The sequence below is a fragment of the Jiulongibacter sediminis genome (genome assembly GCF_001306455.1).
Classification (GTDB): Bacteria; Bacteroidota; Bacteroidia; order Cytophagales; family Spirosomataceae; genus Jiulongibacter; species Jiulongibacter sediminis.
This window is the reverse complement of the sequence record NZ_LGTQ01000006.1, coordinates 921,987-979,657: the sequence shown is the minus strand read 5'-3', so window position 1 is coordinate 979,657 and position 57,671 is coordinate 921,987. Positions and strand designations below refer to the sequence as shown.

At 41.1% G+C, this 57,671-nt stretch carries 50 protein-coding genes (2 of these 50 cut by a window edge); 25 read left to right on the top strand and 25 right to left on the bottom strand.

Going from position 1 to position 57,671, the window contains the following annotated elements; genetic code table 11:
* Positions 1–1,009, top strand: the 3' portion of a protein-coding gene (locus AFM12_RS10110) for a sensor histidine kinase (protein WP_055147488.1). Its footprint begins 206 nt before the window's first position; 1,009 of the gene's 1,215 nt are visible here — the last part of the coding sequence; the start codon falls outside the window, past its left edge; its stop codon occupies positions 1,007–1,009.
* Here AFM12_RS10110 and AFM12_RS10105 read toward each other — a convergent pair.
* On the bottom strand, positions 1,006–1,392 hold the full coding sequence (locus AFM12_RS10105; RefSeq protein ID WP_055147485.1) for a hypothetical protein: 387 nt from the start codon (positions 1,390–1,392) through the stop codon (positions 1,006–1,008). The genes AFM12_RS10110 and AFM12_RS10105 overlap by 4 nt on opposite strands.
* Positions 1,393–1,423: 31 nt before the next feature.
* Between AFM12_RS10105 and AFM12_RS10100 the strand changes: the two genes are divergently transcribed.
* Both AFM12_RS10100 and AFM12_RS10095 read left to right on the top strand, forming a co-directional pair.
* Entirely contained in the window at positions 1,424–2,656 is a 1,233-nt protein-coding gene (locus AFM12_RS10100; protein WP_229308486.1) for a LuxE/PaaK family acyltransferase, read from the top strand.
* A 36-nt stretch (positions 2,657–2,692) separates the two neighbouring features.
* Positions 2,693–6,562 (top strand): AAA domain-containing protein, encoded by a 3,870-nt coding sequence (locus AFM12_RS10095; protein ID WP_055147482.1) that lies wholly within the window; start codon positions 2,693–2,695, stop codon positions 6,560–6,562.
* Here the strand turns inward: AFM12_RS10095 and AFM12_RS10090 are convergent.
* On the bottom strand, positions 6,510–7,577 hold the full coding sequence (locus AFM12_RS10090; RefSeq protein WP_055147479.1) for a TerC/Alx family metal homeostasis membrane protein: 1,068 nt from the start codon (positions 7,575–7,577) through the stop codon (positions 6,510–6,512). The two genes, AFM12_RS10095 and AFM12_RS10090, sit on opposite strands and share 53 nt — an antisense overlap.
* A gap of 118 nt (positions 7,578–7,695) precedes the next feature.
* Between AFM12_RS10090 and AFM12_RS10085 the strand changes: the two genes are divergently transcribed.
* Positions 7,696–8,436, top strand: a complete 741-nt coding sequence (locus tag AFM12_RS10085; RefSeq protein WP_055147476.1) for a glycosyltransferase family 2 protein — start codon at positions 7,696–7,698, stop codon at positions 8,434–8,436.
* Here AFM12_RS10085 and pnuC read toward each other — a convergent pair.
* A complete protein-coding gene (gene pnuC, locus AFM12_RS10080) occupies positions 8,429–9,091 on the bottom strand; it encodes a nicotinamide riboside transporter PnuC (RefSeq protein ID WP_055147941.1) in 663 nt (220 codons plus the stop codon). The two genes, AFM12_RS10085 and pnuC, sit on opposite strands and share 8 nt — an antisense overlap.
* A gap of 113 nt (positions 9,092–9,204) precedes the next feature.
* On the opposite strand from pnuC, the gene AFM12_RS10075 reads away from it, so the two are divergent.
* The 4 genes from AFM12_RS10075 to AFM12_RS10060 all read left to right on the top strand — a co-directional run bounded on the left by AFM12_RS10075 (position 9,205) and on the right by AFM12_RS10060 (position 12,138).
* Positions 9,205–10,200 (top strand): c-type cytochrome, encoded by a 996-nt coding sequence (locus AFM12_RS10075; protein WP_055147473.1) that lies wholly within the window; start codon positions 9,205–9,207, stop codon positions 10,198–10,200.
* A gap of 63 nt (positions 10,201–10,263) precedes the next feature.
* Positions 10,264–10,992, top strand: coding sequence for a DUF6503 family protein (locus AFM12_RS10070; RefSeq protein WP_055147470.1), 729 nt, complete (start codon positions 10,264–10,266; stop codon positions 10,990–10,992).
* A gap of 53 nt (positions 10,993–11,045) precedes the next feature.
* Positions 11,046–11,603, top strand: coding sequence for a TetR/AcrR family transcriptional regulator (locus AFM12_RS10065; protein ID WP_055147467.1), 558 nt, complete (start codon positions 11,046–11,048; stop codon positions 11,601–11,603).
* Positions 11,604–11,607: 4 nt separating this feature from the next.
* On the top strand, positions 11,608–12,138 hold the full coding sequence (locus AFM12_RS10060) for a DinB family protein (RefSeq protein WP_055147464.1): 531 nt from the start codon (positions 11,608–11,610) through the stop codon (positions 12,136–12,138).
* Here the strand turns inward: AFM12_RS10060 and AFM12_RS10055 are convergent.
* From AFM12_RS10055 to AFM12_RS10030, 6 genes are all read right to left on the bottom strand, one after another.
* Positions 12,135–13,310 carry an MFS transporter gene (locus AFM12_RS10055; protein ID WP_055147461.1) on the bottom strand — a complete coding sequence of 392 codons (1,176 nt, stop codon included), beginning with the start codon at positions 13,308–13,310 and terminating at the stop codon, positions 12,135–12,137. The two genes, AFM12_RS10060 and AFM12_RS10055, sit on opposite strands and share 4 nt — an antisense overlap.
* A gap of 49 nt (positions 13,311–13,359) precedes the next feature.
* Positions 13,360–14,826, bottom strand: coding sequence for an IMP dehydrogenase (gene guaB / locus AFM12_RS10050; protein ID WP_055147459.1), 1,467 nt, complete (start codon positions 14,824–14,826; stop codon positions 13,360–13,362).
* A gap of 84 nt (positions 14,827–14,910) precedes the next feature.
* Entirely contained in the window at positions 14,911–15,333 is a 423-nt protein-coding gene (locus AFM12_RS10045) for a hypothetical protein (RefSeq protein WP_131458296.1), read from the bottom strand.
* Positions 15,334–15,337: 4 nt separating this feature from the next.
* Positions 15,338–16,537 carry a serpin family protein gene (locus AFM12_RS10040; RefSeq protein WP_055147453.1) on the bottom strand — a complete coding sequence of 400 codons (1,200 nt, stop codon included), beginning with the start codon at positions 16,535–16,537 and terminating at the stop codon, positions 15,338–15,340.
* A 55-nt stretch (positions 16,538–16,592) separates the two neighbouring features.
* A complete protein-coding gene (locus AFM12_RS10035) occupies positions 16,593–17,075 on the bottom strand; it encodes an META domain-containing protein (RefSeq protein WP_131458294.1) in 483 nt (160 codons plus the stop codon).
* A 138-nt stretch (positions 17,076–17,213) separates the two neighbouring features.
* On the bottom strand, positions 17,214–18,431 hold the full coding sequence (locus AFM12_RS10030) for a NupC/NupG family nucleoside CNT transporter (protein ID WP_055147447.1): 1,218 nt from the start codon (positions 18,429–18,431) through the stop codon (positions 17,214–17,216).
* Between the two features lie 107 nt (positions 18,432–18,538).
* Between AFM12_RS10030 and AFM12_RS10025 the strand changes: the two genes are divergently transcribed.
* Positions 18,539–19,126: a hypothetical protein gene (locus AFM12_RS10025; protein ID WP_131458292.1), complete on the top strand. Its 588-nt coding sequence runs from the start codon at positions 18,539–18,541 to the stop codon at positions 19,124–19,126.
* On the opposite strand, the gene ppk1 is transcribed toward AFM12_RS10025, so the two are convergent.
* Positions 19,109–21,376: a polyphosphate kinase 1 gene (gene ppk1, locus AFM12_RS10020; protein WP_082391270.1), complete on the bottom strand. Its 2,268-nt coding sequence runs from the start codon at positions 21,374–21,376 to the stop codon at positions 19,109–19,111. The genes AFM12_RS10025 and ppk1 overlap by 18 nt on opposite strands.
* A gap of 48 nt (positions 21,377–21,424) precedes the next feature.
* Positions 21,425–22,564 carry a cysteine desulfurase family protein gene (locus tag AFM12_RS10015; protein ID WP_055147441.1) on the bottom strand — a complete coding sequence of 380 codons (1,140 nt, stop codon included), beginning with the start codon at positions 22,562–22,564 and terminating at the stop codon, positions 21,425–21,427.
* A 182-nt stretch (positions 22,565–22,746) separates the two neighbouring features.
* Between AFM12_RS10015 and rocD the strand changes: the two genes are divergently transcribed.
* The 4 genes from rocD to AFM12_RS09995 all read left to right on the top strand — a co-directional run bounded on the left by rocD (position 22,747) and on the right by AFM12_RS09995 (position 27,499).
* Positions 22,747–23,991 (top strand): ornithine--oxo-acid transaminase, encoded by a 1,245-nt coding sequence (gene rocD, locus AFM12_RS10010; RefSeq protein WP_055147438.1) that lies wholly within the window; start codon positions 22,747–22,749, stop codon positions 23,989–23,991.
* A gap of 85 nt (positions 23,992–24,076) precedes the next feature.
* The gene (locus AFM12_RS10005; protein ID WP_055147435.1) at positions 24,077–24,604 is read left to right on the top strand and encodes a hypothetical protein; all 528 of its coding nucleotides are present in this window, start codon (positions 24,077–24,079) and stop codon (positions 24,602–24,604) included.
* Between the two features lie 208 nt (positions 24,605–24,812).
* Entirely contained in the window at positions 24,813–25,169 is a 357-nt protein-coding gene (locus tag AFM12_RS10000) for a hypothetical protein (protein ID WP_055147432.1), read from the top strand.
* A 134-nt stretch (positions 25,170–25,303) separates the two neighbouring features.
* A complete protein-coding gene (locus tag AFM12_RS09995) occupies positions 25,304–27,499 on the top strand; it encodes a carbohydrate binding family 9 domain-containing protein (RefSeq protein WP_055147429.1) in 2,196 nt (731 codons plus the stop codon).
* Here AFM12_RS09995 and AFM12_RS09990 read toward each other — a convergent pair.
* Entirely contained in the window at positions 27,496–32,079 is a 4,584-nt protein-coding gene (locus tag AFM12_RS09990) for a translocation/assembly module TamB domain-containing protein (RefSeq protein ID WP_131458290.1), read from the bottom strand. The genes AFM12_RS09995 and AFM12_RS09990 overlap by 4 nt on opposite strands.
* Positions 32,080–32,119: 40 nt before the next feature.
* On the opposite strand from AFM12_RS09990, the gene tsaD reads away from it, so the two are divergent.
* From tsaD to AFM12_RS09970, 4 genes are all read left to right on the top strand, one after another.
* Positions 32,120–33,133 (top strand): tRNA (adenosine(37)-N6)-threonylcarbamoyltransferase complex transferase subunit TsaD, encoded by a 1,014-nt coding sequence (gene tsaD / locus AFM12_RS09985; RefSeq protein WP_055147935.1) that lies wholly within the window; start codon positions 32,120–32,122, stop codon positions 33,131–33,133.
* An 89-nt stretch (positions 33,134–33,222) separates the two neighbouring features.
* Entirely contained in the window at positions 33,223–35,598 is a 2,376-nt protein-coding gene (locus AFM12_RS09980) for a transglycosylase domain-containing protein (protein WP_082391269.1), read from the top strand.
* Between the two features lie 148 nt (positions 35,599–35,746).
* Positions 35,747–36,253 carry a GbsR/MarR family transcriptional regulator gene (locus AFM12_RS09975; RefSeq protein ID WP_055147423.1) on the top strand — a complete coding sequence of 169 codons (507 nt, stop codon included), beginning with the start codon at positions 35,747–35,749 and terminating at the stop codon, positions 36,251–36,253.
* Between the two features lie 54 nt (positions 36,254–36,307).
* On the top strand, positions 36,308–37,141 hold the full coding sequence (locus AFM12_RS09970) for an endonuclease/exonuclease/phosphatase family protein (RefSeq protein ID WP_131458288.1): 834 nt from the start codon (positions 36,308–36,310) through the stop codon (positions 37,139–37,141).
* 1 nt (position 37,142) lies between these two features.
* Here the strand turns inward: AFM12_RS09970 and AFM12_RS19830 are convergent, their stop codons facing one another.
* The 3 genes from AFM12_RS19830 to AFM12_RS09960 are packed head-to-tail and all read right to left on the bottom strand — an operon-like array spanning position 37,143 to position 38,273.
* Positions 37,143–37,280: a hypothetical protein gene (locus AFM12_RS19830; protein ID WP_165492341.1), complete on the bottom strand. Its 138-nt coding sequence runs from the start codon at positions 37,278–37,280 to the stop codon at positions 37,143–37,145.
* A 4-nt stretch (positions 37,281–37,284) separates the two neighbouring features.
* The gene (locus AFM12_RS09965; RefSeq protein WP_055147417.1) at positions 37,285–37,791 is read right to left on the bottom strand and encodes a SixA phosphatase family protein; all 507 of its coding nucleotides are present in this window, start codon (positions 37,789–37,791) and stop codon (positions 37,285–37,287) included.
* A 32-nt stretch (positions 37,792–37,823) separates the two neighbouring features.
* Positions 37,824–38,273: a CBS domain-containing protein gene (locus tag AFM12_RS09960; RefSeq protein ID WP_055147929.1), complete on the bottom strand. Its 450-nt coding sequence runs from the start codon at positions 38,271–38,273 to the stop codon at positions 37,824–37,826.
* Positions 38,274–38,371: 98 nt separating this feature from the next.
* Here AFM12_RS09960 and AFM12_RS09955 point away from each other — a divergent pair, with 98 nt between their 5' ends.
* Positions 38,372–38,560, top strand: coding sequence for a hypothetical protein (locus AFM12_RS09955; protein WP_055147414.1), 189 nt, complete (start codon positions 38,372–38,374; stop codon positions 38,558–38,560).
* A gap of 3 nt (positions 38,561–38,563) precedes the next feature.
* Here the strand turns inward: AFM12_RS09955 and AFM12_RS09950 are convergent, their stop codons facing one another.
* The 7 genes from AFM12_RS09950 to AFM12_RS09920 are packed head-to-tail and all read right to left on the bottom strand — an operon-like array spanning position 38,564 to position 45,363.
* Positions 38,564–39,583 (bottom strand): FAD:protein FMN transferase, encoded by a 1,020-nt coding sequence (locus AFM12_RS09950; RefSeq protein WP_157687356.1) that lies wholly within the window; start codon positions 39,581–39,583, stop codon positions 38,564–38,566.
* Positions 39,555–40,859: an NADH:ubiquinone reductase (Na(+)-transporting) subunit F gene (nqrF, locus tag AFM12_RS09945; RefSeq protein ID WP_055147408.1), complete on the bottom strand. Its 1,305-nt coding sequence runs from the start codon at positions 40,857–40,859 to the stop codon at positions 39,555–39,557. The genes AFM12_RS09950 and nqrF overlap by 29 nt, the downstream gene beginning before the upstream one ends.
* Positions 40,860–40,870: 11 nt before the next feature.
* The gene (gene nqrE, locus AFM12_RS09940) at positions 40,871–41,485 is read right to left on the bottom strand and encodes an NADH:ubiquinone reductase (Na(+)-transporting) subunit E (RefSeq protein ID WP_055147405.1); all 615 of its coding nucleotides are present in this window, start codon (positions 41,483–41,485) and stop codon (positions 40,871–40,873) included.
* Positions 41,486–41,494: 9 nt separating this feature from the next.
* Positions 41,495–42,157 (bottom strand): NADH:ubiquinone reductase (Na(+)-transporting) subunit D, encoded by a 663-nt coding sequence (locus AFM12_RS09935; protein ID WP_055147402.1) that lies wholly within the window; start codon positions 42,155–42,157, stop codon positions 41,495–41,497.
* Position 42,158: 1 nt separating this feature from the next.
* Positions 42,159–42,866, bottom strand: coding sequence for an NADH:ubiquinone reductase (Na(+)-transporting) subunit C (nqrC, locus tag AFM12_RS09930; protein ID WP_055147399.1), 708 nt, complete (start codon positions 42,864–42,866; stop codon positions 42,159–42,161).
* Positions 42,859–44,016: an NADH:ubiquinone reductase (Na(+)-transporting) subunit B gene (locus tag AFM12_RS09925; RefSeq protein ID WP_055147396.1), complete on the bottom strand. Its 1,158-nt coding sequence runs from the start codon at positions 44,014–44,016 to the stop codon at positions 42,859–42,861. Before AFM12_RS09925 ends, nqrC begins: the two co-directional genes overlap by 8 nt.
* Before the next feature lie 21 nt (positions 44,017–44,037).
* Entirely contained in the window at positions 44,038–45,363 is a 1,326-nt protein-coding gene (locus tag AFM12_RS09920; RefSeq protein WP_055147393.1) for a Na(+)-translocating NADH-quinone reductase subunit A, read from the bottom strand.
* Positions 45,364–45,582: 219 nt separating this feature from the next.
* On the opposite strand from AFM12_RS09920, the gene AFM12_RS09915 reads away from it, so the two are divergent.
* A complete protein-coding gene (locus AFM12_RS09915) occupies positions 45,583–47,016 on the top strand; it encodes a S41 family peptidase (protein WP_055147390.1) in 1,434 nt (477 codons plus the stop codon).
* A gap of 223 nt (positions 47,017–47,239) precedes the next feature.
* Positions 47,240–48,307: a branched-chain amino acid aminotransferase gene (locus AFM12_RS09910; protein WP_055147387.1), complete on the top strand. Its 1,068-nt coding sequence runs from the start codon at positions 47,240–47,242 to the stop codon at positions 48,305–48,307.
* A 56-nt stretch (positions 48,308–48,363) separates the two neighbouring features.
* Here the strand turns inward: AFM12_RS09910 and AFM12_RS09905 are convergent, their stop codons facing one another.
* Entirely contained in the window at positions 48,364–49,437 is a 1,074-nt protein-coding gene (locus AFM12_RS09905) for a BamA/TamA family outer membrane protein (protein ID WP_055147384.1), read from the bottom strand.
* 207 nt (positions 49,438–49,644) lie between these two features.
* Between AFM12_RS09905 and recJ the strand changes: the two genes are divergently transcribed.
* The 5 genes from recJ (at position 49,645) to AFM12_RS09880 (ending at position 55,084) form a co-directional block, all read left to right on the top strand.
* A complete protein-coding gene (recJ, locus tag AFM12_RS09900) occupies positions 49,645–51,369 on the top strand; it encodes a single-stranded-DNA-specific exonuclease RecJ (protein WP_055147381.1) in 1,725 nt (574 codons plus the stop codon).
* 82 nt (positions 51,370–51,451) lie between these two features.
* Positions 51,452–51,724: a nucleotidyltransferase family protein gene (locus AFM12_RS09895; protein ID WP_055147927.1), complete on the top strand. Its 273-nt coding sequence runs from the start codon at positions 51,452–51,454 to the stop codon at positions 51,722–51,724.
* Positions 51,717–52,052, top strand: a complete 336-nt coding sequence (locus AFM12_RS09890) for a HepT-like ribonuclease domain-containing protein (protein ID WP_055147378.1) — start codon at positions 51,717–51,719, stop codon at positions 52,050–52,052. Before AFM12_RS09895 ends, AFM12_RS09890 begins: the two co-directional genes overlap by 8 nt.
* Positions 52,049–52,786 carry an LPS export ABC transporter ATP-binding protein gene (gene lptB, locus AFM12_RS09885; RefSeq protein ID WP_055147375.1) on the top strand — a complete coding sequence of 246 codons (738 nt, stop codon included), beginning with the start codon at positions 52,049–52,051 and terminating at the stop codon, positions 52,784–52,786. Before AFM12_RS09890 ends, lptB begins: the two co-directional genes overlap by 4 nt.
* 69 nt (positions 52,787–52,855) lie before the next feature.
* Positions 52,856–55,084: an amino acid permease gene (locus AFM12_RS09880; RefSeq protein WP_055147372.1), complete on the top strand. Its 2,229-nt coding sequence runs from the start codon at positions 52,856–52,858 to the stop codon at positions 55,082–55,084.
* Between the two features lie 40 nt (positions 55,085–55,124).
* Here the strand turns inward: AFM12_RS09880 and AFM12_RS09875 are convergent, their stop codons facing one another.
* Together AFM12_RS09875 and AFM12_RS09870 are read right to left on the bottom strand one after the other, a co-directional pair.
* Positions 55,125–57,527: a TonB-dependent receptor domain-containing protein gene (locus AFM12_RS09875; protein ID WP_055147370.1), complete on the bottom strand. Its 2,403-nt coding sequence runs from the start codon at positions 57,525–57,527 to the stop codon at positions 55,125–55,127.
* Between the two features lie 74 nt (positions 57,528–57,601).
* Positions 57,602–57,671, bottom strand: the 3' portion of a protein-coding gene (locus AFM12_RS09870) for an HTTM domain-containing protein (RefSeq protein WP_055147367.1). 1,331 nt of this gene lie beyond the right edge of the window; the window shows 70 of its 1,401 coding nt (coding positions 1,332–1,401); the start codon falls outside the window, past its right edge; the stop codon is at positions 57,602–57,604.

The following is a 57,671-nucleotide window of genomic DNA, read 5'->3' as shown; positions in this document are numbered from 1 at the left end:
CTGCGATTATACATTTGTGTCTGAAGTAGTGGCCGCAAATGAAACCATCCCTACCATTCTTGTCGATCAGGATGGCGTAGCACTTGACCAGCGAAACATCCCGGAACTCTCTGACACTTCCAAAGTTTTATCTGCGGAAGAAGAGAATGCTATTCTTCAGAGAAAAATTGAAGAAATGGCACTGGAGCATGAGCCCATCGCCATTTCTCTAAATATCGATGGTTCGGCTGAAAACGCTGAAAACATGTATCTCTACTACTCCAGCTCGCTAACCTTAAAAGAGTTAAGATACTTCCCATACATCTTGCTGGCTACATTCCTTATTTTTGGCACGCTGGCATTTATCGCCTACAGCTCATCCCGCCGGGCAGAGCAAAATCGCGTTTGGGTGGGACTTGCTAAAGAAACCGCCCACCAACTGGGTACTCCTATCTCCGGTCTTTTGGGTTGGATTGGTGTTATGCGAAGTCAGCCTGGTTTTGACCAAACCATAGGCGATGAAATGGAAAAGGACGTCAACCGTCTGGAAACCATCACTACTCGTTTTTCTAACATAGGGTCCGTACCTGCCATGAAAGAAGAGAATATCGGATTAGTAGTGAAAGAAACAATAGGCTACCTGGAACGCCGTATTTCTACCAAAATCAACTGGTCTTTTGAAAACACAGTATCGTTAGACACCATGACTTCCATTAACCGAAACCTTTTTGAGTGGGTTATTGAAAACCTTTGTAAAAATGCCGTTGATGCTATGGCTGGTGTTGGTTCGCTTCAGATTTCCGTCTTTCCTCATCAGGGGAAAGTAGGCATTGATATCACCGATTCAGGTAAAGGAATTAGTAAAAGTAATCAAAGAAAGATTTTTGACCCGGGTTTTTCTACCAAAAAAAGAGGTTGGGGACTTGGTCTGACACTGGCCAAAAGAATTATTGAGACATACCACAATGGCAAACTCACTATTTACCACTCTGAAATTGGAAAAGGAACAACGTTCAGAATAGTGCTCTAAAGCGTATTCACAATAATCGGCTCTGTTTCTGTTACATTACTCAAATTACCCGCTCTGTCTTTGATTTGAATATCAAATCTTAAGGTGTCGTTCTTTCGTGTAAAAGAGTGAAAGAATTGAATGGTATAACTTAAAGTACCTTCGAGAGGGCCTGGTTTTTCGTCAATTTTGAGCAATGGAAAATAACCAGAAAGCGGTACCAAAGGATCATAGGGCTGAAAAACCCCATTTCTCATTCGATATGGTTTGATGATATAATTAAAGTCATCATTCTTTTGAGCATTGGCCTTATCTTCCTCACCTAAGCCCAAATCGCCGTCACCATCCTGAAAATGAACATTGATCACAATGGAGTCTTTGTTCGCTCCAATGAACTTGTCCAATAAAATATCCTTTGAAAAATCACGATACTCTATGGCAGGCGTGAACGAAAATTCAGGTTCCTTAAAACAGGAACTGATGCCGATGGACAAAGCCAAAAAAAGAAGGAGTATACCGAAGTTTCTCAATGCGTCAAGTATTTTTGTAAGAACGAAAACCTATCTGTTTTGGTTTAAAAACGTTGCCGATTTAAATCAATTGCCCTGCGTGAACCTCAAAGACGAATTCAAAGCTGCTGTCATTTCACTCAAAGAAGATGATCCGGGTTTTGAGCCACTGGCTCTGGAAATCTTCAGGTATCAGGCCGAGCAAAATCCAATTTACAAAGCATTTCTAAAAAACCTTGATATTGATCCTTTGAAAGTTTCTCACCTGGAGAAAATCCCCTGCCTGCCCATTTCATTTTTCAAAAATCATACAGTGGTTAGCGGACAGATTGAGGTTCAACACATTTTTGAAAGCAGTGGTACCACCGGGTCTCAAAACGCTAGACACTATATCTCTGATCTGCCCTTTTACGAATTCCTGAGCCTTAAAAGTTTTGAGAAGATTTACGGTTCGGTGACTGACTACCATATTCTAGCTTTACTGCCAAATTACCTTGAACGAGACAGCTCATCACTGGTGTATATGGTAAAAGGCTTCATTTACAACAGCTTTTCTACGGACTCTGGTTTTTATCTGGATGAAATTGGAGAGCTGCTTTACCGCTTGAAAAGTCTTCTTCAAAACACAAGTAGAAAGGTGCTGTTGATGGGTGTCACTTTTGCCCTGCTTGACCTCGCTGAAGGAGATTTCAATCTTGATTTCCTAAGGAAGTACGAAGACAGACTTGTCATCATGGAAACAGGTGGAATGAAAGGCCGGCGGAAGGAGTTGCTCCGTGAAGAAGTACATCAGATACTCTCTGAAACTTTTTTTACTCAAAAAATTCACTCCGAATATGGCATGACTGAGCTGTTAAGTCAGGCTTATTCCACAGGCGATGGCTGGTTCCAGGCCTCGCCAAGCATGAAAGTGTTGTTGAGAGAAATAAATGACCCGTTTACTTATCTGCCAAGTTTTAGTTTAGGCACTACTAAAGCCAACTCAAAATCATATGGGAAAACCGGGGGGATTAATGTTGTTGATCTTGCTAATATTGACTCTTGCTGCTTTTTGGAAACTCAGGATTTGGGCTCATTTTCTGAAGATTACTCAAAATTCAAAGTCTTAGGCCGGTTTGACAATTCAGATGTCAGAGGTTGTAATCTCATGGTCATGTAGTAGATTTGCTGAAGCTTTCCTTTGTATCTTTAAATCATGCTTCAGCTCCTTAAGACATATCAAAAACGACTTGTCAACTTAACTTCAGGCAATCGATCCCTGTTACTTTTAAGGCCCTTTAAGAGGCAGTTCTTTGACCTCCACCAGCTTGATTTCGCCCTTAACAAACCGTCCTTTGAAATTATTGAAAACCTTCTGGCGGGTTCAAAAAGTTTTCCACTTTGTGCAAATCTTGACCCCAGAGATGGCAAAACCAACGAACTGGCTAAACATCTTAAACTAGTCAATAAAACAGATAAGACTTTACAGGAAGAACGTGGAGCTGAAGACCTTTACGTAGGCTACCCTATGATTCGTGGAAAACTTCTGGATGGCAGTCTAATACGTTGCCCGCTTACGTTTACACCCGTTGAATTATCGGTAGAAAACAATCAATGGCATTTAAAAAAACGAGATGGTGGAATTTTCCTAAACCGAAGTTTTCTGCTGGCCTTCAGCCATTTTAATGGTCTTCGGCTGGAAGAAGACCTTTTAGAAGCAAACCTTGAAGAACTAGGCAAATCGCCCCTCGAGTTCCTGACTAATCTGTACACACTTCTTAAAGCCAGCAGTCTTGAGATCAATTTCAACTCCGACTTATTTCAAGAAAAACTCTCGACCTATACTGCCCTTTCCAAAGCAGATTTTGAATCCACAGAAAACGGAGAGATCAAACTTTTCTCCCAGGCCGTTTTGGGTATTTACCCACAAACAGGCTCCTATATTTCAGCAGATTATAATTACTTGATAGAAAGTGGGCTGGGTGAGGCCTTCGATAACCTTGAGGATCTACTTGGCCAAAATACATCAGAGAATACGCGAATAAAGGAGGAAAATTTAAGCCTGCCCCTCCCTATAGATGCTTCACAGGAAGAGGCTATTCGGCAAATTAAATCCGGAAAATCGTTGGTGATACAGGGCCCTCCCGGTACAGGCAAATCGCAGCTGATATGCAATCTTATGGCAGACTATGCCGCCAGCGGCAAAAAGGTTCTGCTGGTCTGTCAAAAGAGGGCAGCCATTGACACCGTTTATGATCGCCTGAGTGAAGTGGGCATGCAGCCTTTCTCGGCCCTCATTCATGATTTCAAGGCTGACCGCAAAGGTCTGTATCAAAAAATTAGTGACCAGATCGACAGCATTTTGGCCTACAAGCATGAAAATCAAAGCCTCAATGCCATTTTTTTGGAAAGAGAATTTGACGCCACCTGTCGCAAAATAGACAAGCTGGTTGACGAACTTCATCAATTCAAAACAACACTTTTCGATAGCTCGGTATACGGGAAACCGGTCAAAGAATTATACCTCATGGCCGGCCATCAAAAAGACAAAGAAATAGACCTAAATGAACAGTTCCCTTTCTTCCATTTTGATACGCTGGATGAGTTTTTGAGAAAACTGGATACGCTGGAACGTTACCGCGATCAATTAGAAAATGAAAGTATCGCTTCCGTTTTCTGGCAAAAAAGAGTTGAATTTTCTGCCTTTGGCATGGATGAATTGCAACAGTTGAAAAACATAATTCAACATATTTCCACTCTCAAAAAACGTTTAAATAATATAGGATCCGGATTCAGTCTTGAGAATAGCAACGAACTCGAACTAGTTTCCCAAACCGAAGAATTGATCAAATCGGCAAATGATTTCAGTCATTTCAAAAAGTCATCCACTGACCAAAACTACCTTTCTCAATTAGTTTCGCTCAGGAATGAAATTTCAGGCTATCAATTTAATCCACTTGCTCTGCTCCTTCAAAAACCCGAAAATAAAACAGGTCTTGTCTCCGAAACTCTTGAGAAGCTGCAGAGTTTCGGAAGTCGCCTGAGCTGGAATCTTTTTAGCAAAAACAAAAAAGAGATAAGCGAACTGGCCGAGCAGTTTGGTTATGAGTTTAATAAAGAGGGAATAACCAAACTTCATAACAATCTTCATGAACTGATACGCTTCAGAGGTATTGCTCAGCAAATTGGGGTAAATAAGTCAAGCCCTGGTAAAGAAGAGGTACTTGAAACCATTGATGCTCAAATAATGCTGGCCGAGCTTTGGAAACACTTTGAAAACCAGGCTCCGTTCGCTACAAACTACCTTGAAAATCAACAAAGCTTTATTGCTTTTTTCAATGAATTGAAAGCTATTCTGAAAACTATTCAGACAGAGCAAAATCAGTGGCTAAAACTTCTCGGCACCGAACAGGTTTACGATATCCAGCCGGAGAATCAGTCGGATCTAATCGCATTTCTTGACCGGGAGTTTGAGAATATACAAGCCAGAGATGCTCTTTACCAAAGTCTCACAGCAACAGAGAAAAGCTCTTATCATCTTACTTCCGGGAGGTTTGAAAAAAACTATGCCCTTGGCTTCAAAAGGAACCTGATCATCCATTTCATTGAAGATCTGGAAAAAAAGAATCCGATTTTAAGAAATGTGAGCAGCATGCAAATGGAGCTTTGGGAGAAAGAATTGCAAGACCTCATCCTTAAAAAAAGGAAATTCAGTAAAGATCAATTATTGGTAAAATTGCGGGAGCACACCTATAAAAACATTGAGAAAAACCGCCTCGGAAACCCCACCACCTACCGTGAATTGAAACACCAAAGCACCAAAAAAAGGCAGATCTGGCCAGTAAGAAAATTGGTGGAAGAGTTTAGTCATGAGCTGTTTGACCTTGTTCCTTGCTGGATGGCGTCTCCTGAGACTGTTTCGGCCGTTTTTCCGATGAGTAATAAACCGTTTTTTGACCTTGTCATTTTTGATGAGGCTTCGCAGTGTTTTACTGAAAATGGCCTGCCAGCTATGCTCCGAGGCAAACAGGTGGTGATAGCTGGCGATAACAAGCAACTACAACCAAACGACCTTTATCGTGTCAGATTTGAAGAGGAAAATGAAGAAAATATATTGACAGAAATTGAGTCGCTTCTTGACTTATCTTCTCAGTTTTTACCGTCCACCACATTACGGGGCCATTACCGGAGCAAATCGCTTGACCTTATTGATTTCTCCAATCAGGCGTTTTATGGAAATAAATTAAAGCTTTTGCCCGATTTCAAAGAACTGAATGAAGGCGAGCCGGCTATTGAGTTTATCAAAACGGAAGGCGTCTGGGCCAATAATCAAAATACAGCAGAGGCCCAGCGAGTTCTTGAGTTGGTTCGACTCATCCGAGCAGCGAGCACCGAGAAAAGTATTGGGGTGGTTACATTTAATTTTCAGCAGGCTGAGCTGATTTCTGACACCTTGGCGGAGTATCCTAAAGTTCAGGTTAAAAACATTGAAAACATCCAAGGCGATGAATTTGACATCGTTATTTTCTCCATCGGTTATGCTCCTGATGAAAGCGGAAAATTGAAAATGAACTTCGGCTCATTGAGTCAAAAAGGTGGAGAAAACCGACTAAATGTAGCTGTCACCAGGGCCAGAGAAAAAGTATTGCTGGTAAGCAGCATTTTGCCGGAGGATTTGAGAATTAAAAACACCAGTAATGAAGGCCCGGCTCTTTTGAAGGAATACTTGAAATACGCCAAAGATGTATCTGAGAAACGATTTAAACCCTCATTACCCAAAATTCAAACTAATGGTTGGAGCCTTTTATTGAAAAATGAAATAAACCAAAGGTTTGAAAAACTAACCAATGAACTTCCCTTTGCCGATTTAGCAGAAAAAGAAGAAACTCACTTTCAGGATTTGATTTTAACGGATGACGAGCTCTTCTACTCCGCAGAAAGTATTAAAGAGTCCTACGCTTATTTACCCTTAACACTACGTCATAAGGGTTGGAATTATCACCGGACCTGGAGCCGAAACTGGTGGCAACAGCTTAAGCTGCCTTCTCCTCTTTTGGAGGAAAAAGAAGCGACAACACAATACTAATTCCTAAAATACCTACAATAACCAAAAGCGAATGCTGATTGGTAAAGCCCCACTCTTCAAGCCAATGATGGGCCAGCATTTTTACACCAATAAAGGTTAGTAATACACCCAAACCGTACTGCAGATAGGCAAACATATTGATGATATTGATCAGGAAGAAGAACATAGACCTAAGCCCCATTATGGCAAAAACATTAGAGAAAAAGACAATATAAGGGTCTTTGGTAATGGAGAAGATTGCCGGAATAGAATCTACGGCGAAAATAACATCGGTGAAAGCGATCACGATGATCACTACAAAAAGCGGGGTTACATAAATTTTGTTTCCGCGATATTTATTTTTGACAAAAAAGCGATCGTAAACAAATCGCTCATAGACGTTGAAGTATTTTGAAGTCAGCTTTACGGCCGGATGATTTTTTGTATCAATTTCTTCTTCATCATCCCCTGAGAAGAGTATTTTGATACCTGTGTAGACCAGAAACGCTCCGAAGATGTACAAAATCCAATCAAACTTTTGAATCAGGGCTGCACCAAGGAAGATAAAAATAAAACGAAGGATTATAGAGCCCAAAATACCCCAAACCAGCACTTTTTTGTAGTTCATCTCCCGAACACCGAAAGAGCTGAAAATTAAGATAAAAACGAAAATATTATCTACTGACAGTGAATACTCAACCAAATAACCCGTCAAATATTCCAGAGCCATGTTTTTCTGTAAAGCCACCTTTCCTGCCTCAAAGGATTCCGGCAGACTGATGCTCTTATAATACTTCTGAGTAACCGAGAGCAGTGCTTCAGGAGTACTGATATCATGAATCAGATATCCGAACTTTCTCAAAAAGAAATAAAAAGCTACAGCCAGAGCAACCCATATGGCACTCCAGATAGCCGCCTCTTTGAATTTCACGACGTGAGAACCGCCTCTTGAAAATGCACCAAGATCAAGCAGCATCACAAAAATGACAAAGACCGCAAACCCACCAAAGAACAATACCTCATTCGAAAATTCCATCTAAAACCTTGTTGATTAACCTTTTTTCAAGCTGCAAAAATGCACCATAATCTTCGGAATTATACTATTTTGGCACGAATATTAGAGCTATTTAAACTCCGAAAACAACCTTTTTCTGATGTATAATAAACTCAAAGTCGTCGTGGTAATGCCTGCATATAAGGCTGCTCAAACCGTTGAAAGAACCTACCGCGAAATTCCCTTTGACCTGGTAGATGAGGTAATTCTGGTGGATGATGCCAGCCCCGACGAAACAACTAAAATGGCTCAAAAGCTAGGGATTAAACACGTCATTACCCATCAGCAAAACCGGGGCTATGGCGGGAATCAGAAAACATGCTATTCGAAAGCTCTGGAACTTGGAGGCGACATTATTATCATGGTTCACCCTGATTACCAGTACACGCCAAAACTCATCAGAGCTATGGCCAGTATTATTGGTGAGGGGCTCTATCCCGTTGTTTTTGGTTCGAGAATTCTGGGTAAAGGAGCTCTCAAAGGTGGAATGCCGATCTACAAATACATTGCAAACCGACTTTTAACCTTTACCCAAAACCTTTTGATGAGCCAGAAACTATCTGAATATCATACCGGATACCGGGCCTACTCTGCTGAGGTTTTAAGAAGCATTGATTTTCAAAAATGTAATGACGACTTCATTTTTGACAACGAAATCATCGCTCAGATTTTTTCTAAGGGCTTTGAGATCGCCGAAGTCACCTGCCCCACAAAATATTTTGAAGACGCCTCTTCCATCAACTTCACCCGGAGTTCAAAATATGGTTTAGGGGTTTTGGGAGTTTCAGTAAGATATTTTTTGTCAAAAGCTGGTATTGTGAAATGGAGTCTTCTCAAATAGTCTCCTGAGCTTGATAACGCCTCGTCCACTCAATAGCTCCAAAAGCGGCGATGATCACAAAGATGAAATAAAGTAGTGCATACAGCTTCACATCTTTGATGTAATACATATATGTAGCAATAACATCAACCACAAGCCAGATCCACCAAGCCTCCACTTTTTTGCGGATTAGCATGAAAGTGGCCACAATACTCATCACCGTGGTAAAAGAATCCATATAGGGAAACGCAGAAGGCAAGCTGAAAAGCCTTGGAGCAATTTCATGAAGATTTTTTGAGAAGGTTCCCAAAAGCAAAGTTCCCACAATTCCTGCGGCCGATAGAAGAGAGAAATTACGTACAGTCAACTTCGTGATCTTTAGCTCATGCTGAAGATTGGCTTCAAACTCCTTCGGAAACTTCCATTGCCAGAAACCAATAATATTGGTGATGAAGAAAAAAACCTGAAGAAACATGTCAGGGTAAAGCTGAATCTGGTAGAACATCCAAAAAGCCAGCACAACATTGACAAGGCCTATAATCCAACTCCAAACATTTTCTTTGGCCGAAAGCCAAACCGCCACTCCACCCGTGAGAGTAGCAATTAATTCAATGAGGCTCATTGGATAACCTAAGACCGTAAAAAGAGCCTGGTTGACATCAAATAGATTTTGCATGCTCAAAGATGTATGATTTTTTAGAAGCTGACCAGCAGCTCCCATTAAATAAAAATCTACCTATTCATCGGTAAATATTTCTAATTTGAGGGAAATCAAATCGAATGCTAATCATGAAATCACTATTTAACATCCTGAAATGGGTGGCCGCCGGGCTTATTGTGCTCGTCATTGCCGCAGTTATCTATCTCAAATTCGGTCTACCGAATATTGATGCCCCTCAAGATTTGAGTGTTGAAATAACACCTGAAAGACTTCAACGTGGAGAATATCTGGCTAATAATGTCAATTTATGCATGGACTGCCACTCCAAAAGAAATTTTAGTGTCTATACCGGCCCTCCAACTCCGGGCACCGAAGGTGTGGGCGGCGATGTTTTCAATGAAGATATGGGTTTCCCCGGCACTTTTTATAGCCGAAACATTACTCCGCATAGTCTAAAAGACTGGACTGACGGCGAACTTTACAGAGCAATTACGTCGGGAATTGACAAAAACAACGAAGTTATTTTTCCGGTGATGCCATGGCAATACTATAACAAAATGGCCACTGAAGATGTATACTCGATTATTGCCTATGTGCGATCACTTGACCCGATAGCCTCTGAAAACAAAGAGTCAAAGACCAATTTCCCGGTTAGTCTGATTAAAAACACGTTTCCTTCAGAACCTCACCCCATGGAATTACCCGACAAATCTGACAGGGTGGCTTATGGAGCTTACCTCACTAATGCCGCGGGATGTGTAGAATGCCATTCTCAAAAAGATGCACAGGGAACAAACATTCCAGGAACAGAATTTGGAGGAGGCATGGCCTTCAAACTGCCGGGCGTTGGCACTGTTTATTCCGCCAATATTTCTCCGGACAGCGAAACCGGCTTAAAACATACAGAAGAAAGTTTTATAGCCACATTTAAGGCCTATGCAGATAGCTCCTATGTGCCACATGAGGTTCAACCCGGTCAAATGCAAACTATGATGCCCTGGATGATGTATGCCGGTATGACCGAAGAAGACCTTGGGGCCATCTACGCTTTCTTACAAACTGTTACTCCGATAAAAAATGAAGTTTCCGTGAAGTTTGAGCCTGCAGAAATTACAATGAAATAAGACCGCAAACTTCTTTGTCCCTAAACCCGTTTGTTACCTTAGCAAACGGGTTATTTATTTTATATGAAGCAAACTATTATCCTCATTTTTCTCTCTATTACTCTTTGGTCATGTAGTTCAAAGGAAGACCAGATCATTCGACAGACTATTTCAGCTCATGGTGGAGAGGCCTACAAGGACATGCATGTGACTTTTGATTTCAGAGGAATGCATTATGACTTCACCAAAAACGGAGGTTTATACAGTTATCAAAGAATACAAAACGACAGTTTGGGTAATGTGATTTCAGATATTTTGAATAATGAGACTTTTACCAGAACCATCAATGGAGAAGTCCAGTACCTGCCGGATAGCATGGCCAGCAAATACAGCAATTCCGTGAACTCTGTGGCTTATTTCTTCATGTTACCCGATGGTCTCAATGACCCTGCGGTCAATAAAGAGGTAACCGGAACCGTCAAAATTAAAGGTCAAAGCTATCATCAACTTAAAGTCTGGTTTGACGAACAAGGCGGCGGAAAAGACCATCAGGATATCTTCATGTTCTGGATCAATGAAAAAACTAATCTCATTGATTATTTGGCCTATTCATACGAAACCAGTGGTGGCGGCGTCCGTTTCAGAGAAGTCATTGAAAGACACCAGGTCGGGGAATTCACATTCCAGGATTATAACAACTACGGTTTTGAGGATGCCGAATATCTATTGAGCGATCTCCCTTTGGCTTTAGAAGATGGTAGTCTGCCGCTCTTATCTGAAATCAGAAATGAGAATATTCAGCTTTTGAAATAAAATCATTTACCAAACGATCGTTTTATTTTCAAAATCTTTCGTTAGCTTTGATTATGCCATTAATCAAAACCAACAAAGAGGAGATCATTGACACCGCCCTGAACGTCTTCAGAGAGAACGGATATTATAACACGTCAATGAGCGACCTCGCCAAAGCCTGTGGTCTTCAGAAAGGGAGTTTCTATCACTATTTTGACAGCAAGGAAAAGATGATGTCTGCCGTGCTTGATAAAGTACTTAGCACGCTCAATGCTGAAGTTTTCCCCATAGCCGATGACATGTCAATAAGCGACCGAGATCGTCTTCAAAAACTGATGCTGAGTATTGGTGAAATCATGCTTCAGAAAAGTGGAGGCTGTATTGCTGCCAATACCTCTTTGGAAACTAATGGTCAATCCGTGATTTTTAGGGATACCCTCAAAGCCATTTTTGATGGTTGGCAAAATGCCTTGCAAAAAATCTTTAGCAGTCAATACCCTGAAGGCACCTCAAAACGATTGGCAGAGCAAACGGTCATGGAATTTGAAGGAGCTGTCATGTTATCTCAATTGCATAGCAACGACCAGTACCTGAAAGATGTTTTTGTCAGAACCCTCGCTAAAATGAAATAGAACTATGACGCGTCAACAACTTATTCAAGACATTGATCAGAGCTATAATAATGTCATTGAGAAAATTAGTTCTGTTTCAGAAGAGGAGTTCTATCAAAAGAAAAATGGCAAATGGTCAATCGCCGAAAACCTTGCTCACCTTACTCTTAGTGCCAAGTTGATGAACCGGGCCTTAAATGCACCGAAAATTGGCCTGCTTCTCAGATTTGGCTTACACCTGAAATCGTTCAGAGATATTAATTGGATGAATAAAACATATGCTGCGGCAACCATTCCTTCTACCACGAGTTTTGAACCCAGAATGCAGCTTGAGAGCAGCAAATCATTTGAGTTAAAGGAATTCAAAGAAAAACATTTGGCTTTGATCAGCTCAGTTAACAAATGGGGTAATCCATCCCTCGACTTTCTGCAACTACCTCATATTGTTTTTGGCAAACTGAGTATTCGCGAATACCTGATGTTTATCGCCTTCCACATTCGCCATCATGAAAAAGCCATTGACCGAATAATTGCACCTACTCAATCTCACGCTTAAGCAACTTTGTACTTTCTCTTGTACCACATTAGAAAAATAAAGGCAAAAGCAGCCATAAGTAGGCAAAGCTGAAAGGCCCAACCGATTTGCTCCGGCTTGTTATTATACAGAAACATTGGTAGAATAGCCCCCGAACCTATTCCTGCCTCCAAAGCAATATACATTGTAGCCACAGCCCGTCCACGGGTTTCTTCCGTACACAAATCCACTGTCCAAGCCTGGTAAGATGGCGAAATGATTCCCCAGGCAATACCAAAAAAGAACCCTCCCAGGTAGAAATAGTAAACATGGCTGGTTACAGATGTCAGGCCTAAGGCTAAAACCATGATTAAAGCTCCCGCGATTAGCACATTCACTCTGCCTTTTTTGTCCGAAATTTTACCGCCCAGAATTCGGGTTAATAAAGAGGCCAATGTGAAGATCAGGAAATAGATTCCCTTATTTTCCAACCCATGAACTTTACTTAAATCAGGTGTAAGTGTCAAAACTGCTCCATAGCCGAAAGTGCTTAGGAAAACTACAACCGCCACCGGCCAAATGGCGGGATGGAAGATGTCATTCCACTTCACCTTAAAAGAAGCCAGTGAAAGACCCTCACGTTTCTCAGGCGGCAATGTTTCTTTCATTGAGACTAATATTGCCACCGACAAAAAAGCAAAAGCTGAAGATGTATAAAAAAGTGCGTCAAGATTAAATTGTTCAGCTATCCAGCTGCCCATATACGGCCCGAAGGCCATGCCCGTACTCGTTACAAAACCATAAATGCCCATAGCTTCACCCCGTCTTGTGACCGGCACCACATCAGCGATGAAGGCAGCGGTACCGGTAGGTTTAAAACCTGTAGAAAAGCCATGAATTAGTCGCAGAAATAGAAAGAGAAAAACGGTATTGACCAACGGATAGAAAAAACCGCACAAAACACAAACCAAAGCTCCAACCATCATTACCGGTACCCTACCCCAGGTATCTGTTAATTTTCCGCTGAAAGGTCTGGAGAGACCGGCAGTAAGGGTAAAGATTCCAATAATAAGGCCTTTATAATCCTCCCCTCCCATACTGCTCAGGTAATCCGGTAGTTCAGGAATGAGCATATTGAAGCTAGAGAAAAAAAGGAAAGAGCTAAAACACAGCAGCAAATACTGCCGTGTAAAGATTTTGGGTTTTGTTGACATCTATTCTTCGAAACAAAAAAAGCACGACCCTCGGTCGTGCTTCTCAATTTTATCTTGAGTAATTCGGTGCTTCCCGCGTGACCTGCACATCGTGAGGGTGGCTCTCGGCCATTCCCGAAGATGTTATTTTAACAAACTTGGCTTTTTTCAAAGCATCAATATCACCAGCACCACAGTAGCCCATTCCGGCCCTTAAACCTCCGCTTAACTGGTATAGCACTTCACCAGCTTTGCCTTTGTAGGCCACCCGACCAACGATACCTTCAGGAACGAGTTTTTTCACATCCGCTTCCGCATCCTGGAAATAACGATCTTTTGAACCATCTTCCATGGCTTCTACAGAGCCCATTCCACGATATGTTTTGAATTTACGGCCTTCAAAAAGAACCATTTCACCGGGAGCTTCGTCGGTACCTGCCAGCAATGAACCAATCATCACCGAACTGGCACCACCTGCAAGAGCTTTTACAATATCACCAGAGAAACGAATACCACCGTCAGCAATAATCGGTACACCTGAGCCTTTGATAGCCTTGGCCGACTCGTAAACAGCTGATAGCTGTGGCATCCCGATACCGGCAATAATTCGGGTAGTACAAATACTTCCCGGACCTACACCCACTTTAATCGCATCGGCCCCGGCATCAGCTAACGCTTTTGCGGCTTCGCCTGTTGCAATGTTTCCGCAGATCACATCTACATTGGAGAAGGTCTTTTTGATCTTACTCAATGTTTCAATTACCCCTTTGGAGTGGCCGTGAGCCGTATCAATACTCACAACATCTACACCGGCTTTAACCAAAGCCGCTACACGATCTTCAATATCAGGCGTTACCCCTACTGCAGCTCCACAAAGCAATCTGCCGTGCATATCTTTAGCTGCATTTGGCCTGTCCTTCTTTTTGAGAATATCTTTGTAGGTGATAAGACCTACCAATTTATGATCTTTATCAACGATAGGAAGCTTCTCAATTTTGTGCTCCATCAGAATGTTTTCTGCCTCATCAAGACCAATACCTAAATTCGCCGTAATGACATTTTCTTTTGTCATTATCTCCTCAATCGGCTTATTAAGATTGGTCTGAAAACGAAGATCTCTGTTGGTAACAATACCATAAAGGGTATCATTCTCAGTTACTACTGGGATCCCTCCTACTTTAAACTCTTTCATGATTCTCAATGCATCGCCCACCAACGCATTTTGAGGAAGAGTTATCGGGTCAATGATCATCCCACTTTCAGATCTTTTCACTTTTCTTACCTGCTCAGCCTGCTCGGTAATACTCATGTTTTTGTGAATGATTCCAATACCACCTTCCTGAGCAACGGCAATAGCCATCTCATATTCAGTAACGGTATCCATGGCTGCAGAAATCAGCGGAATATTTAACGAAATGTTTCTGGTAAGACGCGTTACAGTACTACAGTCTCTGGGTAAAACCTCAGAATAAGCAGGAACAAGAAGAACGTCGTCGTAGGTAAGTGCTTCAAAAAGAAGCTTTGAGGAGTCAAGCATTCGCAAATAATTTTAGATTTATTATTTGCCACGCAAAGCTATGAATAATATTCCACAAAACACCTTCCCCCAAAAAACTTACTATCATTTCTTCGAATAATAGAAGTTTGAGCCATCGGCCAAAATTGCACTTAAAGGAGCTCGCTGATAAAGGACTAATTGCGTTTTACCCTCAGACTCATCAAACCAGTACCACTGATATTCATTCCAATCTTTTAAAATAATGGCATCGTTTCCACCTTCTACTTTGATTTCAATGGCCGAAATCTCGGCGGCCACATCATCACGCTGAAAAGTGATTGTGCCTGTTTCACCATTAATTATCAAAGTCTCTTTATAAGGAATTTCATCACCCTCCCACTCTAGCTGAGCAAAACCATTGACAACCTTAACCAGCTCCCATTCTCCGTGAAATTCGGCCAATTCAGGGTAAACACAGCATTCTTTGGTACTGCATGAACCAAACAGAAATGAAAAACTAAACAATAAGATTAATGACCTCAACATGGAATTAGAAGTTTAAAATTTTGCCAGCAAACTGAATAGTACCAGACGTTTTCTCATAGATAAAGAATAGGAACGGCTTATTCACATGGAAGGTTGTATACTGTGGCACCGAGGTCAATTCAATACCAATAGTAGTTACAGCCGCAGCTTCTGTTCCTTTCTCGTCAATTTCAACAAAGGCATTTTGCTTCACAAAACCCACAACGATTTTCCCTGCCGGTGGTGATATTTTTGACAAATCGGCATTACCGCTAAAAATAGATGGCACGCCCATATTGACCAAAACGTCATTTAGCTCTTTCTCATACTCCATTTTGAGTTTCGGAAACCTCAAATCTACTTTAGTCACACTTTGTTTATTCGTAATACTTTGCCACTCTTTAGCAGTTAAAGCGTTTAATAGACTTACAGCGTCACCATTTTCAGGTAACAAAACCCGCATGGCATAATTGCCACGACCATACTCCATATCCAAGGCTTTATAACCGCCCATATTGACAAAGGCAAAGGTGTCTGTGTTAGCCATCATGTCTACCTGAGCTACATTATCGAGACCATTAAAATCTGCCTTTTGTGTCTTCTTTTTATCAAATTCAATCGCCCAGTCACCTTCGAAATAAAGGGCATTAATTAGAAACATCACCTGATCAGCAGAGATTTCGTTAAGAATTTTTTTGATTTTAGCATTGGTGTTATCGCTGGCCCATTGATTGATTTTATCCAATGTACCCGTATTGAAAGGCTCTACATACAAGTCAGCTTTGAAACTCTCTGCCAGTACATCTTTGAAAGATTGTTCCACCGGAAAACCTTCCCGTTGCCAGATGGAATTCGCCAGAGTATTTGTCACTTTCGGGTCTACCTCAGGCAGTTTCTCTATCAATTCAGCATAAGTAGCATTAATGGTTTCCTGATCAAGACCTTTGAGTTTTAGCACCTCCATGAGCTCGTCCTTTGAGACGCCGTCAGCTCCATTTAAGAGCATTCCGAGAGCCATGTGAAGACTGAGCGGAGAAACAAAGAAGTTTTTACCCGCCTCTTCTTTTTCGAGTTCTTTCAAAAACGAAAATGCAAAATCTCCACTTTGCTGGCGATAGGTCTCATTAATAGTAATTGACATAGGCTCAGGATTAGTGGTATCACATTGACTGAGACCAAGAAATAAAGTAGTTGTTAGTCCAACTGTTAAAATAAGCTTTTTCATCCTTTGTGTTTTAGTTTCCTTTGAATGAATATCAAAGAGCAAAGGTTGTATTTACTTATTGAGGAAGTTCGGCTCTTTTGAAGGTCATAAAGGATTCTTTGGAACCTCCCGGATAAAGAATAAGATTTTTCCCTTCGCTTTTCAGCTCAAATTGCTGAACGGCCGAAAGCCTTTCAAAATAATCTGATTCAAATTCTAACTCCTCCAGGTTTCCTCCGATTTTGGTTGAACCCAATGAATTCACTGCAAAAGCCTTTTGTGTAGCTTCAATTCTGGTTGTTGAGAAGTAAAAATTAACAACGCTTCGGCCGTTAATCAGGTAGTCGCCCTCAGGATTAGCAGGGCCTTTGACCTCAAGAATAATTTCATAAGGCACTTCATTGACGTCTTCGTAAAACATCAGCTGATACCGCCCAAGAGGTATTTGTGAATTCTGATCTGAAAAACTGAAAGGACTTAAGCCGTCCTTTTTTGTACATGATGAAGTGATGCCTAAAAGCATCAAAATGATTATTCCCGCTCTCAATTTCTTTCTCAAAAAGTAGAAAGGTTGGAAAGAAAGCTGTAAAAAACTTTCCTCCAACCTTTTTAACCCTAAAACCCTTTTCAATAACCTAGACCCCAAGGGTCAGCAAATGGTTGGAAGGGTTTAGAAATATTTTCAAAAAGTTTTGATTTAGATCAAAATACCTGCAATACAAGCAGTTAGGTTTGAAGCAATAGCACCACCAATCATGGCTTTTGTGGCCAGCTTGGCAATATCTTTCTTTCTTGAGGGGGCTATTCCTCCAATACCGCCAAGTTGAATACCAATGGAAGCAAAATTGGCAAAACCACATAAGGCATAGCTTGCGATAATGGCCGAACGGTCAGAAAGGCCTTCGTTATTAAGAACATTCTGAAGATCTGAATAAGCAATCAGCTCGGTCAAAACAATTTTTTCTCCCATAAGGCCGCCCACAGTTCCGGCCTCATTCCAAGGTACACCCATGGTCCAGGCCAACGGCTTAAAAACAAAACCCAAGACTTCAGCAAAAGAGGTATTGGCGTAGCCCAAAACACCGTCAAGCATCGCAATGATGGCCACTATAGCAATAAGCATAGCACCAATGTTGGCAGCTAATTTCAAGCCATCAACAGCTCCATCGCCAACGGCTTCCACAACATTACTGGCCGTTTTCTCAACATTTACCTCAAGTGAACCCTTGGTTTCAGATTCCTCTGTTTCAGGAAACATAATTTTAGCGATAATCAAAGCCGCCGGGGCATTCATAATAGATGCCGCCATCAGGTGTCCCGCTATTCCCGGAATGTCTTCCAGCATTTTCACATATAAAGCCATAACGCCACCTGCGATAGTGGCAAAACCGGCTACCATAATCGTCATGAGTTCTGACTGCGTCATGCCTTTAACATAAGGCCTTACGAGAAGCGGAGCCTCAGTCTGACCAACGAAAATGCTACCGGCTACACTCAGAGTTTCTGAACCCGAAGTTTTCATGGTTTTTTGCATCACCCAGGCAATACCCTTGACTACCCGTTGCAGTATGCCGAGGTAATAAAAAAGAGAAACAAGTGCCGAGAAAAAGATAACCGTAGGCAAGACCCGAATCGCAAAATTGAGGTTTGGTGAGTCTACAACGCCAGAGACGAAAGAACTGAAGAGGAAATCTCCGCCCTTATCTGCGTAGGATAATAACCTGGCTATCAGCACATCAAAAAACTTAAAAAACGGCAACCCAACGGGTGTTTTAAGAATGAGCAGGGCAAAACCAAGCTGTAGCCCGAGACCCCATAAAACCAGTCTGTAATTAATTTGTTTACGATTATTGCTCATTAAAAAAGCAATTCCCAGCAGCACAAGTATACCTAAGAGGCCTAAATAGCGTTCCATTAAGAGGATTTGATTCAAAATTTGCCTTAAAGTAAGTGAATTTTGATCTAGAACGTCTAATTTGCGTTGTTTTTACGTGCTTAAATACTAATAATTCGCTTTTCTAATTGAAGACCCACCTGAAGAAATATCTTCTTTGTGCAGTTTTATTGGCCATGGCTCAATCTTCATTTTCCCAGATTGAGTACCGCACAAGATACCAATCTGCGATAATTGCTGAAGGTTTTGGTATTAGCCCCGTGATGTCAATCAATTATGAAAATGCAATTGTACGAAGGCAAAAACATTTCTACACCACCCGAATAGGTGTGGGTTTTTTACCTGCAAAAAGAAATAGTCCGAAAGGCATTTCGATACCCGTTCAGGCTTCCTATGTTTTTATGCTCCCGAAACTATTGAAAGACTTCTTCAGGCCTCTCAATACATTCCCTCCAAGATTTAAGTTTGAAACTTTCATTGAAACCGGGCCGGGCTATTCTCACATTTTTTATAAAAACGACAATCGCGGTTACATCAACGCCTTTCTGGGAATCAGACAGCAGCTATTAATAGACATCCCTCCGAAACCAACAGTGATATTTGCCCGAATTAGCGTCAACCCACGGGTTAATAGAAAAGGACTCGTCTTTTATGAACGAACCGATGGCGGCGGCCAAAACTTTTTCGGCGGATTTGCTTTAGGCGTTTCTATTTGATGCTTCCTCCTCCTCTCTTCCGGCCTCCTGAAATTCAAAGAAATCGTCCAGTGTAGCTTCGGCAACTTCTGTGTCTTTGACATCAAAAAAGACCTTATGAATATCAAAAGGTTTGTTATCAAAAGATAACTTTTCATATTCGCCAGACTGATGTAATTCATAGGCATTGACATTATCCAACAAATTGTACCTGAGGATAAGTATCATTTGTTTTTTCAGGAAATCATCTACGATCTCAAAAATAGACTCGATGCGACGATCAAAACTACGAACCATGATATCAGCACTACTTCCATAAACTTTTGGCGAGCCACCATTATGGAAATAGAAAATTCTGGAATGTTCAAGGTAATGGCCAACCAATGAACGAACCCTTATATTCTCACTCAGGCCTACTCTCCCCGGTCTGAGACAGCAAATACCACGAACGATCAATTCAATTTTCACTCCCGCCTTTGAGGCCTCGTAAAGTTCTTCTATGGTTTCTTTGTCCTCCAGAGAATTTACTTTGATGCAAATTCCGGAAGGTTTACCCGCCTTTGCATTAGCAGCTTCATTTCTGATCAGCTCTATTACACTGGCCCGCATGTCTCGTGGAGAAGTAATGAGGTATTGATAGTTCTGAGGCTCTGAGTGCCCGGTAATTACATTGAAAAACTCTGAGATATCCTTGGTGTATCCAGGTTTGGTGGTCAAAATCCCGATATCCGTATATAGCTTGGCTGTATCTTCATTATAGTTTCCAGAGGCCATATGAGCATACTGAACCACTTTATCTCCCTCTTTACGCACAATGAGCATGAGTTTGGTGTGCGTTTTCACACCACCAATTCCGTAGATAACAAAACAGCCCGCCTTTTGAAGCTTCTCGGCCTCTTTTATATTGTTCTCTTCATCAAAACGAGCTTTGATTTCAAAAAGAGCCGAGACGTGTTTTCCTTTTTCAACGGCACGAAGAAGTGCTTCTGTTATTCTTGAGTTTTCGGCCAGTCTGTAAATAGTGAGTTTTATGGACAAAACCTGAGGATCCTCCGCAGCCTGCTCTATAAGCTGCAAAACCGGCTCAAAATTGTTGAAGGGATGATGCAGCAAAACATCCTGTTCTTTCAACGATTTGAAAATATGTTGTTGTTTTTCCCGGTCAAAATTCAATGGTGGTACCGCTGAGCGAACCGGAGTCATTTCATCTTTGAACTCAGGGTGTTTGATAATTTGCCAAAGTCGCGTGTAATCAATTAGCTCTTTATTGACAAAAATATTGTAGTCATCTATCTCCCACTTCTTCTTCAATATCCGCATCATCCAGTCTGAAGGCTCGTCTTCAATAACCATACTTACAAGCCTTCCTACTTTCCGCTCTTTAATTTTTTGCTTGATTTCATCAACGAAATCAGCCTCCATATCATCGCTTTCTTCAAGGGTAAAGTCCGCATTTCTAAGTATTCTGAAAAGGTCTACCGATTCAATTTTAACATTACGGTAAAGCTTCTGCACATTTTGCATTATGATGCGTTCAATGGGCAAAAAGACTATGAGGTCATCCTGCTCAAAAGCATAGAAACGGGGAAGGTTACTCGGTATTTGAATAAATGAAAGCTTGCGATTGCTTTCGTCTTCACTATTCACAAAGCTTTTCTTTGAGCGTGTAACTACTCCTAAAATCAGGTTTTTTGCCAGCAGCACCGGAAATGCGTGTGTTTGATCATAAACCATTGGCGTAAGCATGGGAAAGACCGTCTGGTCAAAGAAATCGCTGGCCTCCCTTTTCTGGCTTTTATCAAGGTCGTCAAACTCAACAATTGAAAAACCGTTGGCTCTGAATTGAGGGAATAAATCCTCTCTGAAAATCTTATTTCTTTCCTCAAAAAAAGCGTTGATTTCCGTCAGCAACTTTTTTCTAAACTGATTTTCCAGAAGTCCGGAATAATCAACCCGCTTTTTACCGTAATCGATATAGTTATACAAGCTCCCCACTCGAACAGTGAAGAACTCATCAAGATTTGAGGCGGTAATTGCCATAAATTTGAGCTTTTCAAAAATTGAAAGCTCGGGCCTTTTGACCTGATCCAGTACTCTTTGATTGAAGGTGAGCCAACTTAAATCACGGCTTAGCAAAGGAGATTTTACGATACTCTCCATCTGCTTATCTAAGCGAGACGGGGACACGGGGTCAAGAATCTTCACCTCAGTAATTTTCTCGGGGTTGAGGATGGACTTAAGATATTTTAATATTCCTTTTATTTCTGACATAGGTTATTTTATTCTCCTGGAAAACGTGCCGGGCAACAACATATTCAATCAAGGATTTAATATTCTTTTCAGAATACCCACGACGGTGTCAATTTCTTCCTTGGTGTTTTGCTCTGCAAAAGAGAAACGAACATTTGCCCTTTCTTCAGGCACTTGCAAAGCATTTAAAACATGTGAGCCGATATCGGTACCGCTACTACAAGCAGAGCCACCTGAAACACAAATTCCTTCGATGTCAAGACTGAAAAGCAGCATCTGATTATCAGGATGCTCCGGGAAACTCACATTGAGTAAATGATACAGGCTGTTTTCCAAATCACCTGAGGCTCCATTGAAGCTCACTCCCGGAATGACCTTTTCCAATTCGGCTTTGAGGTAGAGTTTTAAATCTTTAAGGTAAGCCTGACGTTTCTCCTGTTTCGCAATTGCAACCTCCAGGGCCTTAGCCAAACCAACCAGGCCAGCAACATTCTCGGTTCCGCCACGCATATTTCTCTCCTGAGCACCACCATGAATAAATGGATTTATCCGGTTATTGCTGTTAATGTATAAAAAACCGACACCTTTTGGCCCATGAAATTTATGTGCTGATCCTGAAATAAAATCAATATCCAACTCCTGTAAATTGATAGGAAATTTCCCGACCGTTTGAACTGTATCAGAATGAAAAATAGCACCATACTTTCTGCAAATTTCACTTACAGCATTAAGATCAAGCAGGTTGCCGATTTCATTATTGCCATGCATTAAAGTCACCAAAGCCTTTGAAGAATTCTCCAACTTTTGTTCAAGACTTTCCAGATCTACCTCAGCATTTTCTTTCAGGTTGACTAATCGAAAATCAAGACCGTTTTGCTTTTGCAAATACTCCAAAGGATGAAGAATGGCATGATGTTCGATTGGCGAAGAAACGACAGTTTTTACATCGAGGCTCTCCACGCAGCCTCTGATTACCGTATTATTTGCTTCTGTTCCACCAGAGGTAAAGAAAATTTCTGACGGCGAAGTATGGAGTAGCTCAGCCACTTTTTTACGGGCGTTTTCTACAGCCGCTTTGGCTTGCCTGCCTAAAGTATGTATTGATGAACCATTACCATAAATATCGGTAAAATAGGGCATCATGGCCTCAAGCACTTCCGGATCAAGCGGTGTGGTGGCCGCATTATCAAAATAAATGTTCTTTTTCATACAGGCCGCAATTTACGCAAATCGAAGCCTGTGAACGAATCTTCCGAGTTACCATTTTTTTAATTGATTAACCAAGCTAAGGCTATCTTGATTGTTGCCTTACCTGAGGTTTTCTCAAATCAAAAATAAAACCGTTATTTTACCTTACACTTCTTTCAATTGAACAAAAACATCAACAAACCATGACCGAAACACTAACACCTAAGACACAAAGCTGTATCGACCTTGAAGACCGCTATGGAGCTCATAATTACCATCCTTTACCGGTAGTGCTGGAGCGTGGTGAGGGCGTTTATGTCTGGGATGTGGAGGGCAAACGATACTATGACTTCCTCTCGGCTTATTCTGCGGTAAATCAGGGGCATTGTCACCCAAGAATCATCAATGCTTTAAAATCACAGGCTGAAAAACTCACGTTAACTTCCCGTGCATTTTATAACTCAGAGCTCGGGAGTTTTGAAAAATATATCACCAGCCTTTTTGGTTTTGACAAAGCCTTAATGATGAATAGTGGAGTGGAAGCCGTGGAAACGGCTTTGAAGCTTTGCCGGAAATGGGCCTATGAAAAAAAGGGAGTTCCTGAGGGGAAAGCTAAAATCGTTTTTGCCAGTGATAATTTTCATGGGCGTACCCTATCGGTTATCTCGGCTTCCACAGATCCCATGAGTCGAAAAGGTTTCGGACCTTATATGCCCGGCTTTCAGGTAATACCTTATAACAACCTTCAGGCACTTGAAGATATCATACTGGAAGATCCTTTTATCGCGGGGTTTGTAGTCGAACCAATTCAGGGTGAGGCTGGTGTGATGGTACCGGAAGAAGGCTATCTTTCGAAAGCAAGGGAATTGTGCAAAAATGCTAATGTTTTATTTGTCGCTGACGAAATACAAACAGGAATTGCCCGAACCGGGAAAATGCTTTGCATTGATCATGAAAACATAAAACCTGATATTTTGATTTTGGGCAAGGCTCTCTCTGGTGGAGTCTTACCGGTTTCAGCAGTACTGGCAGATAACGAAATCATGCTCAGCATAAAACCCGGAGAACATGGCTCTACTTTTGGAGGGAATCCACTGGCCTGTGTTGTAGCCCGTGAAGCACTTCAGGTGGTTCTTGATGAAAAACTGGCAGAAAATGCAGAAAGTCTAGGTATAATCTTCAGAAATGAAATTCAAAAGTTAGTTGACAATTCAAAACTTGTTCGACTTGTTCGGGGAAAAGGCCTGTTGAATGCTATTGAGATCAATACCGACGAAGATTCTCCTCTTGCTTGGGAGATATGTCTCAAACTCAGGGATAACGGCTTGCTTGCCAAACCAACACACGGTAACAAAATTCGTTTTGCACCTCCGCTGGTAATGACTAAGGAACAGCTTATGGAGTGTATTGAGATTATAAAGATATCGGTAAGCGGATTTCAAATCTGAATATTTTTTAACTAAAAGCATTGATATTCATTGATTTATCAACCTTTTTGGCAAAATTAAGTATCAAATTAAACCCTTAGCTCTTATGAAAAAACTAATTATTGCGGCCCTTGTAAGCGGCCTGATACTTTTTATCTGGCAGTTTATCTCTTTTGCCATCGTAAACATCCACACTGATACCCAACAGTACAGCCCTAATCAGGATAAAATCCTTGAGTTTCTGGATGAAAATCTGGAAGAAGGTTTTTACTTTTTGCCCAATGCCGCTCCTGGCGAAAATGAAATGGAGGCCATGGAAGAAGCCATGGGTAAACCTTGGGCTCAGGTTTATTTCCATAAAGAAATGACCAATACTATGGGGTTCAACCTCATCCGTGGTTTCCTTATCGACATTATTGCCGGCGGACTGATGGCCTGGATACTCCTTAAAATGGGCAATCCAAGTTTTCAAACTGCTCTATTCTCGTCTCTTGCGGTAGGAATTATTGGTTATCTTAATTTCCCTTACCTAAACTCAATCTGGTATGAGACCCCAACCAAGATGGACCTAGTAGATGCAGTGATGTCATGGGGACTGGTAGGTTTATGGCTTGGCTGGTGGCTTCGAAAATAGAACTAAATAAAGGAGGGCTTTTCCAGATAGACTGAATAAAGCTTTTCAATTGTATTTTTACTTGTACTCCTTCATAAAGGAATGGCATTTTACCAAGATGTCATGTGGACTCTTTTTGCTTAAGGGGTAGAGTTTTTCTAACTTTGTAGCTTTCGACTTCAAATAGAGCAAAATAAGAACCTCTAATACTCAAAGAACCAATTTTCAGATGGACAAAACCAAACACATTGAAAAAACGATTGCCTGGGCTCAAAAAAACGGATTTGATAATATCAAAGCGGACATAGAAGGCTACGATCAGCCATTTGCTTATGAAAGAGCAGCTGACCAGCAAAAGTTTACACCGGATGTAACAGGCGTTAGTTACTCTAAAAAGTGTTTCTTTGAAGTAACCCTTAAGGCTCTTGATAGCCAGAACTCCATCACTAAGTTGACCTTACTGAACGAACTGGCAAAAATTAAGAATAGTCGTTTATACCTGATGGCTCCAACGGGGAATTTAAAGTATGCCAAAGAAATTCTGGAAACGGCATCATTAACAAACGCAGAAGTAGTTAGAATTTAACTGAAAGTATACCGGGGCTTAATAGATCAACCCCATTTTATTGTCGATATAAGTACCTCTTTGCTTTTCTATAAGAAAAATGCAAAGAGGTATTTTTGCATTCAGGAAATACCTTTTGATAACCACTTTACTGAATGCAGACCAAAACACTTATTGCTTTCCTTCTATTTATAAGTCACTTAGCTTATTCTCAAAAGCCTAATAACGGCTATAATTACCACATCAAAAGAGCGTCCTCTGAAATCAAAGTGGATGGGAAACCAGAAGAAAAAGCTTGGAAAGATGCAATTGCTGCAAAAGACTTTTTTCAGGTGCTGCCCATGGACACGAGCTTTGCAGCGGTCAAAACTGAAGTGAAACTTTGCTATGATGAAAAGAATATCTATGTCCTTTTTGTCAATCATGACACCATAAATGGACCAAGTATGGTGGAGTCCATGAGAAGAGACTTCATGTTTTCTAAAAACGACAACGATCTACTTTTTTTGGACACCTTTAACGACCTCACAACAGGGTTTTCATTTGGCTCCAATGCCCGGGGTGGTCAGTGGGACGGGCTTATGTCAAACGGCTCTCGTATTGACGTCAGTTGGGATAACAAATGGGAGTCAGAAGTTAGCTACTCTGATGAGGTTTGGTACTGGGAGGCCGCCATTCCGTTTAAGACCATACGCTATAAAAATGATATTCTTAGCTGGGGTATCAATTTCAGTAGAAATGATTTAAAATCAACGGAGAAATCATCCTGGGCTCCGATACCACGTCAATTCCCAACGGCATCACTGGCATACACCGGGAATCTTGTATGGGATACACCACCGCCAAAACCCGGCCTCAATGTTTCGTTAATTCCTTACATTAATGTTGGAAGAGCAAAAAACCATGAAGATGGTCTCAATCCCGAATTCACAAAAAATATTGGTTTTGATGCTAAGGTAGGCCTCACCTCTTCTTTGAATCTTGATCTAACGGTTAACCCCGATTTTTCACAGGTAGACGTTGATGTTCAGGTAACCAACCTTGACCGTTTCGAGCTATTTTTCCCTGAACGCCGACAGTTCTTTCTTGAAAACGGAGACATCTTCAATAATTTCGGCTATAATGGTATCAGGCCATTCTTCTCACGTCGTATAGGCCTTGACGCCCCTATTTTCTATGGAGGCAAACTAAGCGGAAAAATTAACCAAAACTGGCGTGTAGGGGCTATGAGTATTCAGTCTGGCGAAAACTCAGAAAACGCTCCGGGCTCTTTTTATAATGTGTTTTCGGTACAGCGTCAAGTCTTTAAACGGTCTTATATCAATGCGATTTTTGTAAACCGCGACCGGGTTGGCGAGAACCCCGAAGAAATTGAAAATCCTGTTTCAGATTTTAACAGAACTGTCGGTTTGGAGTTTAACCTGGCCTCGGAGGATAATCAGTGGCAGGGGAAAACTTTTTTCATCAAAACCTTTTCTCCCGTTCAGCTCGAGGACAATACCATTCTTGCCGGAAACATTCAACGGAACACTCGTCACCTCAGATCAGAAATTCAGATTGAAAGTGTAGGCAAAGGGGTTCAGGCAAATGAAGTTGGCTATGTTCAGCGACAGGATTACTTACTCATTAATCCAAGAATTGAGTACCTTTTCTTCCCTAAAAGCGGACCTGTTTTAAGTCACGGCCCCGGTCTTATGATTCGTCAGTACCTCAGTAGGGCAAACCAGAAAACATTTGAATATCTTCATTTCTTAGATTACGGTATCACCTTCAAAGACCGCAGCGAGCTCCGTATCTGGACAGCCCGGGATTACGTAAAACTTCAGAATAGTTTTGACCCGACTAATTTCTCGGGAGCTGAAATTGAGGCAAACACCGAGCACCGCTGGAGAGCGTACGGCTTTAATTTTGATTCAAAACCTCAAAGCCTATTCACCTACGCTTTCAGCTCCAGAATGGGCGGCTATTATGCTCAGGGAAACAGATTGCGACTTGAAGCAGAAATGGGCTATCGTTTCCAACCGTATGTAGCCATTTTAATGAGAGCAAACTATAACCGGATTGCCTTTGGTGAGAATTCTCTATTGCCGGAAAGTCTCAAGAACTCAGAGCATAACATTTGGCTTGTCGGGCCAAGGTTAGATGTAACGCTGTCAAATAAGCTGTTTTTCACCAATTTTCTACAATACAATCAGCAAGACAATAACGTGAATCTGAATGCAAGATTACAATGGCGATATAAGCCAGCGTCTGACCTGTTCATTGTATACACCGATAACTATTTTGCCAATGATTTCAGAGTAAGAAACAGGGCTATTGTTTTCAAGTTCACCCATTGGTGGAATGTCTAATCGGCCATGGAGACATCCTCAGAAACGGTCGCCTTTTCTTCTTCTTCTTTTCTTGCTACACCAAGCGGGAACCTGTTGAAGTTTCTGGAAAACAAAATACTTGCTCCGGACACCATAACATTACCCCCTCCGGCAGTTCCAAGACTTAATGAGTAGTTAGAACTGGGTACACTTCTGGAATGAACTCGTAACCTCCACATTCCGTCTTCTGAAAGTAGATATTCAAGCTCGCCGCCTACGGTCAATTGCCCCTGGCTAACCGTTGTTACATTATCATAGAGACCGTTTGAATAAGAACTTCTTCCACTGATTTTTGCCCGGTTATTGAGGAAACGATAGGAGAAATTTAACTGAAGATTATTCAATAGACTTTGTCTGAAATCTCCCAATAGTACTCCAACCTCCAGATTCGGATCGAGTTTATTCGCCAGGTTTCCAATCTGATTAGAGAGCATGCTGCTGATATTTTCAACCAAAAACTGATCCTGCAAAACCTGAACAGCATTTGACTCATCATAGAGACTATTCAACGCAATCACAAAACTTACGTTACGACTTAAAAACTGTTCATCATCATTGAGTTTCTGCTGAAAAGCATAGACATCTGAATGGTGACGATTGGGAATTTGAGCAAGGTCAAAATCCAGTTCATAGGTAATATCCGGCGTTTCCAGATCTCCGGTAATATTTACCAAAACATCCATTGGGTAACGAGTGTTGTCCACATCATTTCCGCCAGAGGTTCTGCTCCAGATAGAACTCATATTCACATTGGCTGTATAACCGGCTTTCATATCCAAATCTGCCCGATATGGGTCACCGGACCAAGAAATCCTACTACCATTGCGAATGTTGAATTTTCTTAGTGAGGCCAGGTTTTGAAAACTAAAATCATAAGTTCCTGAGGTAACCGTATAGGGCCCACTCATTGTAAAATCATCGTTTCTCGTATCATAATCAATGATTAGGCGTCCATTTCCTCTGGCATTAATCTGATCATTATTTCTTCTGTCCAGAATAATTTCACACTCTGCTTCAGGATTTAGGTTCAGGTTAAAAGTCATTTTAATACCACCCAGCTGCTTACGTGTTAACTCATTTTTATCTTTCTCCGATTGCTCATCATCCTCTACAGGTTTAGCAGCAAAAGGAATCGCCTCTTTGTTGGTGTTGACACTGGCCTCACCATCCAACGGAATCGTAATTTTTGTTCCACGCTTACTTTCAAGGTTGGCCGTGATTACTACATTGGTAAAGGTTCCGGTAAGGTGAATGTCCCCTGTGGCATAAGCAGAACCATAAAATGTATCGCTGTCTTCAGATGTCGTATTATAGAGCAGAAAACCATCGGGGTCTTTCATGTAACCATGAAGGCCCATCATGAAGTTACCATTCCCTCCGTTGAAAATTCCACCGGTTAAATAGGCTTCATTTCCATTGACTCTGGCATCATAAACTTTAAAACCTCCGGGCTTTGCTACAAAACCTTCCTCGGTAAACAAAATAGTATCGTTAAAGTAAAGATACCCTCCTGTGGCATTGATCTTTAATTGACCATTGGTCAGTGCTACTTCACCTCTAGGTATCAAATCCCTTGGGTTACCCGTGATATTCAACTCTCCGTTTGCATAACCTTTTAAATCGGAGAAAATATTGTCTACAAAAGCACCAATAATCTCAAGATTGGCATCATCAAGAGTGGCTTTGAGTTTTACTCCCTGGTCTATACTCGGGTCATAGGTACCGGTAACATCCATAATTCTAACGCCTAACCGGTCAACTTCTGAATCAACCTTGACTTTACTTAACTGATTGTCCCAGTCAATAACCGCACTGGCATCACCTACCAGAATATTTTTATAAATGAACTCCGTGATAATCACATTGCTGAGCAAAATTGGTTTTGAGTAATAATTGCTGATGGAAACATCACCATCGGCAATACCCTCAATTTGCAAAGCCGCAAGGGGCTGCAAGGCCCTCAAATCAAAATGGTTAATGGCCGCGAATAATTGTTTTGTAGGATCAGGAGAAATAAAACCGCTTAAAGCAAGGCTTTGTTCTCCGTTAGAGATTCTGAAATCTTCAAACTGAATTTCCTTGCCCTGAATTGTGATCTGGTTTTGACGGTCAAACTTCCATTGGTAGTCTAGCAAATCAACAAGGCTGTTCCTTGGATTAATTTTTACCGCGAAACCGTCTCTTCCAAACTTCACATTACCGAATAGCTGAGCCCGGTTTTTAGTATTTTTTTGGCGGATTCCACCATCAAAATCAATCTGTCCCCCATCACCCCAGGCAGCATTTACTTCTATCCGCTCGGTCTCAACATTATTGGCCAGCTTTTGATTTTTAGAATTGATAATCAAAGAGGTCAGAACTTTGGGAGAGAGCCAACCCTTTGATGAGAAGAAGTCCAACTCATTTTCAAAGAAAGTGTTTCCGTCATAAATCACAGTATCTGCATAAGCATACATCGTGAACTGTGAGGTAGACCTTATTCTGATTTGACCACTTACCACGGAACCTTTTGAAATCGAAAGTTCAGGACTAACAAAAGCAAAGAAATCGTCGGTGTTCTTAAGCTTTAGCTCGTAATCTGCACTGTAGTTTCGGCTGAGAGAATCCAGTTTTTTTGCAGCATAATAATCCTTCCTTTGATTCTCAGTACCTGTAAAAAATAGGCCGTATTCATTTTTGAGTTGAACAACATCCTGAATAAGCTCGGTAGGCAAAAAACTACCTTTGATATCAGCATCAAAAAACTCAGAACGTAATCCCATTTGTCGGGTACCGTTGGCCTCCAGACTAATAAATCTCAGGTTATCCAAAACCAGATTTCGTTCATCGGTGTAAGCATAGACATTATTGAAAGCAGCCTGACCAACCCAATCATCCAACTTATTTCCTTTGAAATTGAAATTAAAATTGGTCTCTAAACGTACATCATCATCCACATAGCCCATTGGCTTCAGATTCGCATTCCTTAACTGACCCTGAATGCGATAATCGGTCTGAGCCTGATTAAAATCTACCGTGCCCGATACCTCAGCGACAATATTCGGATCATTGATTTCGACGTTACCCTTAAATACCTTATTTCGAATGAGGCCGTCGACATCAATATTCCGATATTCATACCGATCAAGCCAAACCTTAGCAATATTACCATTTAAGTCAAAGGAAGCAGTTTCCACAGCAATGCCTGAGCCTCTTAGTTTTCCGTTGAAGGTTATTTTTTGAAGAGACTTGTTTCCTGTCAATTTTGCCAGATCAAGATCGGTAGTTGACAAGTCAGCATTGTACATCGGTAACTTAGATTTGGGCTCAATTTCGAAAGTCATCTTACCCTTTATTTTTCCTATACCTGAGGAAATAATCTCGCCTTCTGTAAAGAAGTTGTCCCCTGTTCCTTTGAAAAGACCTTTGAAGTCAACCTGTTTAAATTGTTCAACATACAGTTTATAATTTTTATCACCGGCATACTGTCGACTATCCGGGGCCAAAATTCTGGAATCTTGAAGGTCCAGATGATAAATTGTGGTTTTGACATCCGGCAAGCCTTTAAAGTTTCCTTTACCAACAATGTAACTTCCCTTACCAAATCTAAGATTGGTATTATCAAAATAAAGGTCTTTGACTTTGCCCACCAAGTCACCATCTATACGATAAGTTTCATCGTATTGATACATTGTTGTCGAAAAACGACCTAAATCCTGAGCATCAAGCGATGCATTTCTTAATACTGCCTTTAGATCGACCTTATTGTTCAAATCGTTCAGGTCAGAAGGTTTATCAAATTGCAAAGAAAGGTAGTTCCCGACGACAGAATTATTAAAGTGGGCATCCAGGTTAGCTAGCTCTATCAAGTTTCGGGTATACAAAAAGTCCGTGTCAATTTTCTTTATCCTCAGATCACTTCGCTTATTAACGCCTTTAATACCAGAACCGTTAAACCGGACTGTGTCACTATGAACGTAGAAGTCTTTCAGGCGACCCGAAAGGTTATCAATTTTAAAGTTGGTGTAGTCAAAAAGCTCTTCGGGAAACCGCTCTTTCCCCGGATCAATAAACTCAAAAGTCCCTTGCTCAATAATTGCCTCATCAATCGAAAAAGCAGGTGGAGCCTTTTTAGGATTCTTTCCTCTGAAAGTGCTGCCGATTTTCCTGATCCACTCATCCATGTTTAGCTGACCGTTATCCTCACGATACAGTTTTACATCGGGCTCTTTGAGCATCACATAATCAAGATTATTATCAAAATCGAGTATCTTCTCCTTTCTGAATTTAAAGTTAGACTTAGTGTTAATGTAGATTTCGCGAACGAAAATCATATCTCGACCTTTAAGGTCTTTGACATTGACATCCTCAAGTCTGATTTCATCCAGCCAGCTAATTGTAACATTACCTACAGTTACAGTAGAGCCTAATTTATCAGAAAGCCATTTAGCCGATTTCTGGCCCAAAGATGTCTGAAACTCTGACCACTGAAGGGCATAGAAAAGCAATCCGGCCAAACCAGCCAGAACAAAGAGAAGGATAATGAAAGTCCTGAATCCTATTTTAAGCCCTCTTTTCAAATTTATTATCTGCCTTCTTCTTTCTACTTTTGCAGCCGATATGCTACAAAATCAAGTCATTCTGGCCATTGAATCTTCTTGTGATGAAACCTCAGCGTCTGTCATTATTAACGGTGAGGTAAAATCTAACATTGTTTCTACTCAGGTTATCCACGAAAAATATGGTGGAGTAGTTCCTGAGCTGGCCAGCAGAGCCCATCAGCAGCATATTTTGCCTGTTGTGGAAACTGCCTTAAAACAAGCAAAGGTAACAAAAAATGATGTCGCTGCGGTAGCTTTTACACGTGGTCCCGGATTATTAGGTTCTCTTCTTGTAGGCACCTCTTTTGCCAAGTCATTTGCCCTTGCTTTAAATATTCCGCTTATTGAGGTTAATCATATGCAGGCCCATATTCTGGCACATTTTATTGATGAGCCAAAGCCACAGTTCCCTTTCATTTGCCTTACTGTTAGTGGCGGCCATACCCAATTGGTCTTAGTGAAAAGTCCTCTAAAAATGGAGATCATTGGCGAAACCAAAGACGACGCCGTGGGCGAAGCTTTTGACAAAGCTGCCAAGATGTTAGGTCTACCCTACCCCGGAGGCCCAATGATAGATAAATACGCAAGTGAAGGTAATCCTGAAGCCTTTGAGTTTCCGATTTCGGAAATGCCCGGATTTTCCTATTCTTTCTCCGGAATCAAAACAGCTCTGTTGTATTTTCTTCAAAAGAGGGTCAATGAGGATCCCGATTTCATTGACAATAACATGGCCGACATTTGTGCCAGCTTTCAGCAAACGCTAATTACCATGCTTTTACAAAAACTTCGAAAAGCTACACGTCAATATAAAGTCAAACAAATAGCCATAGCTGGTGGAGTAGCCGTGAACTCAGGCCTGAGAAATGAGATTCAAAAACTGGCTGAGAAAGAGGATCTGGAAGTCTTTATTCCTCAATTTCAATACTGTACTGACAATGCTGCTATGATAGCCATGGCAGCACATTTCAAATATCTTGAAAATGAATTCACGGATCAGAAAGTCAGTGCTATGCCCCGCTATGCGTTACACTAAAGACCTGGTGATTGAAATTTACGTTAAACCTAAAGCGTTATAAGCCATAAACTTTTAAATTTGAGAATCACAAAAACCTGTTTTCCTGTATGAAATTTCCTCAAATGGGCTTTCTGGCCAAGGGTAAGTTTAAAAAGCTTATCAATTTCCTTTATGTTTCTTTTTTTGGAGGAATAGCCCTTTTTGTTCTATATCTGGCAGCAGTTAATTTTAACTTTCTATGGCTTTTCGGAAAAATGCCGAGTGTCGAAGATCTGGACAATCCGAAGAGTGAAATTGCTTCAGAAGTAATATCTTCCGACGGTGTGGTGCTGGGTAAATTCTTTTATGAAAACAGAAGCCCGGCAGACTTTGAGGAACTTTCTCCCAAACTGATTGACGCCCTTATTGCCACAGAAGACGTTCGTTTTACAAAGCACGGTGGCATTGATGCCCGATCCATGATCAGAGTTTTTACCGGCCTTGCCACGTTAAATCCTTCCGGTGGAGGTAGTACTATTTCTCAACAGTTGGCTAAAAACTTATTCAGACTAAGAAGGGACGATTCCTTTGAAAGTTTTCTTTACGATATACCTGTTGTCCGTACTTTGATTATCAAAACAAAAGAATGGATTACAGCCGTAAAATTAGAAAGAAGATACACCAAGCCTGAGATCATGAAAATGTACCTTGACACCATTGAGTTCAGCTCAGGTGCCCATGGTATAAAATCAGCATGTAAAACGTATTTCCAGAAAAGCCCTTCTGAGTTAAATACTAACGAGGCCGCTCTTTTGGTAGGGATGATCCAGAATCCCTCTCGTTTTAATCCGAAATTCAGACCGCAATATGCCAAACCAAGAAGAAACATTGTGCTTTCTCAAATGGTGCGTTACGGAAAACTGAGCAAAGATGAGTTTGACCAACTCAAAGAAGAAGATATTGTACTGAATTATTCCCCTGAATCTCAAAATAACGGACCTGCACCACATTTCCGTGAGTTCCTGAAAGCTTGGGCCAAAAAGGAGATTACAAAGTACGGCTACGAGCCTGAAGATATCTATAACAAAGGATTCAAGTTCTACACAACGATAGATTCAAGAATGCAGGCTTATGCTGAAGAAGCCGTTCATGATCATATGGTAAACCAGCAAAAAATATTCTATGAACACTGGAAAGGCCGCAACCCTTGGGTACAGCGTAGAAACTCCGAGACCTCTGCTGGTGGATATGAGGAGATTCCGGGATTTATTGAACGCGTAGCAAAAAGAACCGCCGTCTACCGCGAGCTTAAAAAGAAGTTTGGCGATGATGATGATAAGATTTTCGCCGAAATGGAGAAAAAAGAGGAGATGACCATTCTGGTTTTAGAGGGTGGTGATTACGTAGAAAAAGACACCCTCATCTCCCATATGGATAGCCTTCGCCACTACAAGAAATTCCTTCACATGAGCATGATGGCCATGGATCCTCGAAACGGAAACATCAAGGCCTGGGTAGGTGATATCAACTTCAAATACTTTAAGTACGACAAAGTTGAGCAAAGTAAACGTCAGCCAGGGTCAACATTCAAGCCGTTCGTTTATGTGACTGCCATTGATAATGGTTTCTCTACCTGTGAAGTGGTAGTAGATGAGCCTGTCACCTTTGGAGCCGAAGACGGCCTTGTAGGAACAACCTATACTCCTAAAAACTCAAATGGTAAATATACGTACAGACCATTAACGCTTAGAAAAGCACTTGGAGAATCAGTAAACAGTGTAAGTGCCAGACTGATAAAGCAGTTTAAGCCAATCAATGTTATCAATATGGCTCACCAATTAGGCATAAAAAGCGAGCTGGACAATAGCCCGTCTCTGTGCCTCGGTGTAAGTGACGTTTCTTTGTATGAAATGTTAGGAGGGTATTCCGTTTTTGCCAATGGTGGCAAATACACCGAGCCGATGTTTGTAACCAGAATTGAAGACAAACATGGAGAGCTCATCCGAGAGTTTTTACCGGATCAAAAAGAAGTTTTGAGTGCTGAAACGGCTTATAAAATGATCCACCTTATGCGAGGTTCTACACTACCCGGGGGTACTTCAGCGAGGCTGGCAAGTTATGATGTATTGAGTGGTAACGAAGTCGCAGGTAAAACCGGTACCACCTCAAATTTCTCTGATGGTTGGTTCATGGGACTCACTGAAAACCTCATTGCCGGTGTATGGTCAGGTGCTGACGATCGTGCAATTCACTTTAGAAGCATTTCTTTGGGACAAGGAAGCCGAATGTCATTGCCTGCTTATGGAATGTTCATGCAAAAAGTTTATGCTGATGAAGACCTTGAATACAAGAAATCGAAGTTCAATGTACCTGCAGGAATCCGTGTATCCGGAGATTGCATCTTCAGCCCAGGAGAGACCTACTCACCACCTTCAGACAGCACACGCCAGAAATATGTAAGCCCGGCAACTATACAGCCGGAAGATGAGGAAGAAATGCTCTAACGAGCTCTAAATCGTAGATATTTAGATAATTATCGAACATTCTATAGTTATAGAAATATTTTCAGAAAATTTTGAAAATTCAATAAGACTGACTTTATTTGGTTTCTGATCTTACGTGCATACCAAAAAGAATTAGTCAAACCATTCTATGGAATTACAAGAAGCGAAGGATAAGTTTATCCATACATGGGGTACCCTTGCCACACAGTGGGGGATTAACCGTACCATGTCGCAGATACATGCCCTTCTGTTACTTTCTCCGCAGGCTCTAAACGCCGACCAGATCATGGCCGAGTTACAGATTTCGCGTGGAAATGTAAACATGAACCTGCGTGACCTTATGAGTTGGGGACTTATTTTCAAGCAATTGTTGCCGGGAGAGAGAAAGGAGTATTTCGTAGCAGAGAAAGATATCTGGAAAGTGGCTCGTCAAATTGCCAAGGAAAGAAAAAGAAGAGAAATAGAGCCTATTTTAGGCACAATGGACGATATCAAGAAAGAGCTGAAAGGAGATACTGAAGAAAAGAAAGAAGTTTTGAGAATTATTGACGAAATAAGTCATGTCACAGAGTTCGCTGATAGCACGATGGACTCCATTCTCAAAGCAGAGGAAAATTGGTTACTTACCAATTTTTTGAAATTGTTTAAAAATTAATTTTTGGGGTTTAATATTCAAACCGTAATTTCAATTGAAATTACGGTTTTTTTTATGTCCATAAGACTCATCTCTTTCGTGCTGACCTTATTATCGGCACCTGCATTTTCTCAATCAGAGTTTAATGCCATGACCTTCAACATTCGGTACAATAACCCCGGAGACGGTATAAATCAATGGGATAACCGAAAACATCTGGTGGCTCAAACCATTCAATATTATGAAGCTGATTTTGTAGGTCTTCAGGAGGCTACTAAAGTTCAGGTCGAGTATCTGGCAAATCAATTATCTGAATTTGAATGGAAAGGAGTTGGTCGTGATGACGGAAAAGAAGGAGGAGAGTACTCGCCTTTGTTTTTTAGAAAAGACAAATTTGACCTATTGAACTGGAAGACTCTCTGGTTATCAGAAACACCTGGTGAACCCTCCAAAAGCTGGGACGCGGCCTTACCCCGGATCGCTACTTTTGCCTGGTTAAAAAGTAAAGACGACGGGCGGAAAATTCTGGTAATAAACACCCATTATGATCATATGGGAGTAAAGGCCAGAGAGAATAGTTCAGCTCTTCTCATTAGGGAGATTAACCAAATTAAAGAAGACCTTCCGGTTATTTTGATGGGTGACTTTAACAGTACACCAGAGAAAAAAACGATTCAAATGATAACCGAAGGTGGGCTTTTTAACACTCAATACATAAGTAAGCAACCACATTACGGCCCCTTCTACACTTTTAACGGCTTTAAAGAAAAAGAGCAACCAGACACCAACATCGACCACATTTTTGTCACCCCCAATATTGAGGTCTTAAAACACGCAAGTTTATCAAATACCTGGGAAGGTAGATTTGCCTCAGATCACTACGCAGTTATTGCAAAAATCAAAATCTAATCTATTCAGGGAGGGCTCTTTCCAGTTGTTTGTCCTTATTCCACGGAGCCGAGGTTTGGCGGCTCATGTCGTAAAGGAAGTAGAGAACAATTGCTACAAAAACGATAAAGACAATCTTAAAGATATTGTTTTTTTTCATGTGACTAGTTCAAATCAGCTACATCAATTCGATTAACCAAAGAACCGGTATTCCCTGAGATTTCGTTCCATTCTAACCCTTCGAACTCCAATTGAATCACAGAAGCTTTCTTCATAGAGCCCTGAATATCATCTCTGGTTAGATACTCAGCAAAAAAGGTAATATCAGGATTATGGCCAAATATAGCCGCAGAAGACACGGCAGAACTTATAGAATTAATTCCAGCCAAATAGCTTTTTGGACCACCTCCATATAAGTTCTCATCGGTTTGAATAAGGCTTTGGTCTTTACCAAACTGCTCTAAAATAACTTTAGCCGTTTCAAAGGCACGAACAGCCGGACTGCTCAAATAAAAGTCGATAGATATTTTCTGAGTTTTGAAGTATTGACCCAGTTTTGCGGATTGCATAATTCCTTTTGATGTCAGCCGACGATCAAAATCTTTAAACATTCTTACATTCCCGAGATCTTCAGCATGAGCATGCCGAACGATATATAAGGTTTTCTTCATAATAAAAGCTTTACGCAAAGATACGTAACGCCTTAGCCGGCAATCGAGCCAGAAATGTAATTTTCGAGAAAATTAATATGCTGACGCTGCTCTTTAATAAGTGCGGTCACAATATCCCTTATACTCAAAACACCCTTTACTATTCCTTCGTTATCAATTACAGGCAAGTGACGTATGCCATTTGAGTTCATTTTACCCATACAATCCCGTATACCCTCATCTGGCTGAACAGTAAAAACGTTTGCGGTCATTACTTCGGTCATCGGAGTGCTTTTAGCTTTACGGCCTTTAATGATCCCTTTTCTTGCGTAATCTCTTTCTGTAAAAATGCCTGCAAGACGTTCACCATCCATAACCAAGACCGCCCCTACACCATACTGTTCCATTATCTCTAATGCTTCAATAACAGTAGTTTCAGGCTGTACCTGAACTATCTCTTTCAGGTCTTTATTTTTGAGAATTGCGTCAACTTTTGTCTCCATAATCTTGTTGTCTTGGTAAGGCTGAATCAAATTAAACAAATCCCTGAAAAAGACAAAGCTTTAAAGATTTGTTCATATAAAATATCTAAATTTAGGTCATGAAATTACTCATCATAACACTAGCTGTCGTCCTCTTCGCATTCTTACTTTTCAGTGTGAGACTTCTATTTGTTAAGAACGGAGAATTCAAAGGCACCTGTGCTAATAATAACCCTATGCTTCAAAAAGAAGGAGCTGTGTGTGGAGCCTGTGGAAGAACTGTAGGTGAGGCCTGTGAAAACAGTTAATTATCACTCAGCCATAATTTCTTCAAAGCCGGGAGAATATGACACTCTCAGTTCACCTTTCTCTTCAGAAATACACTGAATCAATAAGCCCTTTTTTCGAGCAAAGTCAATGGCCTTCTCTTCTCCAAGAACCATAAACATTGTAGCATAACCATCAGCCTCCATTGCAGTAGCAGCTATAACCGAAACACTCAGCATTTGATGATCAACAGGCTTACCGGTTTTGGGATCTATGGTGTGGCTGTATTTCTTTCCATCCAATTCAACAAATTTCCTGTAACTACCCGAAGTGGCCAAAGCAGAATTATCAAGATTCACTATAGTCTGAAGCTCGTTTGTTTCGGCACCAGAATTAAAAATAGGCTTTTCAATTCCCACTTTCCAGCTGTTCCCAGTAGCATTATGCCCTTTAGACCTCAATTCTCCGCCAACTTCAATCAAATAATCAGTGGCATTGAGCGATTCAAGGTACTCTGCAATAACATCCACGGTGTAACCCTGTGCGATGGCATTAAAATCAATTTCGGCTTTCGTATTTGATTTGTAAAGGATATTGCCCTTAAGTTGAAATTGGTTTAAACCAATAAGCTCTTTCAAACTATCAATTTTCGTTTCTGTAGGCAGCGGCAAATCTTTCTTTCTCGCCAGCCCCCAAGCACTGAGTAGAGGCCCCACTGTTGGGTCAAAAGCCCCTTTGCTTTGGTGAAATAATTCCTGTGACTTAAGAAAAACGTTTATAAAATGAGAATCAACGGGTATGGAATCCGAAGAGGAGTTAACTTGGGAAATAAGAGACTCCTCCACCCACAAAGACATACTTTGATCAATGGCCTCAAACAGACTATCGATTGAATTAGAGACATCAACCTTTTCTGGGGTAGAATAGATTATTTTGAAGGTAGTTCCCTGAGCCTGGCCAGTAATCTGTTCATACTTATTTTCAGAAGTATGACAGGAAAATAACCATACAAATATGGAAAGTACGGAAAAGGCCTTAACCACCGAAGTCGTCAAAAGAGACATTTTCATCAGGTATACCCCAATCCTCAGCCATTTTAATGACAGACTGGTTCATCATTGGAGGTCCGCAGAAATACAGTTCAATATCTTCAGGAGCCTCATGCTTGCTCAGGTATTCATCAATCACAACATTGTGAACAAAACCCTTAAAACCGTCACCTTCGGGATCATTTATATCCTTTTTCAAAGTCCAGTTATCCTCTGGTTGTGGATTATCGAGAGCCACAAAGAACTTGAAGTTTGGAAACTGCTTCTCAATCTCCTTGAACTCATTCACATAGAAAAGTTCTCTTCGTGTTCTACCACCATAGAAGAAAGTAACCTTACGCTTGGTTTTTAAAGTATGAAATAGGTGGAACAAATGAGATCGCATCGGAGCCATACCGGCACCACCACCGATATACAGCATTTCTGCTTCGGTTTCTTTAATAAAGAACTCACCATAAGGGCCTGAAATAGTAACCTTATCGCCTGGTTTTCTACTAAAAATATAAGAGGAGCAAATTCCCGGATTTACATCCATCCAGGTATTCTTATCCCTATCCCAAGGTGGTGTGGCAATACGAATCGTCAATTTGATTCTGTTACCCTCTGCCGGGTGATTCGCCATTGAGTAAGCTCTGAAAACTTCCTCATCGTTCACCATTTTCAAAGGCCAAAGGTTGAATTTATCCCACTCGGTTTTAAACTTATCCGGAGTTTCATGATACTCGGGGTGAGCAGTAATGTCAATGTCTTTGTACTCAACAGTTGTCTTCGGTACATCAATCTGAATATATCCACCAGCTTCAAAATCTAAGGTTTCTCCTTCAGGAAGTTTCACATCAAACTCCTTAATAAAGGAGGCCACGTTATAATTAGAAACCACCTCGCATTCCCATTTTTTAACACCAAATACTTCATCAGGAATCCTGATTTCCATATCCTCCTTCACCTTGACCTGACAGGCCAAACGTTGATTATCAGCTACCTCTCTTCTATTCAAGTGGTTTGTTTCGGTTGGCAAGGCCTCTCCGCCACCGCTGAAAACCTGACAACGGCACATGGCACAGGTTCCGCCACCACCACAGGCTGAGGCCAGGAAAAGATCATTGGCTCCTAAAACATTGAGAAGCGTATCTCCGGGTTTCACAGTCAAGGCATTTTCTTTGTCTCCATTGATCACAATATTGACATCATCCTGAGGAAGCAATTTTGCTTTTGCGGTGATAATTAAGAAAACAAAGAGTAGTACAACGAGAATAAAAACAACGATACTACTTAGAAGAATAGGTAACATAAATAGCTTATTTACAATTTAATACCTGAAAAACTTAAGAATGCAATGGCCATCAAACCAGTTACGATCATCGCGATACCAAGGCCCTGAAGTGCAGGTGGCACTTTAGAATACTGCAAGCGTTCTCTTATCGCCGCCAGCAATACAATTGCCAGAAAGAAACCTATGCCGGTTCCTAAGGAGAAAACAGCTGTCTCAGCAAAGTTATACTCTCTCTCCTGCATGAAAAGGGAAGCTCCCAAGATGGAGCAGTTCACCGTAATCAAGGGAAGGAAAATGCCCAAAGCACTGTACAGAGAGGGAGCAAACTTCTCTACTACCATTTCTACCAACTGAACCGCACCGGCAATAGTAGAAATAAACAGAATGAAAGACAGGAAAGTAAGGTCTACATCAGCAAGTGAAGGGTGAATCCAAGCTAACGCTCCTTCTCCCAGCATGTATTTTAAAATGACATAGTTCAAAGGAGTGGTTAATAGCATCACAAATACTACCGCCAAACCCAAACCAAAGGCTGTCTTGATTTTTTTAGAAACCGCCAAAAAAGAGCACATTCCCAGGAAGAATGCGAAAACAGCATTTTCAACGAAAATCGACTTTATAAAAAGACTTAATAAGTGTTCCATAGCTAACTCTTAAGAAACGTTCACAAGTTTTTGATTTCTGCTTCTTTGCACCCAGATGTAAATACCAATCAGGAACAAGGCCGCAGGAGGTAATACCATCAGTCCATTATTGACATATCCATGATCATAGAACCATTGAGGAATCACCTTAAAACCAAGTACTGACCCTGCTCCAAAGAGCTCTCTGAAGAATGCAACTGCCACTAGAATGATACCATAACCGATTCCATTACCCACACCATCGAGGAAAGCAGGCCATGGTTTTTGACCCAGTGCAAACGCTTCAAGGCGTCCCATAATAATACAGTTAGTAATAATCAGACCCACAAAAACAGATAGCTTTTTACTTACGTCAAACATATAAGCTTTCAGCACCTGATCAACAATAGTCACCAAGGTAGCTACGACAATTAGCTGAACGATAATTCTTACACGAGTTGGGATGGACTTCCTCAGCATACTCACAATAAGATTCGAAAAAGCACTCACAAAAATCACCCCTAAAGACATGATTAATGCAGGCTTCACCTGAACCGTAACTGCCAAAGCGGAGCAAATACCCAGAACCTGAACCGTTACCGGATTATTATCATCCAGAGGGTCTTTAATAACCTGTAAATTCTTTTTGGAGAATAATGGCTCTTTCTTTTCTTTTTCTACTACTTCTGCCATTTTAGTTTGATTTTAGTTTTTCAAAATATGTAAGGTAGGGCTTCACACAATTAGCTATCATCTCATCCACTCCGTTCGAAGTAATAGTACCTCCGGAAATCGCATCCACTCTGTTTTCAGAGTCAATGTCCGCCTTTTGAGTTGCCTTCATAACGTTGACAGAGACAAACTCTCCTTCATCGTTATAGATCATTTTACCTTCAAACTGTTGTTGAAAAGGCGTTTCAGCAATTTCAGCACCTAAGCCTGGTGTTTCTCCTTTATGATCAAAGAATGCACCCTTCACCGTATTAAAGTCATCCTTCACCGAAATATAGCCCCAGATCGGCCCCCACAAGCCAACACCTCTCAGCGGAATCACATAAGACTTATTCCCATCCTCTGCAGTATAAACGTAGAGTGGAAGGTTTCTCTCAGAGGGCTCTTTGGCCACTTCTTTCTTCATGTCCACATCATCAACGTTAAGATTCTCCTGAATTTCACCTGCACTATTCAGAACCATTTCTTCTACCGAAGAATTGTATTGAGACTCAACGACTTCACGCTCTTCTGAATTAACGAGAACAGATTTCAGAATGTTCTTCTTATTATCGAGAGCTACATTGGCTTCCTGCAAAGGTTTCAGGTTTTCAGACGTCAGCACCAGGATAATAGCGGTAACGATAGAAATACCAATGGCGTACAAAAATGTATATCTGTTATTATGCATGCTTCAATCTCTTTTTGATATGCTGCTCTACCACCATGTGGTCAATTAACGGAGCAAAAACATTGAATAATAAAATACTCAGCATCATCCCTTCCGGATACGCCGGATTAAACACTCGCAAAATCACGGTAAATGCTCCAATGAGTAATCCATAAATCCATTTACCCTTTTGAGTATGAGCGGCGGTAACAGGGTCCGTCGCCATAAAAACGGCACCAAACGCAAAACTACCAATGAGCAGATGGTTTAAAGCCGGCATGTGCATAGAGTGACTAAGGTTATCTGCCGGTGCAAGAGCATTCATTAAAAGACCCATTAAATAACCACCAAGAAATACCGAAAGAATAATTCTCCAGCTTCCTACACCACTAATAATGAGAAATGCAGCCCCTATTAGAATCATAAAGACCGAGGTTTCTCCAATAGAGCCCTGTTCAAAACCCCAGAATAAATCTGAGACAGATTGAATAGCAGTGTAATCTGTATCAAATACCGCAAGATTGGTAGCACCCGAGTAGGCGTCAACTACAGTCTTACCAGCCTCAGGGGACAGATCCGTCCAAACTTCACCAGACATAAAGGCCGGGAAGGCAAAAAACAGAAAAGCTCTTGCCAGAAGGGCAGGATTCATAAAGTTAAAACCGGTACCCCCGAAAATTTCCTTACCCAAAAGAGTACAGAAGACAGCACCCAAAGCCACCATCCATAACGGAATGGTTACCGGCATTGTCAAAGGTATGAGCATACCTGTTACTAAATAGCCTTCACTGATTGGATGACCCTTTATGACACCGAAAATAAACTCAACTCCCAGACCGACAGCGTAAGAAACCACCACGATGGGCAGAACTTTGATGGCACCGAAAATAAATTTATCGAGGTGAGTAGTCTCCATTCCAAAAGCCAGATAATGCTGGTGACCTACATTCCACATCCCAAAAAGAAGACATGGAATCATGGCAAAAATCACCGTCATCATTGTACGCTTCATGTCCATAGCATCCCGAACATGCACGCCATTTTTGGTAGTAGTATCCGGAACAAACATTAAAGTTTCAAAGGCATCATACGCCGGATGCCATTTTTCCAGCTTCCCCCCTTTTTCAAATTGAGGCTTCACTGAATCCAACAGATTACGAATAAATTTCACTTAGTAATACAGTTTATATTTTTATCCTTCTTCTTCCAGCAGGTCTAATCCCTCTCTTAAAATTTGTTGTACATCGATCTTTGAAGTACATACAAACTCACAAAGAGCCAGATCTTCTTCCGCAAGTTCATGAATCCCCAAGGCCTCCATGCGTTCAATATCTTTTGCCATAATTGACTTTAATAGTTGAACTGGCATGATGTTCATGGGCAATACTTTCTCGTATTGCCCAGACACCACGAAAGCCCTTTCTTCGCCATGAGTATTGGTATCCAGATCGTACTTCTTCTTTGGCATAAGCCATGAGAAAAACGTTCTGGAAAGGCTAAGCTTTGAGGTTGATGGCAACAGCCATCCCAGAAATTCCGAATGGGCTCCTTCCGGAATTACTGTTAGTTGTGAGATATAAAAAGACAGAAAATCTTCTGCGTGAGAAGTGTCTCCGGTGAGAACATTTCCCTGAATATACCTGACATCTTCATCACTAATGCCTTCAAAAACGGGCTTCAAAGATTGCCCGATTTTCAATTTCAAATATTTTGGATCTTTGACCTCTGAGCCAGTCAAAGCTATTATTCGCTCCGGGTGATATTGCCCATCTGTAAAAAACTTACCAAGTAAAATCACATCCTGAGCATCAAGGTGCCATACCAAATCTCCTGGCCTTACCGGGGAAATATGGTGAATCTGTACACCCACATTGCCAGCCGGATGCGGACCACTGAATGTATGAACATCACCAACATTCACAGAGAGCGAGCTCTCAGCATGCTTCCCAATATTCAATTTTCCTTCTGAAAGAATATTTAAAACTTCTAAGCCCTTATCGAAACCAGCCTGATCCTGAGATATCACAAAATCTAGATCAGGAGCAAGCGGAGCCGAATTGAATGTTGAAACAAAAATTGCTTTAGGTTGATCTTCTGGACTAGCAATTTTAGCAAAAGGTCGCTGTTTAAAAACAGACCAAAGGTTCCCTTTGAGAATAGCCTCTTTAATGGATGACGGGGTCAGATCAGAAGGCAGACTAACCGAACTGGACTTCTGCTCTTTATCAGCGAGGATTCGTATTTCTAAGACTACTCTTTTGGCACCTCTTACTATTTCTACCACTTCTCCACTAACAGGCGAAGGAAAATTAATGTCAGGTCGCTTTTTATCATAAAAAAGACTATCGCCCACAAGTACCTCCGAACCCACCTTAACAGTTAGCTTGGGAGTGACACCGAGATAGTCTGGTGGTTTGACAGCAAAAATTTCTGAGGCGGGAATTTCTTGAATTTCTTTAGCGGCTTCTCCAACAAGCTGAATATCAAAGCCTTTTTTCAGGCGGAAAGATTTACCCATAAAATCCGTTTTTATCCTATTTTAAGATCAATTATTGAGGACCTCTCGCAAAGTTATATTTTTTCATGATATAGCAAAATTAAAGACCTCCTTTGCTACTAAATTTAAAGAAATTATCGACGCATTGGAAGAGCTTTACACATTCTATACTTTAAGGCACCAAAAAAAGCCTCAGAACGTTTTAAATTTGCGCAGTTGGGTAAAAAAATAAAATAAGTTATGAACAAAGCTTTGAGGTTAACATCCTATCTAACCATTTTGATCCTTGGTCTTTCTTCATGTAAACTGAAAGACATTCTTCCGATAAATCAGGAGCCGGAGACCTTTGACGATACAGACGTTAACAATTGGATTTATTCAGAAATGAAAGACCATTATCTCTGGGAGAGTGATATGGTCGATGTTACCCAAACAAACCTGGCTTTGGACCCTGAACAGTACTTTGAATCAATTCTGGTAAAGCCGGGAGAAATAGATCGCTTTTCCTGGATCCAGACCAGTGCTGAAGAACTTCAGGCTTCATTAAATGGAATTTCCACCACTTTTGGCTTAAAAACTAAACCGTTTTATATGAACTCCGCCAGAGACCGCGTGGCCTTCCATGTAGTGCATTCTCTAAAAACAAGTTCGGCTGAAAAGGCCGGTATTAAGCGTGGAGATTTTATTACTAAGGTTAATGGCGTCAACATTACGGTCAGCAATTATCAATCGGCATTAAGTCCTGAAACCGTTACTGTCACTCTTGGATCCTACTCAAACGGAGAAATTATTGATGGAGAAACTGCAGTAGAAATCACGAAAGAAGTTACCAAAAGAGATGCTCTTCAGTTTGATACTATTCTGGAAATTGGAGATAAAAAAATAGGCTACTTTGTTTACACCCAGTTTTTGACAGATAACGACAGCGACCTGAATATGATGTTTGGTCGTTTCAAGTCGGCTGGTATAAATGAGCTCGTTGTTGATTTGCGGGATAATCCGGGTGGCTATATCTCTTCAGCTGAACTGTTAAGTTCATTGATCGTAAAAAACCTTGACGAAAAAAACCTGATGGTACGGCAGGTTTGGAACAGCAAACAAACAGCCCTTTATACTCAGAAATACGGCAATGATGTGTTTGACACTTATTTTTTCAAATCAAAATCCGGATTAGGAACGATCAATAATCCGGGTACTTTGGAAAGGGTCTACTTTATTGTAACTCCCGGTTCTGCTTCTTCCAGTGAGCAATTGATCAATAATCTAAAACCCTACATGGATGTGATTCTGGTAGGAGGCCATACCTATGGCAAAAATGTCGGTTCAATTACTATTGCAGATAGTGAAAAAAGATGGGAATGGGGCATGCAGCCCATTGTGTTAAAGTCTGTAAACGCAAACGGTGAATCTGATTTCGGAACCAAACTTGGATTTCTGCCTGATATTGAAGTTGAAGACAATTTTCTTCCTTACAAGAGCTACGGTGACCCGGATGAAACCATGCTTCACGCCGCTTTACAGGATATTGTGGGCGAAACAGCCTTGGCAAAACTTCGTAAATCCCAAAAGGTTAAACCTTCTGTAAAGTTTGAGTCATTGAGCATTGAGGCTATTAGCGATAATGCTGTTCTAGACCGTAAAGACATGTTTATCACGAAGTTCCCGGGCGAATAAACCCGAAAAAAGGATTTTACCGCATCATCTGTTTGGGTGCCTAGTCAAAATCATTTCAGAACCGTAAAAAAAGATTTTAGTTGTCTTGACAACTAAAATCTTTAAAAGTCTTGATAGTCTGAAATTTATTCTCAAAAATTGCGGACAGAATCAATGCGAAAACCGACCTTTGGTTAACCAGATTGGTTCAATATTTGGGTACATATTATAAAACATTTCAATTATGGTAGCAGAAGCCATCGATTTCAAGATCAACAAAGTAGCAGAAAGCAGGGTAAATCAGCTTGACCCTGAGAACATTGTATTCGGAACCCTCTTTACCGATCACATGCTGGTGGCAGACTGCGTCAATGGAGAGTGGCAAACTCCCGAGATTCTACCTTACGGCGATATTGCCTATAACCCTGCATTAGCCTCGTTGCATTATGGTCAATCTATCTTTGAAGGAATGAAAGCTTTCAGAAATGTAGATGACGAAGTGGTGATGTTCAGGCCTGAGGAGAACTTTAAAAGATTCAACATTTCTGCTGAAAGAATGTGTATGGCTCAGGTGCCCGAAGAGATTTTTATGGGCGGTCTTCAGAAACTTCTTGAACTGGATAATGCCTGGGTACCGGATGGAGAAAATAACTCCCTTTACCTTAGACCTTTCATGTTTGCGTCTGACGTTTACCTCGGAGTAAGACCTTCATTTAACTATCGCTTCATGATTATCATGAGCCCGGCAGGTCAATATTATGCTAATCCTCCTAAGGTGAAGATAGAAACCCAGTTTATCAGAGCGGCAGAAGGAGGAGTTGGTTACGCTAAGTGTGCAGGCAACTATGCTGCTTCTTTATACCCGGCTAAACTGGCTCAGGAGCAGGGTTACACTCAGTTATTATGGACTGATGCTAAAACTCATACAAAATTTGAAGAGTCTGGTACGATGAATGTGTTCTTTGTCAAAGACGGCAAATTAATCACGCCAAAGACAAGCACAACCATCTTGAAAGGTATCACCCGCGATTCATTGATCACCATTGCACGTGACAAAGGATATGAAGTAACCGAGCAGGATGTTTTCGTAAAAGACATCATTGAAGGCATCAAAGACGGATCAGTGACTGAAGTGTTCGGTGCTGGTACAGCTGTTGTGGTTTCCCCTTTCTCAGCTATTGGCTATGAAGGAGAAGATTACGTTCTTCCAGAAATTAATTCTGATTCGGTTTCAAGTGTTTTAAAGAAAGGCCTGAATGATGTAAGAAAAGGTATTTCAGCTGATACTCATGGCTGGGTTTATAAAGTATAAACCTTAGTCATCAATTATTTCAAAGCCCCGACAGTTAAACCTTCGGGGCTTTTTGTTTAAAATGCCTCTCCGACTGTAGCATAAAAATTACCTTCACCATAGGGCGAAAGGCCATAATCAAGCCTTAGGTTTAGTTTATTTTTGGTGGCTATTCTAAGGCCGGCACCGTACGTAAATTTCGGTAGGTTTAAACGGAGAAATGACTGATTATCCCCAAGAAATCCCATTGAACCGAAACCCGTCAGGCCTATAAATTTCCAGACGTTCCACCGCAATTCGGCCTGAAGAAGTGAGGCATTCTGGTCCCGGAAAAAGCCCTGATAAATACCCCTCATTTTTTTGGGCCCACCCAACTGTGCCAATTGAGAAAATGGCACTTCGTTTCCGAAGGAAAAAACATTATAAAAGTTGCTGGCCAGCACAAGTCGTTTGCCCAAAGATTGATACTGAGAGATATCTAGCGTGGCCTGTGAAAAGTTACGGTCTGCCCCTAAAATCTTCAATGATGGCAAAAAACTCACTTCTCCAAAAACACCCTTGGTTGGATAAAAAACCTGATCTCGCGTATCGATTAGGAAAGCTGGGCCTAAAGCAGAGGTACGACTGTAGTCGGAGCCACTTATGGTTTTGTTAGCCAGTTCACCGCCTTCGGCTTGATTGAAGACATCATAAGCTTCAAAATTAATCCTTAAACCTGCATAAATATTCTCATTCAATTGTCGACTTGCCAAAAGTTTCACTCGGGGAAACCTGACATCATAACGTTCCTCAGGAACTCGGTTTTCACCTACTCCATAATAGAAAAAGTTATATTTAAACCAGCCGATATCAGCGTTCAGGTAGTATTTATTATTCGCGAAAAAAACCTGAAAAGGCAGAAATGCAAGAATTTGTTTGTTTTGGGTATACGTCAAACCAACAGAGGCCTGAGATGGCTTAGCCCAGCTGCTGTCTTTCCCCCACGACCAGCTACTGGTAGCCGCTACTCCTCCGCCCCAGCCCGTCTCAGGAAAACGAAAAACCACCGGTAAAGCGATTAAAGATTTATCCCTGATAAGTGGAATACTGTCTGTCTTCTGAGCAATATTCACCAAAGGGAAAAGAAGGAGAAGGATTATTTTTCTGACCATAAACTTAATACGAAAATGGTACAAATAGGGATGTATAAAAAAAAGTGGATGCCCTGCGGGCACCCACCTCTGCATTTGACAAATTTAGCGAACTACTCTCCTTCTAAAGAGGAGAGTAACTTGCTATTCGAATCTAATAATTCGATTATTGCCTGTTCTGATTGTAAAGGGTCAAAATCTATGCCATTGTTTTGTTAATTTTGAGTCATGGTAGAAAAACGCTGGAACCTACTCGCACAACCCACTGAAACCTCTGACAAAGAAGACATAACTAACCTTTGCCATGAGTTAAATATTAGCCCCGAATTGGCCACCCTCTTATGGCAAAGAGGGGTTACTAATTTTGATGAGGCCAAAACTTTTTTCAGACCGGAGCTGGAGCAATTACATGACCCTTTTTTGATGAAAGACATGGACATTGCTTTGCAACGATTAGAGAAAGCCATTGAACAAAAGGAAACAATCATCATTTATGGCGATTACGATGTAGATGGTACCACTGCAGTAGCTCTGGTCTACGGCTTTCTCTCAAAGTTTTACGACAATCTTCACTACTATAACCCGGACAGGTACAAAGAAGGATACGGCATATCAAAACTCGGTATTGACTGGGCGAAAGAACAGGGAGCATCGTTGATTATTGCTCTTGATTGTGGAATCAAATCGATTGAGAATATTACCTATGCAAAACAAATAGGTATAGACTTTATAGTTTGCGATCATCATGAGCCGGGAGAAATATTGCCCGATGCTATTGCTGTTCTTGACCCGAAAAGAAAGGACTGTGCTTACCCGTTTAAAGAACTTACAGGTAACGGGGTAGGTTTCAAATTGCTGACAGCGTTTTGTCTTAAAAGAGATATTCCATTAGAAGAATTATTTGAGATCATTGACTTGGCAATGGTCAGTATTGCCTCTGATATTGTCCCAATTGTCGGTGAAAACCGAATTTTAGCTCATTACGGTCTCAAAAAACTCAATACCAACCCCAGAGTAAGCTTGAAAGCTTTAAAAGAGGTTTCGGGCTTTCAGGGCGAAATGAGCATAGAGAGCGTCGTATTCACCATTGGCCCAAGAATTAACGCTGCCGGCCGGATAAAACATGCCAAAGCTGCTGTACAATTACTACTCTCAGAAAATTACGAGGAGGCTGTAGATTTTGCATACGAAATTCAGAATCATAACACGGAGCGAAAAACACATGATAGTCAGATAACCGCAGAAGCTCTTGAAATGATCAGGGCTGATGATTGGCTATTAACTCAGGCAAAAAGTACCGTTCTTTTCAAGGAGGATTGGCATAAGGGAGTAATTGGAATTGTGGCTTCCCGGTGCATTGAACACTATTACAGACCTACTGTCATTTTTACGAAAACCAAAGAAGGTTTTGCTGCCGGCTCTGCCCGCTCGGTTGTTGGATTTAATCTTTATCAGGCTATAGAATCCTGCTCGCACCTTCTTGAGCAATTTGGTGGCCATAGGCATGCGGCAGGCATGACGATTTCTATTGAGCAAATTGAACCTTTCCGGAAAGCTTTTGACGAGGCGGTAGTCGCTAATATTTCTGATGAGCTTTTGGTTCCACAGATTGACATAGACATTGAACTAAAACTTGAGGATATCACAGAAAAGTTTTACCGGATTATGAAGCAGATGGGACCCTTTGGGCCGAAAAACATGCAACCGGTTTTTATGACGAGAAAACTATCGCTTGCGGCTACACCAAGAATCCTCAAAGAAAAGCACCTAAAATTAGAGCTTTTAGAAAAGGAAAGCGGTGTTACCATGACCGCTCTGGGTTTCAATATGCGAGACAATTTCTATGATAAGCTTTTGAATACAGATGAATTTCAAGCGGTTTATTCGCTGGAGCAAAATACATTCAGAGGTCAAACCAGCCTTCAGCTTTTCTTAAAAGACCTTAAGTTTTAGTCTAAAACACAGCATCTGAGGAAAATCAGATTAATTTTGTGGAGTTATGATTTCCAACCTCATCACAAAAAATAAGAATCGGATGATTGAGATTCTTCGCTCTATGCAAGTGAAGAGTGCCTATCTTTTTGGCTCAGTTCTTACTGAAAATTTTGATCAGGACAGCGATATAGATATCCTTATTTCATTTGATGAAAATCTTGATCCTTTGACCTACGGCGATAATTATTTTTCGCTGATTGACCAATTGGAAAGTCTTTTAGGTAGAAGGGTAGATTTGACAACTGAAAAGAGCCTTTCAAACCCTTATTTTATCAAAGAATTAAACAATACCAAGGTGTCACTGTATGAGTGATAAGGAGAAAAAATATCTGAGTGATATCCTTTCGTCTATCCGCTATATTGACTTACACTTAGACGGCAAACGCGATTTCAGTGTACTGGAAAACGATTTTACGGTGAAAAGAGCCATTGAGAGAGAGCTGGAAATTATTGGAGAAGCCACCAATCAACTCCTTAAACTGAATCCTGAAATTGAAATTTCATCGGGAAGAAAGATCGTTGATACCCGAAACAGGATTATTCATTCTTACGACGCTGTTGATGAAAACATTATCTGGAGAATTATTATCAGAGATATTCCGGTATTGGAAAAAGAGGTCAAAGAACTTTTAAACACATGATTCTAAAAACAGAAAACCTTGTCAAAAAGTATGGTCAGCGAAAAGTCAATGATCAGGTAAGCTATCAGGTAGAGCAGGGAGAAATTGTGGGTTTGCTCGGGCCAAATGGTGCCGGTAAAACTACTTCGTTTTACATGGCAGTGGGTCTGGTAACGCCAAACTCAGGAAAAGTGTGGCTTGATGATAAAGACATCACAGATTTACCCATGTACAAGAGAGCTAAACTAGGCGTGGGTTACCTGGCTCAGGAGGCCTCAGTTTTCAGAGATTTGACGGTGGAAGAAAATATTATCGGAGTTTTGGAATTGGCCAAAAAAGGTCTTTCAAAAGCTGAGCGTAAAGAAAAGGTAGAAGAGCTGCTTGAGGAGTTCTCACTTACCCACGTGCGTAAAAACAAAGGAATTGTGCTTTCAGGCGGAGAGAGGCGACGAACAGAAATCGCCCGTGCCCTGGCCGTTGACCCAAAATTCATTTTGCTTGATGAGCCTTTTGCGGGTGTCGACCCCATAGCTGTGGAGGAGATTCAATCCATTGTAGCAAAACTAAAACACCGGAATATTGGAATTCTGATTACCGATCATAATGTGAACGAGACTCTCTCCATCACAGATAGAGCCTATTTGCTTTTTGAGGGGCGAATACTCAAACATGGTACTGCGGAAGATCTTGCCGCCGACGAAATGGTACGTCGCGTCTATCTCGGCAAACACTTTGAACTCAAGCGTAAAATCTGATTCATTTCGGCCTTTTTCAAGATTTCCTTTCAAAATCCTTACTTTTGAAATCCTTCGAATCAGAACCCTATGCCCGAAAATCAAAATAAGTTTGGCACTACGCCGGTTTTCTTTACGGCTATTTCTACCATTTTAGGTGCAATTCTCTTTCTTCGTTTTGGCTTTTCAGTGGGCACAGTGGGCCTTGGCGGTACTATCCTTATTGTCATTATTGGCCACGCGGTTACCATCCCTACGGCTATGGCACTCTCTGAAATTGCTACTAATTTTAAGGTAGAAGGGGGAGGGGCATATTATATCATTTCCCGTTCGTTCGGTTTGGTGATTGGGGCTACTATTGGCATTGCCCTTTACCTTTCTCAGGCCATTAGCGTTGCTTTTTATATCATCGCCTTTACAGAAGCATTTAACCCTGTTTTCGACTGGCTCTTTGCACATTATGATTTTGTTCCGTGGGCAGATTGGCTTCTGAGACAAAGTCAAACTATCGCCATTCCTGCTCTTTTCTTGTTGACATCGATTGTCCTTACCAAAGGAGCCAAACTGGGGCTTCAAACCCTCTATTGGGTGGTGGCCATTCTTACGGTTTCATTGATAGCCTTTTTTGCGGGTAAGCCTATTGAAATTTCACCTGCAACGGTAATTCCCGAAGTCCCGGAGGTTTCGATGTTCACTGTTTTTGCTATCATTTTCCCGGCCTTTACAGGGATTATTGCAGGACTTGGCCTTTCTGGTGATTTAAAAGACCCTGGTAAATCTATTCCACTTGGTACTCTTACGGCCACCATTTTTGGGATGGTTATTTACATCCTGATCGCCATTAAGCTTTACTTTGCTGCACCTGCTGGTATTTTGGCGGATACACATGATTTGGCCATGGCCAAAATTGCCATTCAGGGCGAATGGCTAATCCCCTTGGGGCTGGCTGCGGCAACTATCTCTTCGGCTATCGGCTCAATACTTGTAGCTCCAAGAACGCTTCAGGCCATGGCGAAAGACAATGTTTTTCCGGTAGGTGGAGTTAATAAGCTGCTCGCATCAGGCCGTGGTAAAAGCGATGAACCATTTAATGCCTATGTTATAACAGTAGTTATTGCCTTGTTCTTCATTCTTCTTGGCAAACTGGATGCTGTTGCTGAAATTATTTCCATGTTCTTCATGGTAACTTACGGATCCCTCTGCCTAATATCCTTTATGCAACATTTTGCAGCAGATCCATCGTATCGCCCGAGGTTTAAGTCAAAATGGTATATCAGCCTTTTCGGTGCAGTATCTTGCTTCGGACTCATGTTTTTCATGAATTCCGGCTATGCATTTGTTTCCATTTTTGTCATTCTGGGCATTTACTTTTCTTTGAACTTTGTCAACTCCGACAAGAAGAACATCGCCGTGATTTTTCAGGGAGTGATGTATCAATTATCCAGAAAAATTCATGTTTTCCTTCAAAAGGCGGAAAAAGAAGACAATAAAAGTTGGAGACCCTCCGCTGTATTTTTGAGCTCAAATACGTTTAAAAGATTAGATGCTTTCAACCTCAATCGCTGGATTGCCTACAAATATGGTTTTGGAACTTACATTCATCATATTGACGGATACCTTTCAAAACGAACGAACCAGGACGCCCGAAAAATTAAGGATCGAATCATCAAAATGGCCAGAGCCACTAAGAGCGAGGTCTATATTGACACTCTTATCAATACCAATTTTGAAAGCTCTATTTCTCAGGTGGTACAGTTACCAAGTATCTCAGGTACAGAAAATAACCTTCTCATTTTTGACCATTCACGGGATAATCCCGAGGAAATAGAGACTATTGTTGAGAACTTTAAGCTAATTCAGGCAGCTAATTTTGACATTGGCATTCTTTCTACCTCTGAAATGCAATATGGCCTGTTGAGGCAAATTCATGTCTGGCTTACACCAAAAGACTATGAAAATGCCAATCTGATGATTTTGCTAGCCTATGTAATTTCCGCCCATCCTGATTGGAAAGACGGTGTAATCAAAGTCTTTTCGGTTTTCCCAAATGACAACCTTGGAAAAGAAAAAGAGAAGATGCGAAATCTAATTTCGGCCGGACAGCTACCAATTTCCATGAATAATGTGGAATTTATCAATCGCGATGAGAGCCAGGATTCAAAAAGTATTATCAAAAAATACTCTGCCGAAGCTGATTTGATTATCGCAGGTTTCCTCAGTGAAGCCTTAAAGAAATTTGGTACTGACGTTTTTGCGGGCTACGAAGGTTTATGCAATATCCTTTTTGTGAATACGGAGGAAGGGAAGAGGATAAAGTAACTCAATGTGCAATTAGAGCATCCAATCGAAATTACAAGTATTAAAGCCTAATCTCCAAGGTCAAATAAAATCCGCGTCCATCTGATGGAATAATACCAGGACCCGGATAGGCCTCAGCCCTTCGGGTGAAGTACATTTCATTTAGCAAATTATTGATGCTTCCCTCGAGTGTTAAATATTTCCAATTGTATTTGGCTGAAAGATCCATCACCTGATAAGAAGGAATTACGCCTTCTACCGCCGTAGAGGTTCTAATTGCATTCGTAGCATCTGTAAAATGTTTCGAAATATAATTCCACTGCAACGAACTTGAGAATCCGCCATTTTTATAACTCAATCCGGTACGAAGCATCACCGGGGGCACCATTTCTACCTGCTTCCCGGCAATACTGGTTTCTTCTGTATTTATATATCTGGCATTTACATAAGCCCCATTGATATACCATGAAAATGAGGACAAAGACTTTGCTCTCTTCCATTTTAAGAAATCCATTTCAGCAAATGCCTCTACTCCGATGTTACGGGCATCGGCAACATTGGTCCTAAATCGGTAATCAAGATATAATGGGGGTTGATCAGCCTGCAAAACCTGCCCTATACGACCATTATAAGCAACATAAAATAGAGTCAGGTCATAGCTCAAAAAGTCTCCTTTACGGCCTCTGAAACCTAAGTCAGCTGTAAAACCTTTTTCGTCCTGAATGTCCGGATCCACCGAAAAGTTTGGGTTTACAATCCGTAAATCAGAGAAATTTATGGCCCGGTAATTTTGGGAGACATTGGCATAAATCTCTGATTCCTCAGAGGGTCTGAAAGAACTTCCAATACCTGTGATGAGAAAAGAACGGTTTCGCTCAAGCCTTTCGTCTTGCCTTTTATCTGAGATTAAATTGCCCGCAAAATCAAATATCCTTTGACGATAATAGCCTTCTGAGCGGGTTTGAATCACTTCAAAGCGAAGCCCAGGTGTAATACTGAACCGATCAGAAAGGTTGAAAATATTTTCGGCGAAAACAGACATATTGGTATTCGGAAAACGAAAATCTGAATTCTCGGGATACTCCGGATTAAGGAGACTAAAATCAGCATCATCTCCATCAGAAGCTTCTCCCTGACGGGCAGAAGTATTTCCCTGATAATAGCGTGTTCCAATCAAAAAGGCTCCATATTGTTTTCCAAGATTATAGCGACTCAAAAGGCGGGTCTCATTTCCGATATTTTCAAATTTACCCGCTATCAAGGTTCTGTTTCCACCAAAATCAGCAACATTAATACGCTCAAGATTACCCACGGCAGCACGACCGGCATCCAGCACAAAAGTCCGGGAATTCAACCTTGTTTTTGAACTCAGTTTCCAATCAAATGTTAACGCAGCCAAGTTCCAGTTCACATCAAACCAGTTTCTTGCCCGAACAGATTGACGTGGATTTTGGGCAAAGAGTGCGTCCGTCAATCCGCCAGGCTGCTGTGCTGTATAATTGCTGTGTGTATAGTTGAATTCCGTTTTAAACGCTTCTGAGAATTGATAAGTCAAATCGACATAAAAGTTATCCTGTTCAAAGCCCGAATTAGGCCTCCATCCTTCGCCCTGTTTGTGTTGATAAAACGTGTAATAATTCAGCTTCCCGACGGTACCTCCCAAACTATTGAAAGAACCAAGAAATTTCCAGCTACCCGCTGTTTGCCGACTTGTGAGCTCAACTTTTTTGTCCGCAGCACCCTTTTTAAAAACAAAGTTTAGCATACCGCCAAACTGCGTCCCATATTGAAGACTTGAGGCTCCACGAATCACCTCTATTTTTTGTAGGGCCTCAGTGGGTGGGGTATAGTAATTCTCAGGATAACCTAAAGCATCTGCAGATATATCATATCCATTTTGACGGGTATTGAAATTGGCAGTACGGTTTGGACTCAGCCCACGTCCACCAATGCCCAGCTGAAGACCTGCTCCGTCACTTTCCCAAATATTCAAACCGGTAATTTTGGCATAGACCTGACGTGCATTATTGGTGGAAAGATTGGCCGAGATATCCTTTAATAAAATGACTTCTGACTTTTTACTTTCATAAATTGAGGTACCCTCAATGGCCTTTAAATGCGTTTTGCCAAAATCATTATCGGCTTTCGCCTTAACCACTACAGTTTCTAATTTCTGATTATCGTCTTTAAGCTCTATTAGTAGTGAGCTATCGAAATCTTCCGGTAGAACAGAAACCGTTTTCTCTACTTTACCCAATTGTCTGAAAACCAAAATCGCTTTCTCTCGTTTTAGATTTGAGATTGAGAATTCGCCATCTGGCCCACTAAAAACCACCTCTGCCGTCTGATCATTAGATATGATCACATCAGGCAAAGCCATCTGGGTTTCCTGCGAAACTACTTTGCCACTTAGCTGGGCAAATGTGCCAAAGGGTAGTAGTATAAATAAGATTAAGTTTCTCATTCCTGATTTTGAGGCCACAAAGATAACTATTTAGATTTTGTCTAAATAAAGTCAGGCCATTCATTTGTGTGATTTTAGTCAGGAAATTCTTCAGTTAAACTCAATAGCCAGCCTTTACGTAACCAGCCATCCTTTATATTCATC

Bases quoted from the DNA above. Each gene is read 5' to 3' on its own strand.
- AFM12_RS10100 (WP_229308486.1), top strand. From the start codon at position 1,424: ATGGCAGGCGTGAACGAAAATTCAGGTTCCTTAAAACAGGAACTGATG.
- AFM12_RS10095 (WP_055147482.1), top strand. From the start codon at position 2,693: ATGCTTCAGCTCCTTAAGACATATCAAAAACGACTTGTCAACTTAACT.
- AFM12_RS10090 (WP_055147479.1), bottom strand. From the start codon at position 7,577: ATGGAATTTTCGAATGAGGTATTGTTCTTTGGTGGGTTTGCGGTCTTT.
- AFM12_RS10085 (WP_055147476.1), top strand. From the start codon at position 7,696: ATGTATAATAAACTCAAAGTCGTCGTGGTAATGCCTGCATATAAGGCT.
- pnuC (WP_055147941.1), bottom strand. From the start codon at position 9,091: ATGCAAAATCTATTTGATGTCAACCAGGCTCTTTTTACGGTCTTAGGT.
- AFM12_RS10075 (WP_055147473.1), top strand. From the start codon at position 9,205: ATGAAATCACTATTTAACATCCTGAAATGGGTGGCCGCCGGGCTTATT.
- AFM12_RS10070 (WP_055147470.1), top strand. From the start codon at position 10,264: ATGAAGCAAACTATTATCCTCATTTTTCTCTCTATTACTCTTTGGTCA.
- AFM12_RS10065 (WP_055147467.1), top strand. From the start codon at position 11,046: ATGCCATTAATCAAAACCAACAAAGAGGAGATCATTGACACCGCCCTG.
- AFM12_RS10060 (WP_055147464.1), top strand. From the start codon at position 11,608: ATGACGCGTCAACAACTTATTCAAGACATTGATCAGAGCTATAATAAT.
- AFM12_RS10055 (WP_055147461.1), bottom strand. From the start codon at position 13,310: ATGTCAACAAAACCCAAAATCTTTACACGGCAGTATTTGCTGCTGTGT.
- guaB (WP_055147459.1), bottom strand. From the start codon at position 14,826: ATGCTTGACTCCTCAAAGCTTCTTTTTGAAGCACTTACCTACGACGAC.
- AFM12_RS10045 (WP_131458296.1), bottom strand. From the start codon at position 15,333: ATGTTGAGGTCATTAATCTTATTGTTTAGTTTTTCATTTCTGTTTGGT.
- AFM12_RS10040 (WP_055147453.1), bottom strand. From the start codon at position 16,537: ATGAAAAAGCTTATTTTAACAGTTGGACTAACAACTACTTTATTTCTT.
- AFM12_RS10030 (WP_055147447.1), bottom strand. From the start codon at position 18,431: ATGGAACGCTATTTAGGCCTCTTAGGTATACTTGTGCTGCTGGGAATT.
- ppk1 (WP_082391270.1), bottom strand. From the start codon at position 21,376: ATGTCAGAAATAAAAGGAATATTAAAATATCTTAAGTCCATCCTCAAC.
- AFM12_RS10015 (WP_055147441.1), bottom strand. From the start codon at position 22,564: ATGAAAAAGAACATTTATTTTGATAATGCGGCCACCACACCGCTTGAT.
- rocD (WP_055147438.1), top strand. From the start codon at position 22,747: ATGACCGAAACACTAACACCTAAGACACAAAGCTGTATCGACCTTGAA.
- AFM12_RS10005 (WP_055147435.1), top strand. From the start codon at position 24,077: ATGAAAAAACTAATTATTGCGGCCCTTGTAAGCGGCCTGATACTTTTT.
- AFM12_RS10000 (WP_055147432.1), top strand. From the start codon at position 24,813: ATGGACAAAACCAAACACATTGAAAAAACGATTGCCTGGGCTCAAAAA.
- AFM12_RS09995 (WP_055147429.1), top strand. From the start codon at position 25,304: ATGCAGACCAAAACACTTATTGCTTTCCTTCTATTTATAAGTCACTTA.
- tsaD (WP_055147935.1), top strand. From the start codon at position 32,120: ATGCTACAAAATCAAGTCATTCTGGCCATTGAATCTTCTTGTGATGAA.
- AFM12_RS09980 (WP_082391269.1), top strand. From the start codon at position 33,223: ATGAAATTTCCTCAAATGGGCTTTCTGGCCAAGGGTAAGTTTAAAAAG.
- AFM12_RS09975 (WP_055147423.1), top strand. From the start codon at position 35,747: ATGGAATTACAAGAAGCGAAGGATAAGTTTATCCATACATGGGGTACC.
- AFM12_RS09970 (WP_131458288.1), top strand. From the start codon at position 36,308: ATGTCCATAAGACTCATCTCTTTCGTGCTGACCTTATTATCGGCACCT.
- AFM12_RS19830 (WP_165492341.1), bottom strand. From the start codon at position 37,280: ATGAAAAAAAACAATATCTTTAAGATTGTCTTTATCGTTTTTGTAGCA.
- AFM12_RS09965 (WP_055147417.1), bottom strand. From the start codon at position 37,791: ATGAAGAAAACCTTATATATCGTTCGGCATGCTCATGCTGAAGATCTC.
- AFM12_RS09960 (WP_055147929.1), bottom strand. From the start codon at position 38,273: ATGGAGACAAAAGTTGACGCAATTCTCAAAAATAAAGACCTGAAAGAG.
- AFM12_RS09955 (WP_055147414.1), top strand. From the start codon at position 38,372: ATGAAATTACTCATCATAACACTAGCTGTCGTCCTCTTCGCATTCTTA.
- AFM12_RS09950 (WP_157687356.1), bottom strand. From the start codon at position 39,583: ATGTCTCTTTTGACGACTTCGGTGGTTAAGGCCTTTTCCGTACTTTCC.
- nqrF (WP_055147408.1), bottom strand. From the start codon at position 40,859: ATGTTACCTATTCTTCTAAGTAGTATCGTTGTTTTTATTCTCGTTGTA.
- nqrE (WP_055147405.1), bottom strand. From the start codon at position 41,485: ATGGAACACTTATTAAGTCTTTTTATAAAGTCGATTTTCGTTGAAAAT.
- AFM12_RS09935 (WP_055147402.1), bottom strand. From the start codon at position 42,157: ATGGCAGAAGTAGTAGAAAAAGAAAAGAAAGAGCCATTATTCTCCAAA.
- nqrC (WP_055147399.1), bottom strand. From the start codon at position 42,866: ATGCATAATAACAGATATACATTTTTGTACGCCATTGGTATTTCTATC.
- AFM12_RS09920 (WP_055147393.1), bottom strand. From the start codon at position 45,363: ATGGGTAAATCTTTCCGCCTGAAAAAAGGCTTTGATATTCAGCTTGTT.
- AFM12_RS09915 (WP_055147390.1), top strand. From the start codon at position 45,583: ATGAACAAAGCTTTGAGGTTAACATCCTATCTAACCATTTTGATCCTT.
- AFM12_RS09910 (WP_055147387.1), top strand. From the start codon at position 47,240: ATGGTAGCAGAAGCCATCGATTTCAAGATCAACAAAGTAGCAGAAAGC.
- AFM12_RS09905 (WP_055147384.1), bottom strand. From the start codon at position 49,437: ATGGTCAGAAAAATAATCCTTCTCCTTCTTTTCCCTTTGGTGAATATT.
- recJ (WP_055147381.1), top strand. From the start codon at position 49,645: ATGGTAGAAAAACGCTGGAACCTACTCGCACAACCCACTGAAACCTCT.
- AFM12_RS09895 (WP_055147927.1), top strand. From the start codon at position 51,452: ATGATTGAGATTCTTCGCTCTATGCAAGTGAAGAGTGCCTATCTTTTT.
- AFM12_RS09890 (WP_055147378.1), top strand. From the start codon at position 51,717: ATGAGTGATAAGGAGAAAAAATATCTGAGTGATATCCTTTCGTCTATC.
- lptB (WP_055147375.1), top strand. From the start codon at position 52,049: ATGATTCTAAAAACAGAAAACCTTGTCAAAAAGTATGGTCAGCGAAAA.
- AFM12_RS09880 (WP_055147372.1), top strand. From the start codon at position 52,856: ATGCCCGAAAATCAAAATAAGTTTGGCACTACGCCGGTTTTCTTTACG.
- AFM12_RS09875 (WP_055147370.1), bottom strand. From the start codon at position 57,527: ATGAGAAACTTAATCTTATTTATACTACTACCCTTTGGCACATTTGCC.